The 54727-nt window shown below is 65.9% G+C and carries 59 protein-coding genes (2 of these 59 only partly in view); 27 read left to right on the forward strand and 32 right to left on the reverse strand.

The genetic code is table 11. The features are described 5' to 3' along the window. The 10 genes in view from ACIGJG_RS24970 to ACIGJG_RS25015 are tightly spaced (at most 46 nt apart) and all read left to right on the forward strand, a layout consistent with a single transcriptional unit that may run on beyond the window. Positions 1-499, forward strand: the 3' portion of a protein-coding gene (locus tag ACIGJG_RS24970; protein ID WP_483673151.1) for a Bug family tripartite tricarboxylate transporter substrate binding protein. It extends 488 nt beyond the left edge of the window; 499 of the gene's 987 nt are visible here — the last part of the coding sequence; the start codon falls outside the window, past its left edge; the stop codon is at positions 497-499. A gap of 46 nt (positions 500-545) precedes the next feature. Further along, a complete protein-coding gene (locus ACIGJG_RS24975) occupies positions 546-1709 on the forward strand; it encodes a thiolase domain-containing protein (protein WP_140948750.1) in 1164 nt (387 codons plus the stop codon). 5 nt (positions 1710-1714) lie between these two features. Continuing rightward, positions 1715-2149: a Zn-ribbon domain-containing OB-fold protein gene (locus ACIGJG_RS24980; protein ID WP_373460796.1), complete on the forward strand. Its 435-nt coding sequence runs from the start codon at positions 1715-1717 to the stop codon at positions 2147-2149. Positions 2150-2167: 18 nt separating this feature from the next. Next, on the forward strand, positions 2168-3379 hold the full coding sequence (locus tag ACIGJG_RS24985) for a CaiB/BaiF CoA transferase family protein (protein WP_483673152.1): 1212 nt from the start codon (positions 2168-2170) through the stop codon (positions 3377-3379). Positions 3380-3394: 15 nt separating this feature from the next. Further along, positions 3395-4393, forward strand: a complete 999-nt coding sequence (locus ACIGJG_RS24990) for a DODA-type extradiol aromatic ring-opening family dioxygenase (protein WP_483673153.1) — start codon at positions 3395-3397, stop codon at positions 4391-4393. A 26-nt stretch (positions 4394-4419) separates the two neighbouring features. Then, positions 4420-5082, forward strand: coding sequence for an RraA family protein (locus ACIGJG_RS24995; RefSeq protein ID WP_483673154.1), 663 nt, complete (start codon positions 4420-4422; stop codon positions 5080-5082). A gap of 5 nt (positions 5083-5087) precedes the next feature. Continuing rightward, positions 5088-5750, forward strand: a complete 663-nt coding sequence (locus tag ACIGJG_RS25000; RefSeq protein WP_011300896.1) for an RraA family protein — start codon at positions 5088-5090, stop codon at positions 5748-5750. 2 nt (positions 5751-5752) lie between these two features. After that, on the forward strand, positions 5753-6415 hold the full coding sequence (locus ACIGJG_RS25005; protein WP_011300895.1) for a 4-carboxy-4-hydroxy-2-oxoadipate aldolase/oxaloacetate decarboxylase: 663 nt from the start codon (positions 5753-5755) through the stop codon (positions 6413-6415). Positions 6416-6431: 16 nt separating this feature from the next. Continuing rightward, positions 6432-7202, forward strand: coding sequence for an enoyl-CoA hydratase/isomerase family protein (locus ACIGJG_RS25010; RefSeq protein WP_483673156.1), 771 nt, complete (start codon positions 6432-6434; stop codon positions 7200-7202). A gap of 14 nt (positions 7203-7216) precedes the next feature. Beyond that, positions 7217-7639 carry a PaaI family thioesterase gene (locus tag ACIGJG_RS25015; RefSeq protein WP_140948747.1) on the forward strand — a complete coding sequence of 141 codons (423 nt, stop codon included), beginning with the start codon at positions 7217-7219 and terminating at the stop codon, positions 7637-7639. 25 nt (positions 7640-7664) lie between these two features. On the opposite strand, the gene ACIGJG_RS25020 is transcribed toward ACIGJG_RS25015, so the two are convergent. The 21 genes from ACIGJG_RS25020 to ACIGJG_RS25120 all read right to left on the reverse strand — a co-directional run bounded on the left by ACIGJG_RS25020 (position 7665) and on the right by ACIGJG_RS25120 (position 27791). After that, entirely contained in the window at positions 7665-8663 is a 999-nt protein-coding gene (locus ACIGJG_RS25020) for a transketolase family protein (RefSeq protein ID WP_011300892.1), read from the reverse strand. After that, complete coding sequence (locus ACIGJG_RS25025; protein ID WP_011300891.1) at positions 8660-9505, reverse strand: transketolase; 846 nt, start codon at positions 9503-9505, stop codon at positions 8660-8662. The genes ACIGJG_RS25020 and ACIGJG_RS25025 overlap by 4 nt, the downstream gene beginning before the upstream one ends. A gap of 58 nt (positions 9506-9563) precedes the next feature. Beyond that, entirely contained in the window at positions 9564-10892 is a 1329-nt protein-coding gene (locus ACIGJG_RS25030; RefSeq protein ID WP_483673157.1) for an MFS transporter, read from the reverse strand. An 84-nt stretch (positions 10893-10976) separates the two neighbouring features. Continuing rightward, complete coding sequence (locus ACIGJG_RS25035; RefSeq protein WP_483673159.1) at positions 10977-11726, reverse strand: SDR family NAD(P)-dependent oxidoreductase; 750 nt, start codon at positions 11724-11726, stop codon at positions 10977-10979. Between the two features lie 170 nt (positions 11727-11896). Continuing rightward, entirely contained in the window at positions 11897-12787 is an 891-nt protein-coding gene (locus ACIGJG_RS25040) for a LysR substrate-binding domain-containing protein (protein ID WP_011300888.1), read from the reverse strand. Positions 12788-12879: 92 nt separating this feature from the next. Then, positions 12880-14097 (reverse strand): c-type cytochrome biogenesis protein CcmI, encoded by a 1218-nt coding sequence (gene ccmI, locus ACIGJG_RS25045; protein ID WP_140948745.1) that lies wholly within the window; start codon positions 14095-14097, stop codon positions 12880-12882. Further along, a complete protein-coding gene (locus ACIGJG_RS25050; RefSeq protein WP_011300886.1) occupies positions 14094-14585 on the reverse strand; it encodes a cytochrome c-type biogenesis protein in 492 nt (163 codons plus the stop codon). Before ACIGJG_RS25050 ends, ccmI begins: the two co-directional genes overlap by 4 nt. Further along, the gene (locus ACIGJG_RS25055; protein ID WP_011300885.1) at positions 14578-15117 is read right to left on the reverse strand and encodes a DsbE family thiol:disulfide interchange protein; all 540 of its coding nucleotides are present in this window, start codon (positions 15115-15117) and stop codon (positions 14578-14580) included. The genes ACIGJG_RS25050 and ACIGJG_RS25055 overlap by 8 nt, the downstream gene beginning before the upstream one ends. Then, entirely contained in the window at positions 15114-17135 is a 2022-nt protein-coding gene (locus ACIGJG_RS25060) for a heme lyase CcmF/NrfE family subunit (protein ID WP_220630146.1), read from the reverse strand. Before ACIGJG_RS25060 ends, ACIGJG_RS25055 begins: the two co-directional genes overlap by 4 nt. Then, positions 17132-17611: a cytochrome c maturation protein CcmE gene (gene ccmE / locus ACIGJG_RS25065; protein WP_011300883.1), complete on the reverse strand. Its 480-nt coding sequence runs from the start codon at positions 17609-17611 to the stop codon at positions 17132-17134. Before ccmE ends, ACIGJG_RS25060 begins: the two co-directional genes overlap by 4 nt. Next, on the reverse strand, positions 17608-17754 hold the full coding sequence (locus tag ACIGJG_RS25070; RefSeq protein ID WP_086004457.1) for a heme exporter protein CcmD: 147 nt from the start codon (positions 17752-17754) through the stop codon (positions 17608-17610). The genes ccmE and ACIGJG_RS25070 overlap by 4 nt, the downstream gene beginning before the upstream one ends. Further along, a complete protein-coding gene (gene ccmC, locus ACIGJG_RS25075; RefSeq protein ID WP_011300882.1) occupies positions 17751-18542 on the reverse strand; it encodes a heme ABC transporter permease CcmC in 792 nt (263 codons plus the stop codon). The genes ACIGJG_RS25070 and ccmC overlap by 4 nt, the downstream gene beginning before the upstream one ends. A gap of 2 nt (positions 18543-18544) precedes the next feature. Next, positions 18545-19213: a heme exporter protein CcmB gene (gene ccmB, locus ACIGJG_RS25080; RefSeq protein ID WP_011300881.1), complete on the reverse strand. Its 669-nt coding sequence runs from the start codon at positions 19211-19213 to the stop codon at positions 18545-18547. A gap of 7 nt (positions 19214-19220) precedes the next feature. Then, entirely contained in the window at positions 19221-19901 is a 681-nt protein-coding gene (gene ccmA / locus ACIGJG_RS25085; RefSeq protein WP_373460795.1) for a cytochrome c biogenesis heme-transporting ATPase CcmA, read from the reverse strand. Positions 19902-19904: 3 nt separating this feature from the next. Then, the gene (locus ACIGJG_RS25090; protein WP_011300879.1) at positions 19905-20492 is read right to left on the reverse strand and encodes a NapC/NirT family cytochrome c; all 588 of its coding nucleotides are present in this window, start codon (positions 20490-20492) and stop codon (positions 19905-19907) included. A gap of 21 nt (positions 20493-20513) precedes the next feature. Continuing rightward, positions 20514-21020 (reverse strand): nitrate reductase cytochrome c-type subunit, encoded by a 507-nt coding sequence (locus tag ACIGJG_RS25095; protein WP_011300878.1) that lies wholly within the window; start codon positions 21018-21020, stop codon positions 20514-20516. Positions 21021-21051: 31 nt separating this feature from the next. Continuing rightward, positions 21052-23547 carry a periplasmic nitrate reductase subunit alpha gene (gene napA, locus ACIGJG_RS25100; RefSeq protein ID WP_011300877.1) on the reverse strand — a complete coding sequence of 832 codons (2496 nt, stop codon included), beginning with the start codon at positions 23545-23547 and terminating at the stop codon, positions 21052-21054. After that, positions 23519-23857 carry a chaperone NapD gene (locus tag ACIGJG_RS25105; protein WP_011300876.1) on the reverse strand — a complete coding sequence of 113 codons (339 nt, stop codon included), beginning with the start codon at positions 23855-23857 and terminating at the stop codon, positions 23519-23521. The genes napA and ACIGJG_RS25105 overlap by 29 nt, the downstream gene beginning before the upstream one ends. 92 nt (positions 23858-23949) lie before the next feature. After that, entirely contained in the window at positions 23950-24114 is a 165-nt protein-coding gene (napE, locus tag ACIGJG_RS25110; protein WP_041680544.1) for a periplasmic nitrate reductase, NapE protein, read from the reverse strand. A 228-nt stretch (positions 24115-24342) separates the two neighbouring features. Continuing rightward, positions 24343-24894, reverse strand: a complete 552-nt coding sequence (locus ACIGJG_RS25115; protein ID WP_181184341.1) for a hypothetical protein — start codon at positions 24892-24894, stop codon at positions 24343-24345. Positions 24895-25049: 155 nt separating this feature from the next. Continuing rightward, a complete protein-coding gene (locus tag ACIGJG_RS25120; RefSeq protein WP_483673162.1) occupies positions 25050-27791 on the reverse strand; it encodes a winged helix-turn-helix domain-containing protein in 2742 nt (913 codons plus the stop codon). Between the two features lie 255 nt (positions 27792-28046). Between ACIGJG_RS25120 and ACIGJG_RS25125 the strand changes: the two genes are divergently transcribed. From ACIGJG_RS25125 to ACIGJG_RS25170, 10 genes are all read left to right on the forward strand, one after another. Next, positions 28047-29603, forward strand: a complete 1557-nt coding sequence (locus ACIGJG_RS25125) for a long-chain-fatty-acid--CoA ligase (RefSeq protein ID WP_483673164.1) — start codon at positions 28047-28049, stop codon at positions 29601-29603. Positions 29604-29639: 36 nt separating this feature from the next. Then, positions 29640-30827: a lipid-transfer protein gene (locus ACIGJG_RS25130; protein WP_011300871.1), complete on the forward strand. Its 1188-nt coding sequence runs from the start codon at positions 29640-29642 to the stop codon at positions 30825-30827. 20 nt (positions 30828-30847) lie between these two features. After that, entirely contained in the window at positions 30848-31291 is a 444-nt protein-coding gene (locus ACIGJG_RS25135) for a MaoC family dehydratase N-terminal domain-containing protein (protein WP_220630152.1), read from the forward strand. Between the two features lie 10 nt (positions 31292-31301). Continuing rightward, positions 31302-31718: a MaoC family dehydratase gene (locus ACIGJG_RS25140; protein ID WP_011300869.1), complete on the forward strand. Its 417-nt coding sequence runs from the start codon at positions 31302-31304 to the stop codon at positions 31716-31718. Between the two features lie 50 nt (positions 31719-31768). Continuing rightward, the gene (locus ACIGJG_RS25145; RefSeq protein WP_011300868.1) at positions 31769-32599 is read left to right on the forward strand and encodes an SDR family NAD(P)-dependent oxidoreductase; all 831 of its coding nucleotides are present in this window, start codon (positions 31769-31771) and stop codon (positions 32597-32599) included. A gap of 18 nt (positions 32600-32617) precedes the next feature. Further along, positions 32618-33766 (forward strand): acyl-CoA dehydrogenase family protein, encoded by a 1149-nt coding sequence (locus ACIGJG_RS25150; protein WP_483673165.1) that lies wholly within the window; start codon positions 32618-32620, stop codon positions 33764-33766. A gap of 99 nt (positions 33767-33865) precedes the next feature. Further along, the gene (locus ACIGJG_RS25155; RefSeq protein ID WP_011300866.1) at positions 33866-34867 is read left to right on the forward strand and encodes a Bug family tripartite tricarboxylate transporter substrate binding protein; all 1002 of its coding nucleotides are present in this window, start codon (positions 33866-33868) and stop codon (positions 34865-34867) included. 81 nt (positions 34868-34948) lie between these two features. Further along, positions 34949-35863, forward strand: a complete 915-nt coding sequence (locus ACIGJG_RS25160; protein WP_011300865.1) for a TauD/TfdA dioxygenase family protein — start codon at positions 34949-34951, stop codon at positions 35861-35863. A gap of 30 nt (positions 35864-35893) precedes the next feature. Next, positions 35894-37342 carry an aldehyde dehydrogenase family protein gene (locus ACIGJG_RS25165; protein WP_011300864.1) on the forward strand — a complete coding sequence of 483 codons (1449 nt, stop codon included), beginning with the start codon at positions 35894-35896 and terminating at the stop codon, positions 37340-37342. Between the two features lie 16 nt (positions 37343-37358). Then, positions 37359-38999 carry a GMC family oxidoreductase gene (locus tag ACIGJG_RS25170; RefSeq protein ID WP_483673166.1) on the forward strand — a complete coding sequence of 547 codons (1641 nt, stop codon included), beginning with the start codon at positions 37359-37361 and terminating at the stop codon, positions 38997-38999. A gap of 73 nt (positions 39000-39072) precedes the next feature. Here the strand turns inward: ACIGJG_RS25170 and ACIGJG_RS25175 are convergent, their stop codons facing one another. From ACIGJG_RS25175 to ACIGJG_RS25190, 4 genes are all read right to left on the reverse strand, one after another. Next, positions 39073-39408, reverse strand: a complete 336-nt coding sequence (locus ACIGJG_RS25175) for a hypothetical protein (protein WP_049796504.1) — start codon at positions 39406-39408, stop codon at positions 39073-39075. A gap of 415 nt (positions 39409-39823) precedes the next feature. Continuing rightward, complete coding sequence (serA, locus tag ACIGJG_RS25180; RefSeq protein WP_483673167.1) at positions 39824-41044, reverse strand: phosphoglycerate dehydrogenase; 1221 nt, start codon at positions 41042-41044, stop codon at positions 39824-39826. A 135-nt stretch (positions 41045-41179) separates the two neighbouring features. Continuing rightward, on the reverse strand, positions 41180-41695 hold the full coding sequence (locus ACIGJG_RS25185; protein ID WP_011300860.1) for a hypothetical protein: 516 nt from the start codon (positions 41693-41695) through the stop codon (positions 41180-41182). Positions 41696-41788: 93 nt separating this feature from the next. After that, positions 41789-42244: a universal stress protein gene (locus tag ACIGJG_RS25190; protein ID WP_011300859.1), complete on the reverse strand. Its 456-nt coding sequence runs from the start codon at positions 42242-42244 to the stop codon at positions 41789-41791. Between the two features lie 263 nt (positions 42245-42507). On the opposite strand from ACIGJG_RS25190, the gene ACIGJG_RS25195 reads away from it, so the two are divergent. Continuing rightward, entirely contained in the window at positions 42508-43338 is an 831-nt protein-coding gene (locus tag ACIGJG_RS25195; RefSeq protein WP_483673169.1) for a universal stress protein, read from the forward strand. Positions 43339-43370: 32 nt separating this feature from the next. Here ACIGJG_RS25195 and cysK read toward each other — a convergent pair whose 3' ends face one another. Both cysK and ACIGJG_RS25205 read right to left on the reverse strand, forming a co-directional pair. Then, complete coding sequence (gene cysK / locus ACIGJG_RS25200) at positions 43371-44288, reverse strand: cysteine synthase A (protein ID WP_011300857.1); 918 nt, start codon at positions 44286-44288, stop codon at positions 43371-43373. A 97-nt stretch (positions 44289-44385) separates the two neighbouring features. Then, the gene (locus ACIGJG_RS25205) at positions 44386-46125 is read right to left on the reverse strand and encodes a cation:proton antiporter domain-containing protein (protein ID WP_011300856.1); all 1740 of its coding nucleotides are present in this window, start codon (positions 46123-46125) and stop codon (positions 44386-44388) included. Between the two features lie 133 nt (positions 46126-46258). On the opposite strand from ACIGJG_RS25205, the gene ACIGJG_RS25210 reads away from it, so the two are divergent. From ACIGJG_RS25210 to ACIGJG_RS25235, 6 genes are all read left to right on the forward strand, one after another. Further along, the gene (locus ACIGJG_RS25210; RefSeq protein ID WP_166487092.1) at positions 46259-46402 is read left to right on the forward strand and encodes a hypothetical protein; all 144 of its coding nucleotides are present in this window, start codon (positions 46259-46261) and stop codon (positions 46400-46402) included. A gap of 58 nt (positions 46403-46460) precedes the next feature. Beyond that, on the forward strand, positions 46461-47057 hold the full coding sequence (locus ACIGJG_RS25215) for a hypothetical protein (RefSeq protein ID WP_041680257.1): 597 nt from the start codon (positions 46461-46463) through the stop codon (positions 47055-47057). 78 nt (positions 47058-47135) lie between these two features. Then, a complete protein-coding gene (locus tag ACIGJG_RS25220; protein ID WP_011300854.1) occupies positions 47136-47609 on the forward strand; it encodes an OsmC family protein in 474 nt (157 codons plus the stop codon). A gap of 193 nt (positions 47610-47802) precedes the next feature. Beyond that, positions 47803-48066, forward strand: coding sequence for a hypothetical protein (locus tag ACIGJG_RS25225; RefSeq protein WP_011300853.1), 264 nt, complete (start codon positions 47803-47805; stop codon positions 48064-48066). 345 nt (positions 48067-48411) lie between these two features. Then, a complete protein-coding gene (locus ACIGJG_RS25230) occupies positions 48412-49596 on the forward strand; it encodes a thiolase family protein (protein WP_011300852.1) in 1185 nt (394 codons plus the stop codon). A gap of 14 nt (positions 49597-49610) precedes the next feature. Further along, the gene (locus ACIGJG_RS25235) at positions 49611-50543 is read left to right on the forward strand and encodes a 2-dehydropantoate 2-reductase (protein ID WP_011300851.1); all 933 of its coding nucleotides are present in this window, start codon (positions 49611-49613) and stop codon (positions 50541-50543) included. Positions 50544-50751: 208 nt separating this feature from the next. Here ACIGJG_RS25235 and ACIGJG_RS25240 read toward each other — a convergent pair whose 3' ends face one another. The 5 genes from ACIGJG_RS25240 to ACIGJG_RS25260 all read right to left on the reverse strand — a co-directional run. Further along, positions 50752-51804 (reverse strand): alpha/beta fold hydrolase, encoded by a 1053-nt coding sequence (locus tag ACIGJG_RS25240; protein WP_011300850.1) that lies wholly within the window; start codon positions 51802-51804, stop codon positions 50752-50754. Positions 51805-51949: 145 nt separating this feature from the next. Then, entirely contained in the window at positions 51950-52651 is a 702-nt protein-coding gene (locus ACIGJG_RS25245) for a 2OG-Fe(II) oxygenase (RefSeq protein ID WP_373460983.1), read from the reverse strand. 28 nt (positions 52652-52679) lie between these two features. Continuing rightward, positions 52680-53756: a bifunctional DNA-binding transcriptional regulator/O6-methylguanine-DNA methyltransferase Ada gene (ada, locus tag ACIGJG_RS25250; RefSeq protein ID WP_181184553.1), complete on the reverse strand. Its 1077-nt coding sequence runs from the start codon at positions 53754-53756 to the stop codon at positions 52680-52682. Between the two features lie 130 nt (positions 53757-53886). After that, positions 53887-54354, reverse strand: coding sequence for an ABC transporter substrate-binding protein (locus ACIGJG_RS25255; RefSeq protein WP_011300847.1), 468 nt, complete (start codon positions 54352-54354; stop codon positions 53887-53889). A 168-nt stretch (positions 54355-54522) separates the two neighbouring features. Next, a protein-coding gene (locus ACIGJG_RS25260) for a zinc-dependent alcohol dehydrogenase family protein (RefSeq protein WP_011300846.1) crosses the window boundary here: on the reverse strand, positions 54523-54727 show its final stretch. 782 nt of this gene lie beyond the right edge of the window; 205 of the gene's 987 nt are visible here — the last part of the coding sequence; the start codon falls outside the window, past its right edge; its stop codon occupies positions 54523-54525.

A 54727-nucleotide genomic window follows, 5' to 3' on the forward strand; every position in this document is an offset into this window, starting at 1 on the left:
GGGCGGGCAGACGCACTTCACCGGCCTGCAGTTCGGCAAGGCGATCGGCGTGCCGATGAATGTCGTGCCCTACAAGGGCAACGGCCCGCTCATCACCGATCTGCTGGGCGGGCAGCTTGCTGCCGCCGTGATGACCGCCGGCGATATCCTGCCTCACGCCAAGAGCGGCAAGGTTCGAATTCTCGCCGTATTCGGCGCGGCGCGCTCGCCGCTGCTGCCGGGCGTGCCGACCGCGACCGAGCAGGGCGTGGCCGTCGACAGCGGCGAAGCCTGGGCCGGCATCTGGGCACCTGCACGGACGCCGAAGGCAGAGCTTGATCGCATGCAGGCGGCGCTGGGCAAGGTACTGGCCATGCCTGATGTGCGCACCACGCTGCAGCAGCGCGCCACGCTTCATCCCGACTTCCGCCCCGCCGCTGAACTGGATCGCCTGCAGCGCAAGGAACTTGCCTACTGGGGCCCCGTCATCAAGGCCAGCGGCTTTACCCCTGACCAGTAATCCGGGCGCAACGCCAGCCATCTCCACCTAGTTCCTGCCTTTCATCATGACCCTGAACGGATCCGCCTATATCGTGGGGGCCTACGAGCATCCCACGCGCAAAGCCGATGACCTGTCGGTCGCGCGCCTGCATGCCGATGTGGCGCGCGGTGCGCTGGCCGACGCCGGCCTCACCGCCGCCGATGTCGACGGCTACTTCTGTGCCGGCGACGCGCCGGGCCTGGGGACGACCACGATCGTCGAATACCTGGGCCTGAAGCCGCGCCATGTGGATTCCACCGAATGCGGCGGCTCCGCGCCGATCCTGCACGTTGCGCATGCGGCCGAGGCCATTGCCGCGGGGCGCTGCAATGTCGCGCTGATCACGCTGGCCGGACGGCCGCGTGCGGCGGGCGCCGCGTTGGCGCTGCGGGCGCCGGACCCGGATGCGCCCGATGTGGCCTTCGAACTGCCATTCGGCCCGGCCACGCAGAACCTTTACGGCATGGTCGCGAAACGCCATATGTACGAGTTCGGCACCACCAGCGAACAGCTCGCATGGATCAAGGTGGCGGCGTCCCATCACGCCCAGCACAACCCGCACGCGATGCTGCGCAATGTGGTGACCGTCGAAGACGTCGTCAACTCGCCGATGGTGGCCGACCCGCTGCACCGGCTCGACTGCTGCGTGATGAGCGACGGTGGCGGCGCGCTGATCGTCGCGCGACCCGAGATCGCGCGGCAGCTCAAGCGCCCGCTCGTGAAAGTGCGCGGCACCGGCGAAGCGCCCAAGCATGCAATGGGCGGCAATATCGACCTGACCTGGTCGGCCGCTGCATGGTCGGGCCCGGCTGCGTTCGCGGAAGCGGGCGTCACCCCAGCCGACATCAAATACGCGTCGTTGTACGACAGCTTCACGATCACCGTGCTGATGCAGCTGGAAGACCTGGGCTTCTGCAAGAAGGGCGAGGGCGGCAAGTTCGTCGCCGACGGCGGACTGATCTCCGGCGTGGGTCGCCTGCCGTTCAACACCGATGGCGGCGGCCTGTGCAACAACCATCCGGCCAACCGCGGCGGCGTCACCAAGGTGATCGAGGCCGTGCGCCAGCTGCGCGGCGAGGCGCATCCCGCGGTGCAGGTCAGCAATTGCGACCTGGCCCTTGCCAGCGGGATCGGCGGCGCGCTCGCGTCCCGCCATACCGCGGCCACGCTGATTCTTGAAAGGGAATGACCAACATGAGCACACCTGCCACGCCTGCCACCGCCGCCGCCAAGGCGCCGCCCGCCGTCCCGCGCAAGATCGCCGCGCCGCGCACGCTGCCGGAAAGCCAGCCGTTCTGGGATGCCGCTGATGCCGGGCGCCTGCTGCTGAAGGTCTGCCTGGACTGCCACGCGCCGCACTACTACCCGCGCGACATCTGCCCGCACTGCCAGTCCGACCGCACCGAATGGCGCGACGCCAGCGGCTTCGGCACGATCTATTCGTTCAGCACCATGGGCAAAGGCGAGGCGGCCTGGACGCTCGCCTACATCCGGCTCGACGAAGGCGTGACCATGATGAGCAATCTCGTGGACTGCGATCCGCGCGAAGTCGAGATCGGCCAGCGCGTCAGGGTGGTGTTCAAGCCAAGCGACGGCGGCCATGCGGTTCCGATGTTCACCCCGGCATGATGCACTGAGGCAACGACCATGGCAGACATCAGACAAGTCGCGCGCAAGGGGCCCCTGTCCCGCTTCACCATTCTTGATGCTTCGCGTGTGCGCGCAGGCCCCACCGCGGTGAGGCTGTTCGCAGACATGGGCGCACGCGTGATCAAGCTCGAGATTCCGGCGGGCGCACCGGGTGGCGACGACATGATCGGCGGACGCGACCATAACCGGGCGGACTACGAGAACCTGCACCGCAACAAGGAAAGTCTCACGCTCAATATGAAGACGCCGGAGGGCGTGAAGATCCTCCACGAGCTGGTGAGCCGCGCCGATGTCTTTATCGAGAACTACCGCCCTGACGTGAAGCACCGGCTCGGCATCGGCCCGGATGCGCTGCGCGCGATCAATCCGCGCTTGGTCTACGCGAGCATATCCGGCTTCGGGCAGGACGGTCCCTACGCGGGCTGGCCCGGGTTTGACTCCATCGCGCAGGGCATGGGCGGCCTGATGAGCGTGACCGGCAAGCCGGGCGAGGGCCCGATGCGCGTCGGCATTCCGCTTGCGGACCTGTGTGCCGGGCACTTCTGCGCGATGGGCATCCTCACTGCATTGCTCGAGCGCGAAGCATCGGGCGAAGGGCAGTGGGTGCAAACGTCACTGCTCGAAGCCCAGATCGCGATGCTCGACTTCCAGGCCGCGCAGTGGCTCGTGGACAAAAAGATCCCGGAGCAGACCGGCAACGAGCATCCGCTGACCGTGCCTACGGGCGTGTTTGCAACGAGCGACGGCTACCTGAACATCGCCGCGATCGGCCAGACCATGTGGAAGCGCCTGTGCGAGGCACTGGACGTGCCGCACCTTATTGACGAGCCTGGCATGGGTTCCGACCCTGAGCGCGTGCGCAGTCGCGACAAGGTCAATGCCGCCATCGAAGCCGCGCTACGCACGCGCACCACCGCCGAGTGGACCGAACGGCTGCTCAAGGCCGGCGTGCCGTGCGGGCCTATCCATCGTGTCGACCAGGTATTCGCCGACGCGCAGGTGAAGCACCTTGGTGTGGCCTGGCCGATGCAGCACGCCGAGCTTGGCGATGTCGCGCTGGTCGGCCAGCCGATGCGCCTGTCGCGCTATCCGCGCGATCTGCCGCCGCAGCCGGCGCCGGAGCAGGGCGCCAACACCGACGACATCCTGCGCGAGCTTGGCTATAGCGCCGGGCAGGTCGAAGCACTGCGCGCCGCCTACATCGTTTGAACGAAGGACATTCCCATGGCAAGACTCGTCGCCGCTTTTGGCTCTTCCCACAGCATCATGCTGGTTTGCCAGCGTGAAGACTGGCAACACGGCTTCCGCCAGGTCGACCCGAAGAACCCGCACTACTTCGACCGGGCGGGCAACCCGACCACCTACGAAGCGCTGCTCGCGATTGCGCCGGACGATGCCGAATCCATGGTGACGCCCGAGCGCATGGGCGAGCGCTACGACCAGGCCGAGGCGGCCATGGACGAACTGCGCGACCGCATCCGCGCCGCGCGGCTCGACGTGCTGCTGGTGGTCGGCGATGACCAGACCGAGCTGTTCCGCACGACCAACAACCCGGCCTTTGCGATCTATTACGGCGACACCATCCGCAACGCGAAGCGCGAGGAAAGCCCGTCCGACGGCTGGTACAAGAAGGCCCGCATGGCGCGCCAGGAGCCTGACGCAGATCGGGACTATCCGGTCAACGCCGACATGGGCCGCTGGATGATCCGCGAACTGTGTGATCGCGACTTCGACATCGCCGCGATGGACGGACTCGAGCGCGGGCAGTTCGAAGGCCATGCGTTCTCGTTCATCCATCGCCGCTACCTGCAGGAGTTGGACCTGCCGGTGGTGCCGGTCATCGTCAACACTTTCGACCCGCCGAACCAGCCCACGCCGCGTCGGTGCATCCAGCTTGGCGCCGCGCTGCGCGAACTGATTGCCGCGTATCCCGAAGACCTGCGCGTGGGCGTACTGGCCTCGGGCGGCCTGAGCCACTTCGTGGTGGATGCCGAACTGGACAACGCGATCATCGACGCGATCCGCAGGAAGGACACCGCCTTCCTGGCCTCGCTCGATCCGCGCCAGCTGCAGGCCGGCAGCTCGGAGATCCGCAACTGGCTGATCGCCGTCGAAGCGGTGCGCGACCTCGATCTGGAATGGACTTCCTACGTGCCGGGCTATCGCACACCCGCCATGACCGGCACCGGGCTGTGCTTTGCTGCCTGGCGCACCCTCGACTGAACTGCTGAAACGAACCCGCAACGACCATGAGTGAAACCGAATCTAACGTACAAAGGCTGCGCCGGCTCGACTGCTGCGCAGTGTCAGACGCGCTCGACAAGCTGCAATTGCCGGGCACCGTCACGGGCTTGCCGCAGCGCTCCGGCGCCGGGCGCATTGCCGGCCGCGCCATCACCGTGAGGCTCGGCACCGGCGCGCCGCCGCCGGGACCGACTCGGCATCTCGGCTGCACGGCCATCGAACAGGCGGGCCCGGACAACATCATCGTCGTCGAGCAGCGCACCGGCGTGGAGGCCGGCAGCTGGGGCGGACTGCTGTCGCTTGGCGCCAAGGTGCGCGGCGTCGCCGGTGTCGTGGCCGATGGCCCGGTGCGCGATATCGATGAAGCGCTCGATTTTGACTTCCCGGTGTTCAGCCGTGCACTGACCGCGTTCACCGCGCGCAGCCGCGTGGTGGAGCAAGGCACAAACGTGCCGGTGCAGATTGGCAACGTGACGGTGGAAGAGGGCGATTACGTCGTCGCGGACCGCAGTGCGGTGATCTTCATCGCCGCGCGCGACATTGCGCGTGTGCTGGAGACCGCTGAAGCGATCGTGCGCAAGGAGGCCGTGATGGCGAAGGCCATCCTGGGCGGCACGCCCATCGGAGATGTCATGGGCGGCAACTACGAACATATGCTGAAGGGTTGAGAGAGATGAGCGAGCAGCAAGATATCAACGTCGCGCGCGCCGCGAAGCTGGACACGGCCACGCTGAGCGACGCGCTGGACAAGCACGGCATTGCAGGGCAGTGCTACCGCATCAAGGCGCGCGGAGAGGGCTTTGCCACGGCAGGCCGCGCCTTTACCCTGTTGTACGGCCCGGCGTCGAATCCGCCGGGCACTGTCGGCGACTACATCGACGACGTGCCGCCGGGCAGCATCCTCGTACTCGACAACGGCGGGCGCGAGAATGCCACGGTGTGGGGCGACATCCTCACCGAGATCGCCCACCGCCGCGGCATTGCCGGTACGGTCATCGACGGCGTATGCCGTGATGTCGCGCTGTGCCGCAAGCTCGGCTATCCGGTGTTCAGCAAGGACCACTGGATGCGCACGGGCAAGGACCGCGTGCAGGTCGAAGCGACCAATGTGGTCGTCAATATCGGCGATGCGCGCGTGCAGCCCGGCGACATCCTGCGTGGCGATGCCGACGGCGTGGTGGTGATTCCACGTGAGCATGAGGCTGCAGTACTCGATACCGCCGAACAGATCGAACACGCCGAGAACGCGATCCGCGAAGCCGTGCGCGGCGGCATGCGCCTGGACGAGGCGCGACGCCAGTTCCGCTATCACCAGCTGCAGACGAAGGGAGCCTGATCATGGCGGAACACGACGCAACCAGCACCACGATCCGCGACTTTGAACGCGTAAGCGCCGGGATCATCAATGACGCACGTGCGCTGCCCACCGCCACGCTGCATGAAGCGGGCGGCAAGATCGGCGTGGTGTCGCCGGCCATCAAGCCCGTCGCACCGGAGTTCCGCATCTGCGGCCCGGCGCTGACGGTCCATTCGCCGGGCGGCGATAACCTGTGGCTGCACCGCGCCATCGACATCGCGCAGCCCGGCGACGTACTCGTGGTGCATGTGAGCGGCGCGTATGACCATGGCTACTGGGGCGAGATCATGACCACCGCGGCCAAGGTGAAGCAACTCGGCGGCCTCATCATAGACGGCTGCGTGCGCGACGGCGTGCTACTTGACGAGATTGGTTTCCCGGTATTCGCACGCGGCCTGTGCATCCGTGGCACGGGCAAGGACTATGGCGCGATCGGCTGGCTCAATGCGCCGGTGCTGATTGGTGGCGCGCGTGTCGAAGCGGGCGACCTGGTCGTGGGCGACCGCGACGGCGTGGTGGTCGTGCCGCGCAAGCGCGCAGCCGAGGTCGTCGGCAAGGCGCAGGACCGCGAGGCGACCGAAGCCGCCATTCTCAAGCGCGTGGAGGCAGGCGAGACCACCATGCGGATCTACGGCTTTCACTGAACCGGAGCCGGATGCCATGAGCGAGACTTCGCAAGGACAGGCGCCTGAACTGACCGTCGATGGTCACGTCGCCGTCATCACGCTGCGACGCCCAGAGGTGGCGAACCGGCTGGAGCCGGAAGACCTGGACCTGTTGCTCAGTTATCTGGAGACCGTGAACGCGGACAGCCAGATTCGCGTACTGCGCCTCGAAGGACAGGGCCGTCATTTCTGTAGTGGCTTCAACATCGGCCGGCTCGGCGGTGCCGATGTGGGCGAGCGTTTCGAGGCACTCGCCAACGCATGGGAGCACGCGCGGCCGGTGACCATCGCGGTGCTGCATGGCGGTGCGTACGGCGGGGCCACGGATCTCGCGCTCGCTTGTGATTTTCGCTTCGGCGCGGCCGCCACCGAGATGTCGGTACCAGCCGCGCGCCTGGGGCTGCTGTTCTATCGCGGCGGCATGGAGCGTTATGTCACTCGCCTTGGCCTGGCCACGGCCAAGCGCGTGCTGCTGATGGCTGACAAGTTCAACGCGGCCGAGATGCTGGCCTGTGGTTACCTAGACCGTCTGGAAGACAACCCCGAGGCGCTGCGCGCGCTAGTGCAGCGGTGGAGTGCAGAGTTGGCTGGCATGGCGCCGCTGGCACTGCTCGGCATGAAGAAGCACATGAACCGCATTGCGCGCGGTGAACTCGATACCGTCGAACTCGCCCGCGATATCGCCGCGGCCGATGCCTCCGACGATCTGCGCGAGGGTGCGCTGGCCTGGCGGGAAAAGCGCGCGCCGCGTTTCAACGGCCGCTGATGGGAATGTACTGAATGAGCCAAGACAATTATTTTTCCCGCATGCTGCGTGGCGAGGCGCCCGTGCCGGCCGTTGCCGGCACGCTAGGCGGCGTGATCCGCGCGGTCGATCTGGAAGCGGGGTCGCTTGAATCCGACTACGTTGCGACCGACGCGTTCCTCAATCCGGTGGGCCAGGTGCAGGGCGGTATGCTCGGAGCGATGCTCGACGACGTGACGGCAATGCTCGTCACCGCGACGCTCGAAGACGGCGCGTCCTGCTCGACGCTGAACCTGAATCTGTCGTTCCTGCGGCCGGCACAGGCCGGTCCGCTGCGGGGCCGCGCACGGCTCGAGCGGCGGGGACGCAATGTCTGCAACGTGGTGGGCGAACTGAGCCAGGACGGCAAGCTGGTGGCGACGGCCACGGCGACATGCATGGTGGCGCGCCGCGCGTGAGTGCGGCGCGCCACCATGCGGCCGGTTACACCAGCCAGCCTTTGATGTTTGCCGCCATGACTTGTGTCGAGATGCCATAGCGGTCATGCAGCGTGGGCAGGGCGCCGGCATCGAGGAACAGGTCAGGCAGCGCCACCTGACGGAACGGCGGATGCACGCCCGCTTGCATCAGCGCGGTCGCGACGGCTTCGCCGAGGCCGCCGATCACGGTATGGTTCTCCGCGACCACGACCAGCCGGCCTGAACGCCTGGCTTCGCGCACGATGGTCTCGGTGTCGAGCGGCTTGATCGTCGGCACATGCAGCACCGCCACGCCGACGCGATCCTTCTCGAGTGCCTTGGCCACTTCAAGCGCCCGCATGGTCATGATGCCCGACGAGATCACGAGCACATCGGCGCCGTCGCGCAGCAGTTTTGCCTTGCCGAGCTCGAACTTGTAGTCGTACTCGTCGAGTACCACCGGCACATTGCCGCGCAGTAACCGCGCGTACACCGGGCCCGCATGGGCCGCGATGGCGGGAACCATCTGCTCGATGTCGGTGGCGTCGCACGGGTCGATCACCGTCATGTTGGGCATGGCGCGCATGAGCGCCAGGTCCTCGGCGGCCTGATGGCTCGGTCCGTAGCCCGTGGTGAGGCCCGGCAGCGCGCAGACGATCTTCACGTCGAGGTTGTCCTCGGCGATGGTCTGGTGCATGAAGTCATAGGCACGGCGCGTGGCGAACACCGCGTACGTGGTCACGAACGGTTGCGCGCCTTCATGCGCGAAGCCCGCGGCCGCGCCCATCAGCAGCTGCTCGGCCATGCCCATCTGGTAGTAGCGCTCGGGGAATGCCTGCGCCAGGATATGCAGGTCGGTGTATTTGCCGAGGTCGGCAGTCATGCCGATCACGTTGGACTTCTGCTTTGCGAGTTCCACCAGCGCGTGGCCGAACGGGGCCGAACGTGTCGCCTGTCCTTCACCGGCGATCGAGGCGATCATTGCCGAGGTCTTCAGCTTCGGCTTGCCATTGTTGCTGCTCATGCTTGTCTCCCGGCTTCCAGAGCCTGCAGGGCGAGTTGCCATTCGTGGGCATCGACCCGGATGAAGTGATTCTTTTCGCGTTGTTCGAGGAACGGCACGCCGCAACCCATGCGCGTGTCGCAGACGATCATGCGCGGTTGTTCGCCCGGATGCTTGCGTGCGGTATCGAAGGCCGCCGCGACCGCGTCGATGTCGTTGCCGTCGACGCGCTGCGTGAACCAGCCGAAGGCCTGCAGCTTTTCGACCAGCGGCTCGAACGCCATGATCTGGCTGGACGGGCCATCGGCCTGCTGGTTGTTGACGTCGACGATGCCGATCAGGTTGTCGAGCTTCCAGTGGCTGGCCGACTGGATGCCTTCCCAGATCGCGCCTTCATCGAGTTCGCCGTCGGAGAACAGCGTGTAGACGAACGCATCCGATCCCTTGCGCTTGAGGCCGAGGCAGCGGCCCACGGCAATGGTCAGGCCCTGGCCCAGCGAGCCGCCGGACATCTCCATGCCCGGCGTGTAGCTGGCCATGCCGGACATGGGCAGGCGGCTGTCGTCGCTGCCATACGTTTCGAGTTCCTCCATCGGCAGGATGCCGGCTTCGAGCAGCGCGGCGTACAAAGCGATCGCATAGTGCCCGTTGGACAGCAGGAAGCGATCGCGCCCTTCCCAGTCCGGCTCTTCCGCGCGGTAGCGCATGGCGCCGAAGTAGGCGACGGCCAGGACATCGGCGATATCGAGCGCCTGCCCAATGTAGCCTTGTCCCTGCACTTCGCCCATCAGCAGGGCGTTGCGCCGGATGCGGTAGGCGCGTTCGGCGAGGGGCACGGCCACCTCGTTGGTTGCGTAATGCATGTTGTCTCCTGTGGATTGGGTAGTCGGAGCGAAGGGAAAGCCTGTGTACATGGCTGGCTCAGCGGTTGACCGATCTGGCCGGCACGAGGAAGACGAGCAGTGCACCCACGACCACCGTGGCCGAGATGAAAAGCAGGCCCGCGGTCGACTTGCCCGTCAGGTCGTTGAGCCAACCCACGATGGCGGGCGAGAAGAATCCCGCCAGGTTGGCGACGCAGTTGACCGCCGCGATGCCTGCCGCCGCCGACATGCCGCCCAGCAGCGCAGTCGGCAGCGCCCAGAACTGCGAGGACGAGGCCAGGATGCCGGCTGCTGCCACGCACAGGCACAGCAGCGAAGCTTCCACGCCGCCCAGCATCGGCAGCGTTGCGAAGCCCGCTGCCGACACCAGCATCGGCAGAGCCAGATGCAAGCGACGCTCGCGGCGGCGGTCCGCGCTCGCGCCGATCAGCGGCAGCGCGACGATGGCGCAGAGATAGGGCAGCGCGGTGAAGATGCCCACCCACAGCGGATCGGCCACGCCGGACTTGCGGATGATCGTCGGCAGCCAGAAGGTCAGCCCATACTGCCCGAGCACGACGCAGAAGTAGATTGCAGCCATCAGCCACAGGCGCCGGTCGGCCAGGAACGCGCGGATCGACAGGTGCACGTGCTTCTGTGCGTTGTCCCCTTCGATGTTGCGCTCCAGCAGCGCCTTCTCGGCGTCAGTCAGCCACTTCGCGCTGCGGATGCCGTTGTCGAGGTAGAGCAGGATGGCGACGCCGAGTACCAGCGAGGGCAGCGCCTCGATCAGGAACAGCCACTTCCAGCCAGCCATGCCTGCAGTACCGTGGAACGCGTGCAGGATGTAGCCCGAGAGCGGGCCGCCCACGATGCCGGCCAGCGGAATCGCCATGAAGAACATCGACAGTGCCTTGGCGCGCCGCTCGGACGGGAACCAGTACGTCATGTACAGGATCACGCCCGGGGCGAAGCCCGCCTCGGCGACGCCGAGGAGGAAGCGCAGGACGTAGAACTGCGTGGGCGTGCTGACAAAGGCAAAGCTCGCGGAGATCACTGCCCAGGTCAGCATGATGCGGGCCAGCCATTTTTTGGCGCCGACCTTGTGCAGGATGACGTTGCTCGGAACCTCGAAGATGAAGTAGCCGAGGAAGAAGATGCCGGCCCCGAGGCCATAGATGGTCTCGCTGAAGTGCAGGTCGTTGAGCATCTGCAGCTTGGCGAAGCCGACGTTGACCCGGTCCAGATACGCACCGAGGTAGCACAGCATCAGGAACGGTATGAGCCGGCGAACGACCTTGGCGTAGGTGCTGGACTCGAACGTGGCCGCATCGACGTGCGGCGTCGCTTCGCCCGCGATGGGCGAAGTGGCGTACTTGGTCTTCATTGTTGTCTCCTGCCATGTGCGCCGGAAGTCTCCGGCTGCACGGGCGTCTGATGGTCCGCCTCTGTGGGCGGCTTCAATGGAAATTTAGTGGATCAGCATGCCGCCGTTGACATCGAGCGTGATGCCAGTCAGGTAGCTCGACAAGTCGCTCGCGAGGAACAGGCAAGCGTTGGCGACATCGCCGGCATCGCCGAGGCGGCCCAGCGGAATGCCCTTGATGATGTCGGCGCGCATGTCCGCCGTCAGCTTGTCGCCGGTGATGTCGGTCTGGATCAGCCCCGGCGTGATCGAGTTCACGCGGATGCCGTCGCCGCCGAACTCGCGCGCCATGGCCCGCGCCAGGCCCAGCACTCCCGCCTTGGCCGCGCTGTAGTGCGGGCCACCGAAGATCCCGCCGCCGCGCTGCGCCGACACCGAGGACATGCAGACGATGCTGCCGCGCTTCTGCTCCTTCATCTGTGGCAGCACCGCCTGCGACATGTACAGCGTGCCGCGCAGGTTGACGTCGACCACGGCGTCGAAGTTGGCCGCCTGGATGTCGAGCGTGCGTAGCGGCTGCGTGATGCCGGCGTTATTCACGAGGCCGTCGATGCGGCCAAAGCGTTCGACCACCGCCAGCGCGGCGCGCTCGCAGGCGGCCTTGTCCGTGACGTCGCAGGCCAGCCCGAGATGGCGCGGGCCGAGTTCGGCGGCGGCAGACTGGGCCTCTTCGAGCTTGAGGTCGAGGATCACGACATTGGCGCCCTGCGCGGACAGCGCGCGCGCAGTGGCTTTGCCGATGCCGCGCGGGGAAGCGGCCCCAGTGACGATGATGACTTTGTTTTCGACCAGCATTCCTTGTCTCCTGACTGTTGAAATGATGGGTCGAGTTTGGGCGACGGCGAGCGCCCGATCAACGCGGTCCGCCTCAACTATGACTGAGAAATTTTCAGTTATCGGCTGATCCGGCGGGCATGGGAGGTGGCTCATCAGGCGCACTGGAGCACCTGCCCGAGCCGGTACCGTCACAAGTCGTCGGCGAGCAGTTCGCGGTCGATCCAGGCAAGGAACCGCGCGACGCGGGGCAGGTCGCCGTTCTGCGCGGGATAGACGACGTGATGCGCGCCGACCTCCACTGCGTGGGTCGGGTCCAGCACGGGCACCAGCCGGCCGCTGCGCAGCAGCACCGAAGCCAGCAGCGTGCTTTCGAGGGCCACGCCAAGGCCAAGCGCCGCAGTTTCGAGCGACATGTAGGACCGGTCGAACGAGAAGTCGAAGGTCTTGCGCACATGGTTGATGCCAAACCGCGCGAACCATTGCTGCCATTGAACCAGCGGGGTTTCGGAGCAGATCAGGCGCTGCCCGAGCAGGTCTTGCGGCGTCTGGATGCCGTGCTGGCGCAGGTAATCCGCGGAGGCCAGCGGCGCGATGAATTCCTTGCGCAGCGTCTTGACCTGGAGGTCGCGCCAGTGCGCGTAGCCGTGCCGGATGTCGACATCATAGAAGCCGCTCGTGAACGATATGTCCTCATACGAGCACGACAGGTTCAGCCGGATGTCGCCGTGCTCGGCCTGGAACGACGCCAGCCGCGGCAGCAGCCACATAAGCCCGAAGCTCGGACTCGAATGCACGCGGAGGATTTCCACGTCGGGCTGGCTCGAAGCGCGTTCGGTCGCACGATTCAGGTCGGCCAGCGCGCCAGTCACCTCGCGCAGGTACTGTTCGCCCACCGGCGTCAGCACCAGTCCGCGTCCCTGTCGGAAGAACAGCGGTCGCCCGATCACCGATTCCAGGTTGCTGATCTGATGGCTTACGGCGGAGGCCGTCAGGCCCAGCTCTTCCGCCGCGCGGCTGACGCTCTTGGTTCGTGCAACGCTTTCGAAGGCGATGACGGCCTTCATCGGTGGAATGCGCATGTCTGCAGTACAGGCCCGGAAGGCGGCGATGGTTTCCTGAGGATTGCGGCATTCTACTTCCGCGGCTCGTCAGGCGGCGCGCGACGGCTGCATCAACGTGCATCGGTGCCCATGGCACCGATGACGATGCGCACATCTCCGGTACCGATCCGCACAGGACCCACCTGGCCCACGAGATCCCCCGCCTGCGGCATCGCATTGCCGCTTGCCGAAATGCGCGCCTCCACCATGACTTGTTCCTGTCCCGACAGCTTGCGCTCGGGCGTGAGCGCAAGCGAATCGTCCAGTGTGAAATGCAGCGGCAGGTTGCGAACGGTCCGGCGCAGCACGGCCAGCGGCATGCGCGAACCATCGACGGTGCGCGCATAGACAAAGACTGTTTCATCGGGACCGGGCTTGCGGCTGGCATCGGGCGCGAGTGTGACGGTTCCGCTGATGCTGCCGTGGGTGGCTACGGACGCCCTGGTGTCGCCACGCGCCGCAGCCAGGTTGGCCGCGACCCGTGCGGCGGTCTGCGAATCCGGCGGCAGCAGGCGATAGAGGTGTTCCCAATAGCTGATGGCCTGAGCGGTCTCGCCGCGTTCGGCGGCTGCGCTCGCGGCCAGCGCCAGGCCCTTCGGGTCATCAGCATCGAGCGCGAGCGCGCGCTGGATCTGCTCAGTCGCCGGTCCTTCGAGCGAGCCGCCATTGAGGCTGGCGAGCACATCGGCATAGTCGGAGCGCAGTGCCGCCACGTCGGGCGCAAGGACAACCGCCTTTGCGTAAGCCGCGGCGGCATCGTCGTAGCGCTGCAGCGCAGTGTAGGAACGCGCGAGCATGGACCACCCCTCGGGATCCTCAGGCTTGTCGTGCAGGCGTGTCGCGAGCTGGTTCACCATGCCTTCGATCTGCGCGACGCTGAGTTCGTGCTGGCCGTCTTCGATGCCGTGCATGTCGCTGGCATTCCAGAGCGCGACGGGGTTGCCGAGATGCAGGTAGAGCAAGATGGCTGCGCTTGGCAGCACGGCGAGCAAGGCCGCGGCGAGCAACGTGGATGAACGCTGGCTGCGCACCGTGATGGATTGGTCACCCGTGTCGTCGAGCAGGCGGCGAGCAAGCTCGTTGCGCGCGTCCGCATGGCCTGCAGGGCTCAGCGTGCCGGCGCGCAGATCGGTGTCGAGTTCGCTGAGCTGGTCACGGTATATCTCGCGCAACGCCGGGACAGGGCGGTCCGAGACGGTTGTGCCGGAGGAATGGCGCAATAGCGGCCATAACAGACCCGCCATGGTCACGGCCATCAACGCTGCGGCAAGGAACCAGAAGGTCGTCATGGCGGCGATAACGGTGGCAACGTGTCGATCGAACGCGGGGACCGCTGCGGTGGCGGTTCATCAAGCAACTCCGCCAGCCTGCGGCGTTCGGCGTCGTCCAGGGGACCCGCGGGTGCAACGCGGCGCGCGCGGGGGCGCCACAGGGCCGCCAGCACGACGAGCAACAACAGCAGCGGGCCAAACCACAGCAGCCAGGTCAGCGGCTTCAGCGGCGGCTTGTAGAGCACGAAATCGCCGTAGCGCTGCACGAGATACTGCTTCACGGCTTCGTCGCTGGCGCCCTGCCTTAGTTGCTCGCGGATCTGCCGGCGCAGGTCGACGGCTAGCTCTGCGTTGGAGTCGGCCAGCGTCTGGTTCTGGCAGACGAGGCAGCGCAGTTGCTCGGAGAGCGCGTGGACGCGTGCGTCGAGTTCTGCGTCGGTGAGCGGTGCGGCAATGGCACGCAGCGAGAGCGCCAGCACGCAGCACGCGAGCGTCGGCCTACGCATGGCCGTCCCCCTTCTGCAGAGACTCCAGCAACGGGATCAGCTTGCGCTCCAGCACCTCCTGCGTCACCGGACCGACCTGCTTGTAGCGAATCACGCCGGCCTTGTCGATAACAAAGGTCTCCGGCACGCCATACACGCCGAAGTCGATGCCCACGCGCCCGTCGGCATCGACCAGCGACGCCGCATACGGATTGCCCATGCGCCGCAGCCAGTCGCGCGCGGCGCTGTCCTGATCCTTGTAGTTGAGCCCGTACAGCGGCACGCGCGAGCGCGCCGCGAAGTCGACGAGCACCGGATGCTCAGCGCGGCACGCTGTGCACCACGATGCCCAGACATTGAGCAACCACACCTTGCCGCGCAGATCAGCCGCGCCGAGCTTCTGGCCGTCCTCGTCAAGCACCGGCAGCACGAATGCTGGCGCGGGCTTGCCGACCAGTGGCGACGGGAGCTCGCGCGGATCGTGGCGCAAGCCCGCGGCCAGCGCCACAGCGAGCGCCAGGAACACCGCAAGCGGCAGCAGGAAGCGCGTCATGCCTGCGTCTCCTCGCTGCCAGCGAGCGCCAGTGCGGGCGCCTGAGGCTGGGGGACATTCGCTTCCGGTGCCACAGCGCTGGCAGCCTGCCGGTGCAGCCGGTAGCGCCGGTCACAGGCCGCGAGCAGCCCGCCGATCGCCATCAGCACGCACCCGCCCCAGATCCAGTCGACGAACGGCTTGACGTGGATGCGCACGGCCCAGCGGCCTTCGCCGAGCGATTCGCCGAGCGCCACGTAGAGATCGCGTGTGAAGCCGCTGTCGATGGCGGCCTCGGTGGTCGGCATGTCCTGGCTGCGGTAGATGCGGCGTTCGGGCATCAGCGTGGTGATCGTCTTGCCGTGGCGCGACACGCTGATGATGCCGCGCAGCGCTTCGTAGTTCGGGCCCGTGGCGGAACTGACGCCGCCGAAGCGGAAGTCATGATCGCCGACGGCGACGGTCTCGCCGGGCTGCATCGGCAGCTCACGCAGGCTTTCCTGGCTGCTCACGAGCGTCACGCCCGCGATGAACACGCCCACGCCAAGGTGAGCCAGCAGCATGCCGAAATAGCCGGCCGGCAGTTGCCGCAGCGCGGCCAGCCGGCGTCCGCGCTGGTTGCGCAGCCTTGCGGCCACGCTGGCGGCCGCGCTCGCAGCGCACCAGGCCGCGAGCAGCAAGCCAAGTCCGGTCAGTGCCGATGCATTGCGCAGGATCAGCAGCAGGCCGACACCAATGGCGATGCTGGCCGCGGCTGCCCAGCGCAGCCGGCGCGCCATGTCCGGCAAGTCGCCCTGCCGCCAGCGCGCGAGCGGCGCGGCGCCCATCAGCAGCACGGCGGGCGCCATCAGCGGCACGAAGACCTGCTCGAAGTAGGCCGGGCCCACCGAGATCTTGCCGAGGCCGAGCACATCGACCAGCAGTGGGTAGAGCGTGCCCAGCAGCACCGTCGCCGCCGCGATGGCCAGCAGCACATTGTTGGCGAGCAGGAAAGTTTCCCGCGACAGCAGGCTGAACGCCGTGCGCCGAGCGAGTCGCGGCGCGCGCCATGCAAACAGCGCGAGCGCCAGGCCGGTCACAAGACCCAGCAGCGCGAGGATGAAGATGCCGCGCTTCGGGTCGACGGCGAACGCGTGGACCGAGGTCAGCACACCCGAGCGGACCAGGAAGGTGCCGAGCAAGCTCAGCGAGAACGTGAAGATCGCGAGCAGCGCGGTCCAGGCGCGGAACGCGCCGCGTTTCTCCGTCACCGCGAGCGAATGCATCAGCGCCGTGCCGGCGAGCCACGGCATGAACGATGCATTCTCGACCGGATCCCAGAACCACCAGCCGCCCCAGCCCAGCTCGTAGTAGGCCCATGCGCTGCCAAGCATGATGCCGAGCGTCAGGAACATCCAGGCCACCGTGGTCCACGGCCGCGCCCAGCGTGCCCACGCGGCGTCGAGGCGCCCTTCGAGCAGCGCCGCGACGGCAAAGGAAAAGGTCACGGCAAAGCCGACGTATCCCATGTAAAGCATGGGCGGATGGAACACCATGCCGGGGTCCTGCAGCAGCGGGTTAAGGTCCCGACCGGCCATTGCCGGCGGCAGCAGGCGGATGAACGGATTGGACGCGAACAGCAGGAACAGCAGCAAGCCACTGCTGATGGCGCCCATCACGCCGAGCACGCGTGCGACCACGGGCAGCGGGAGGCGGCGGCTGAACACCGAGACCGCGAGGGACCACAGCGCCAGCATCAGCGTCCACAGCAGCATCGAGCCCTCATGTCCCCCCCAGACGGCGGCCAGCCGGTAGGCGAGCGGCAGGTCGCTGTTCGAATTTGCGGCGACGTAGCGCACGCTGAAGTCATTGCCCGCGAAGGCCAGCGTCAGTGTCACGTAGGCCAGCACTATCAACGCGCACTGCACGCGCGCTGCAGGCCTGGCGACAGACATCCACGCCGCATTGGCACGCGCCGCGCCGGCCAGCGGCAGCAGAGCCTGCATCATGGCGGCCAACAGCGCCACGATCAATGCAAAGTGTCCGAGTTCCGGGATCATCGCTGCGTCTCCCGTTCGCCTTCCGCTAACTGGCTCGCCATGCGGCGGTTGACCTGTTCCGCCTGCTTCAGCGCATCGGCGGCTTCGGGCGGCATGTAGTTTTCATCGTGCTTGGCCAGTACCTCGCTGGCGACGAAGGTGCCGCTGCGGTCTAGCGTGCCACGCGCGACCACGCCCTTGCCTTCGCGGAACAGGTCCGGCAACAGGCCGCGATAGACCACCGGAACTTCGCGCGCCTTGTCGGTGACGATGAAGCGGACGGTCATGCCGTCGCCTTCACGGCGAATGGAGCCGGGCGCGACGAGACCGCCGAGCCGGAAGCTTCGCGAAGCCGGCGCCTCGTGCGCGGCAACCTGGCTCGGGCTGAAGAAGAACACGAGGTTCGAGCGAAATGCATTGAGCACGAGCGCGAGCGCGATGCCCGCGCAGGCCAGCGCGGCCAGCAGCATGCCCAGGCGGCGCTGGCGCGGCGTCATCGCGGCGTGTGCCGTGTGGCGCTGGCACGGCTACGCCGCGCCAGCAGGACAAGTTCCACGCCGATCAGCGCGAATGCCACGCCGAATGCGCCGGCAATATAGCCTGCGTGGCCGGTCAGCGAAGACAACGTGAATTCGCTCATGGTGCAGTCTTCCGAAGTTCGGCCGGCAGCGTGCCGGCTTCGCCGCGCTCGCGCAGGATGCAACGCACGCGCACCAGCGCCACGGCGATCGTGTACATCCAGCACGCGAGCGTCATCACCAGCATGCCGGCCAGCATGGTCGCGGCCATCGAAGGCGCTGCGGTCAGGCTGATCGACGCGCCCTGGTGCAGCGTGTTCCACCATTGCACGGAAAAATAGATCACCGGAACGTTCGCCATGCCGACCAGCGCGAGCACGCCGCAAGCGCGCTCGGCCCGCCGGGTCTCGTCGATGGCGGCCTCCAGCGCGATGAAGCCCAGGTACAGAAACAGCAGGATCAGCTCCGACGTCAGCCGCGCATCCCAGACCCACCACGTGCCCCAGGTCGGCTTTCCCCACAGCGCGCCGGTCCACAGCGCAATCGCGGTGAACAGCGCGCCGGTCGGCGCCAGCGCCGAGGCCATCATGGACGACAGGCGCGTGCGCAGCACCAGCGCCAGCGCGCAATAGCCGGCCATGACCAAGTAGATGAACATCGACATCCATGCGGCCGGCACGTGGATGAAGATGATGCGGTAGACCTCGCCCTGCTGCGCATCGGTGGGCGCCACGACGAAGCCGATCCACAGTCCGCCCACGAGCAACAGCGCGGCGGCGGCAAAGAACCATGGTGCGAGCCTGCCCGCGAGCGGATAGAAGCGCACCGGCGCGGCGAACGCAAGCCAGCGCGATCGCCGCATGCCAGGCCGGTCGGCGACCGCGTGGGTGGGGTGCAGCGGTTGGCCCATGTCTACTCCATGGCGATGCGCAGACCCGCCGCGGTCGCGAGCGGGCACAGGAACAGCGACAGCGCCAGGCATGCGCCCAGCAGCGAGAATTGCGGCATCACATCGAGCCCGGCGTCGGCCGCGACGCCCGCGCTGGCGCCGAACACCAGCACCGGCACGCACAGCGGCAGCACCAGGACGCACAGCAGCACCGCACCGCCGCGCACGCCCAGCGTTAGCGCGGCGCCGACCGCGCCAATCAGGCTCAGCGCCGGCGTGCCGACCAGCAGCGATGCCGACAGCAGCAGCGCGGACCCGGCGGGCAGGCTGTACTGCTGCGCCAGCAACGGCGTGAGCAGCAGCAACGGCAGCCCGCTGGTCAGCCAGTGCGCGCAGATCTTCCCCAGCACCAGCAAGGCCAGCGGTTGCGGCGAAAGCAGCAGTTGGTCGAGGCTGCCATCGGCGTACTCCTGAGCGAACAGCCGCGACAGCGACAACATCGATGCGAGCAGCGCCGCCACCCACAGGATGCCCGGCGCGAGCGCGCGCAGTTGCTGCGGCTCGGGGCCGATCGCAAGCGGGAACAGGCTCGCGGCGATGACGAAGAACACCACGCTGCCGAGCAGGCTGCCGCGCCGCCGCCAGGCGAGCGACAGGTCGTGCATGACGATGGCGCCAAGGGTTGCGAGCATGGCGCGATCAGGCGGGGGGCAGCGCATGCGCGCCGCCAAGTTGCAGTACTTCCCCGCCGCCGGGCAACAGCCGGTGCGTGGCGATCACCGCCATGCCGCCGTCGCGGAGGTGCTCGTCAAGCAGGTCGTGAAAGCAGGCGGCCGATTCGTCATCGAGCGAGGTGAGCGGTTCGTCGAGCAGCCACAACGCACGCCAGACCAACGCCAGCCGCGCCAGCGCGACGCGGCGGCGCTGGCCTTGCGAAAGCGTCCGTACTGGGACATGCATGGTCTTTGCGATGCCAAGCCGCGCGAGCGCCACGCGCACGGTCTCGTTCGTCGCGTGCAGGCCAGTGAGCCGCGCAGCGTAGCGCAGGTGTTCGTCCGCAGTCAGGTCGGTATCGATGCCGTCAGCATGGCCGACGTAGGCGAGCGACTGCAGGTAGGCCGGATCGCCTGCGCGAACGCATTTGCCGAGCCAGCTCACGCTGCCGCTAGCCGGTTGCAGCAGTCCGCTCAGCACGCGCAGCAGCGACGACTTGCCGCTGCCGTTCGGGCCCACGACCTGTATCACGCCGCCTGCGCTGACGCTGAAGTCGATGCCGGTAAAGACAGGGCGCCCCCCACGAGAAAACGCAAGATCGTTGGCCCGCAGCACCGGGCCAACGGCAACGCCATTACAGGAGAGCCCGGAAGAGGGAGTCGGCACGCGCTACTGTTCCCCGGCTTTCGACACGTCGGGCAGGTGGTGGGCAATGCCCTTGTGGCAATCGATGCAGGTCTTTTCCTTGTTTTCCAGATAGGTCGAATGCATGGCCTGTGCGCGCGGGCTCTGGCGCGTGAAGTCCATCGACTGGTAGTCGTGGCAGTTGCGGCATTCAAGCGAGTCGTTGGCCTTGAAGCGTGCCCACTCGTGCTGGGCCAGCTCCAGCCGGTGCGCGAGGAACTTCTCGCGCGTATTGATCGTGCCAAAGATCTTGCCCCAGACCTCTTTCGACGCCTGCATCTTGCGCGCCATCTTGGTGGTCCAGTTGTGTGGCACATGGCAGTCCGAACACTTGGCGCGCACGCCGCTGCGGTTGGTGAAGTGGATGGTGCCCTGCAGTTCCTGGTAGACGTTGTCGCGCATCTCATGGCAACCGGTGCAGAATTGCTCGGTATTGGTCAGCTCCAGCGCGGTGTTGAACGCGCCCCAGAACATCACCCCGGCAATGAAACCCCCCAGCGTCAGGAAGCCCAGGCTGAAATAGGCGCTGGGCCGGTTGATGGTCCGCCAATAGCGCTTGATGAGATCCAGCATGGCGCGCACCTGTCTTGTTGGTTACTTGCCCGCGCTCTTGGCGCCGGGCTTGCGCTTGAGCATCGTTTCCACATCGACGAAGTTATTGCCGACCAGCGGCTTCGCGTCGGCCTGCGGTACATGGCATTGGGTGCAGAAATAGCGCCGTGGCGAGACATCGGCCAGCACATTGTTGTCGCGATCCATGTAATGCGTGATGCTGACCGGAATGGCCTGCGTCTCCTCGGTCCGCGTGCGTGCATGGCAGAACATGCAGCGGTTGAAGTCCTTGTCAAGCTGGTAGCCGTCGATCTTGTGGGGGATCGTCGGCGGCTGCATGGTGTAATTGCGCGTGCGCCGGATGTCCTTGTTCTCGGTCGGGTACAGGATCGGGGCCTTGGTCTCGTTGGCCACGGGCGTAGGACCACGCATGGCGTCGACCACGCCCTGCGCGCCGGCGGGCGCGGCCGCGAACATGGCAAATGCAAATGCCGCCAGCAGCCAGGTACACAAGGCCAGCAGCGGTGCCCAGGATCGGCTCGGCTTCATGGCGTCTCCTTTTGTGGATTGGCGTGGGCGGCTACACCTTGACGATCTTCACCGCGCACTTCTTGTAGTCGGTCTGCAGCGAAATCGGACAGGTCGCGTCGAGCGTGACCTTGTTGATGAGCTGGCTTGCATCGAACCACGGCACGAAGACCAGGCCACGCGGCGGCGCGTCGCGGCCGCGTGTCTCCACGCGCGAACGCATGCGCCCGCGCCGCGACACCACTTCCACCTCGACGCCGCGCCGCAGCCCCATGGCCTTGGCGTCTTCGGGATGCATGAACACCACCGCGTTGGGGAAGGCCCGGTAGAGTTCGGGCACACGCCGCGTCATCGAGCCGGAATGCCAGTGTTCCAGCACGCGCCCGGTGGCGAGCCAGAACGGATATTCCTTGTCCGGCGATTCCGGTGGCGGCTCATACGGCAGCGCGAAGATCACGGCCTTGCCGTCGGGATTGCCGTAGAACTGGAAGCCGGTACCGGCCTTGACATAAGGATCGCTGCCTTCGCGGTAGCGCCAGCGCGTTTCCTTGCCGTTGACCACGGGCCAGCGCAGGCCGCGTTCCTCGTGGTAGCGGTCGAACGGTGCCAGGTCGTGGCCATGCCCGCGGCCGAAGCTCGCGTATTCCTCGAACAGGCCCTTCTGCACGTAGAAGCCGAAGGCCTGGGCCTCGGCATTGTGGTATTCGGTGCTGACTTCCTTGATCGGGAACTTGTCGACCTGGCCGTTGCGGTACAGCACGTCGAACAGCGTCTTGCCCTTGTATTCAGGTTTCTTTGCCACGAGTTCGGCCGGCCAGACTTCCTCGACCTTGAAGCGCTTGGAAAACTCCATGAGCTGCCACAGGTCGGAGCGCGCATCGCCCGGCGCATCGACAAGCTGGTGCCAGAACTGCGTGCGGCGTTCCGCGTTACCGTAGGCGCCTTCCTTTTCCACCCACATCGCGCTGGGCAGGATCAGGTCCGCCGACAGCGCTGTCACGGTCGGGTATGCGTCCGAAACAACGATGAAGTTGGCGGGGTTGCGGTAGCCCGGCAGGGCTTCCTCCATGATGTTGGCCGCCGCCTGCATATTGTTGTTGACCTGCACCCAGTACGCATTGAGCTTGCCGTCCCGGAGCATGCGGTTCTGCAGCACGGCGTGGTAGCCGGGCTTCTCGACGATGGTGCCTGGTGGCAGTTTCCAGATGCGCTCGGCTTCCTCGCGGTGCTTCGGATTCGTGACCACCATGTCGGCTGGGAGCCGGTGCGAGAACGTGCCGACTTCGCGCGCGGTGCCGCACGCGGACGGCTGCCCGGTCAGCGAGAACGGGCTGTTGCCCGGCGTGGCGATCTTGCCGGTCAGCAGGTGGACGTTGTAGACCATGTTGTTGACCCAGCTGCCACGCGTATGCTGGTTGAACCCCATGGTCCACAACGACATCACCTTGACGTTGGGGTCCGCGTACAGCTCGGCAAGCTGCCTGAGCTTGTCCTTCGGTACGCCGGAGAGCTTGCTGACGTAGTCGGCGTCGTACTTGGAGACGAACTTGGCGAAATCATCAAACGTGATGGGCTTCGAATCGCCCGGATTGGCCGCGTTCTTTGCGGCCTTCTGCAGCGGATGGTCAGGCCGCAAGCCGTAGCCGATTTCCGTCACGCCTTCCTTGAACACCGTGTGTTTGTTGACGAAGTCCTTGTTGACCTTGTTGTTCTGGATGATGTAGTTGGCGATGTAGTTCAGCATCGCCAGGTCGGTCTGCGGCGTGAAGATGATCGGGATATCCGCCAGGTCGAACGAGCGGTGCGTGAAAGTGGACAGCACCGCCACGCGCGTCTTCGGGTGGCTCAGGCGCCGGTCCGTGATGCGCGTCCACAGGATCGGGTGCATCTCCGCCATGTTCGAGCCCCACAGCACGAACGCGTCGGCGGCCTCGAAATCGTCATAGCAGCCCATCGGCTCGTCCATGCCGAAGGTGCGCATGAAGCCCTGCACTGCAGACGCCATGCAATGGCGTGCGTTCGGGTCGATATTGTTGGAACGGAAGCCCGCCTTGTAGAGCTTGGACGCCGCGTAGCCTTCCCAAACGGTCCACTGGCCGGAGCCGAACATGCCCACCGCGGTCGGGCCTTTCTCCTTGAGCACGCGCTTGAACTGGCGCTCCATCTCGTCGAACGCCTGGTCCCACGTGACCGGCGCGAACTCGCCGTTCTTGTCGTACTTGCCGTTCTTCATGCGCAGCAGCGGCTTGGTGAGCCGGTCCTGGCCGTACATGATCTTCGACAGGAAGTAGCCCTTGACGCAGTTCAGGCCCTTGTTGACCTCGCACTGCGGATCGCCCTGCGTGGCCACCACCTTGTTGTCTCGCACGGCCACGGTGACGCCGCAGCCCGTGCCGCAGAAGCGGCAGGGCGCCTTCGACCACTTCAGCTTCGTGACTTCGCTGTCGGTGACGAAGTTGGCGGCCTCGGTGCCAAGCGGAATGCCAGCAACCGATGCTGTCGCTGCGATGGCAGTCTGTTTAATGAAATCCCGACGAGAGACTTTCATCGTCGATCTCCTCGTTCATGGCTTCGGCGTCTTCGTTGTGCTGATAGACCAGGGTGGCCGACAGCACGCCTTCGAGCTGGTGAAGGCAGGTCAGCTGCGCGGCAATGGCGCGGGAGGAGGGGGCTTCGACGGTGACGACCAGCTTGCCGGCTTCGCTGGCAGCATGGATCTCCACGCCCGTCATGGCTTCGACGGCGGCGCGCACGCGGCTCACGCTGTCGGGATGCGCGTACACGACAATCCCGGCGATATGCCATTCCTCGCCGGCGGAGACCGGCCCGATGGGTATAAAAGATCTTGCAGCTGGCATTCGGTAACTCCAGCTAAAGGCCGTTTAATTCTGTGTTGCAGCCTTTTTATGGTCGCCTTTGTTGCACTCTCTCTGGCGAGAGGGTTGCGGACTCAATGCGTAGGAGGGCCGCTGATGAGTTGGCTCATCCAGACAATGAAGCCGTAACCGGCTACGGTGATGACCGACAGCACCGGTACCATCACCGCGGTAAGAAACAGGAAGCTGCGCAATTCTTCCTTCTTGCGCTGCGGATCTTCGATGCCGCCTTTTTCCATCATGGCTTGATGTAATGGGTGGGGCCTTTCATGCGGCAGGCTTGATATGTGTTACCCATTAAACAAAGCAGGCGCCAAGGTGTCAAGACTGCACCTGCATGCAGCCCCGCAGAATGTTGGGACACGCGCGTCAGTTCATCCGGATCGGGCCATATTCTTGCTGCGGCAGGCGCAGCCCGATGGGCTCCGCTGGCGGTGTGGCGCAAGCGTCTCGCAGACGGCTCCGCGTCAGTATACGTCGTGCATTGCGCCGCTCCGGGCCACAGCCACGGATAGTGGCTTGCCGTGTTCGGGGGGCACGGCGGGGCGCATTGCAGCAAGCGCAGCGAGGTCAAGTTCGTCGAGCCGTGCATCGCGCCAGGCGGCGCCGTCCCAGTGCTGGAAGCGCAGTTCAGCCAGCGGCACCTGCGCCAGCACGCCGACCCAGTCGGTCGGGGTGGCGCCGCGGCGCAGCCCGGCCGAAACCATGGCCATGGCTTCCGGGATGTCGATATCGGCCAGGCGCGTGACCGCGGGCCATGGCACAAGACGGTTGTCCGACGCCGGCAGGCCAAAGCGGAACACGCCGTCCTTCTCGGGGAAAGCGGTCTTGGCGGCGGGGTGGCGTTTCCAGCCGGTCCTGGCGGTCGACGGCTCCCACGTCTGCTGGCGTGAAAACCACAGCACGCCGAGCGACGCCGTGGCGTGCAGCGACCTTGCGGGGATCAGCAAGCCGGATTCCGCGATGGCTGGCAACCTCGTGCCGACCGTGTAGTGCCAGACGAAGTTGGTGGGTTTCATGATGTCCTCCTGTTCGACACCTCCAGCTTGGGCGCGAATCCTTGCCTGGACAAGCAAGTTCATGAGGCATTGTGCAATGCGGAATAGTGAGGCGGCGTCGGCGTCGCGCTGCAGGAGGGTCCGTGCGCCGATGTGCGCCGACCGGCCTTTTCGCTTCACGGGATCAGGCCGCGGGAGCGCCCGATAGCGACAGCCTCCGTGCGGTTCTGCGCGCCGAGTTTGGCGTTGATCTTGCGCAGGTGTGACTTTACCGTCAGTTCGGAGAGAAAGAGCTTCTCCGCAATCGCGCGGTTGCGCAGGCCCGCCGACAGCATCTGCAGCACTTCCAGTTCGCGCGCCGTAAGGCTGTCCGACAGGCCGGCTACCAAAGCGGGTTCCGCTTCGGTGGCGACAGGCGCGCTCGGCAGCTTCGCCAGCAGCCGCGTGACGAACTGCGGGGCAATGCCCAGGCCCGCCGCCTGCGTCTGGTATGCCGAAGCCCAACTGCGTACCAGCATGGCGATCCGCTCACCTTCGTCGAGGAACGTGCGTACAAAGCCTTCGTGGCTGGCGAGCCGCAGCGCTTCAGTGATTTCCTGCAACGCCTCGTCGCGCCGCGCGAGGCCGTCGAGCGCCGTGGCGCGCAGGATGCGTAGTTTGAGCAGGCGCCAGAAGCGCTGGTGCGCAATGGCAGCGCCGATGGCTTCGTCCAGTGCGGCGAGTGCCACCGCATGCTGTCCCTGCGCAATTTCCAGGCGGCGCCGCGTGATCGACGGACGTTCGATGTCGTTGGCGTGTCCGGCCGTATCACGGGCTTCCCAGCCGCCATACAGATCGACGGCGCGCAGCGCCTGTTCGGCGGCGTCGAGCCGGCCTTCGAGCGTGGCTACGCGGGCGCGCTCTATCCACGCCGAGCACACCGACCGTTCTGCATTGACCTGCTGACCGAGCTGTTCCAGTTCTGCCAGCACGCGCAGCCACTGCTCCTTGTCGCCGCGCAGCAGCGCCAGTCGCGCGCTCAGCACATGGCAGCCGATCACCGAGTCCGGCGGGCCGTTGGCCTTGGTGTAGGGCAGCGCGTCGGCGAGCAGCCGCGCCATTTCGTCGAGTGCATCGTTCTCGTACAGCGCCAGCGACCACGAGGTGTCGATCGCCGGCTTGTCGCCGGTGATGTCCCCGCTCGCGTCGTTCCACGTGCGCGTGGAGGCGGTGTGAAAGCGCGCCAGCGCGTTGCCAAGGCGGCCATGCACCAGATCGATGAGGCCTTCCAGGCAATCGGCGATGCTGCGCATGAATACCGAACGCTCATCGGCACCGCGCTGGATCGCGCGCGACAACACGCTGCGCGCGTCGTCGTAGCGGTGGGTGCAGATCAGGCTGTAGGCCAGCGAGTTGGCGAGGATGCAGTACTGGAACAGGTCGTCGGGCCCAAGCCGGTTGATCTGGACCATGCTGGCCTGGCGGCAGGCCTCGACCTGGTCGGTCATGACCAGCAGCACGCAGCGGATCGTTTCCGCTTCCACGGCGAGCCGCTCGCTGCCACCGCTGTCGCCAAGCGCCTGGATCGATTCGACGGCCTGCAGGGCATCGGCGTAGCGTCGGTTGAGCAGCAGCGCCCACGCACGTGCGAGCCTCAGGCGCGGATGGCGCGCCAGCGCTTCGGGGCGGATCGGGTCGAGCCAGCGCACGAGCAACCGGACGCGGCCCGCGCTCAGCAGCGCATCGGCCTGCCGCGCGATCTGGGGCAGCGCTTCGTCGTGCAAGCCGGCCTGTAGCAGGTGGTCCACCGCCGGCACCGGCCGGCTCTGCTCGAGGTACCAGCGGGCCGCGTCCCGGTGCAATTCCGTCGCGCGGCCCGGTTGCTGCAAGTCCAGCCGGTGCTGCAGGAAGCTGGCAAAGAGCTGGTGGTAGCGATACCAGGTGCGGTCGCCGTCCAGCGGGAACAGCAGCAGGTTGGCGCGCTCGAGGTAGTCGATCATCGCGCGGCTGTCTTGCCGGCCCGTGACAGCGTCGCACAGCGACGCGCTGAGTTGGCCCAGTACGCTGGTTTCGAGCAGGAACGACCGGCAGGCATCGCTCTGCTGCGCGAGGATGTCCTCGGCCAAGTATTCGGCCAGTTCAAGGTTGGTGCCCGAAAACGAGGCGACGAATGCCGCGTGGTCCGTGCGTGTCTGGAGGGACAGCGTGGCCAGGTAGATCGCGGTGGCCCAGCCTTCGGTGCAGCGGTGCAGCGTGGCAATCTCGCTGTCGCGCAGCGGCAGGTGGCAGCGCTCGCGGATCAGCGCAGTGGCTTCTTCGAGCGTGAAGCGCAACTGCGCGGGGTGGATCTCGAGCAGGTGCCCGCGCGCACGGATGCGTCCCAGCCCGATTTCGGGCGTGACGCGCGAGGCGATCACCAGCGTGCCGCACGGCGGCATGGCTTCGACGAGTTGCTGCACGAAGTTCAGCACCGATGAGCTTTGGACGGTCTCGAAGTCGTCGAGCAGGATGCTGAACGGCAACACGGCGCTGGCCACCTGTTCGATGATGCGGTGCGCGAGCCGCGGCCCGGTCGTGTCATCGGCGGGCGCGGTGCCCCGCGCGGCCTTGCGCTTGCCATGCAGAGCCTGCAGGCCGGCGTCGAGGTGGACCAGGAACCGTTCGAGGTCGTTGTCGCCGCCGTCCACGCGTAACCATGCCGTGCTGCGCTGGCGCGCCGCGCATTGGACGGCGTATTGCTGCATCAGCGTGGTCTTGCCAAAGCCGGCGGCCGCGCGAATCAGGATCAGCCGCGCCGCGCTGGCATCAAGCATGCCCTGTACGAGCTGCGGCCGCGGCAGTGTCGCCGGTCCGCTGGCTGGCGGCACCAGCTTCGACGCCACCAGCCCGCGCGAGGGCGGGCGGGCAGGCAAGGGGATGTCCTCTACTCCTTTGTGCATGGCTTATCCGACGCGTCTGACTACAGTTTTGCCTGATTTGTGATCAATTCTACGCATACTGGCCATCGGATTCAGGAAAAACGCGATTGTTCCACGCCTGCGTACGCCTGTCGTAGTTCTTTCGAACGATTCGGCGTCCGCCGGGATTTTCCTCCCTTCGACGGACGACAGCCGACAGGGCGGCTCCTAAAGTGGCCGACTACAGCGGGGCGCCACGTCCTCCCCGCCGCCCACGCACTCCGGAGACTTCGCAGTATGTACCTGACCCAAGGGCTGCATCGCTGTCTGCAGCAAACGCCTGATCGCACGGCCACTATCTTTCGTACCCGCCGCCAGACCTTTCGCCAGCTTGGCGACCGCGTCGCGCGCCTGGCCGGCGCACTGCGCCAGCTGGGCATGGCCGAAGGGCACCGCGTCAGCATGCTGGCGCTGAACTCGGACCGCTATCTCGAATACATGCTGTCGGTCTGGTGGGGCGGCGGCGTGCTCAATCCCGTCAATACCCGCTGGAGCGTGCCCGAGATCGTCTACTCGCTTGACGATTGCGACACCGGCATCCTGATCGTCGACGACCACTTCCTGCCGATGGTGCCCGGCATCGTTGCGAGCGCCAGCCGAAAGCCGGTGCTGATCCACGTCGGTGACAACTCCACGCCCGACGGCATGCTGTCGTACGAGCGGCTTGTTGCCGAAGCTACGCCGGTCGAAGACGCGCAGCGCGGCGGCGACGACCTGGCCGCCATCATGTACACAGGCGGCACCACGGGCAAGCCCAAGGGCGTGATGCAGTCGCACATGAACCTGTGGTCGTCGGCGATCTCGCGCATGGCGCAGTATCCGTGCCCCGAAGACACCATCACGCTGCATGCGTGCCCGCTGTTCCACACCGCGGCCATGGCCAAGGCGGTGACGCTGTTCGTCGCCGGTGCCACGCATGCGCTGATTCCCGCCTTCGATGCGAAGGAAGTGCTCGACACCATGGTGAGGGAACAGGTCAATGAAATCCTGCTAGTCCCGACCATGCTGCACGCGGTGCTCTCGCATCCCGATTTCGCGAGCCATGACCTGCGCGGCCTGCAGCGCATCAACTATGGTGCCTCGCCGATCAGTGCTGGCCTGCTCGATGCTGCGCTGGCCGCGCTGCCGCAGGTGCAGTTCTTCCACGCGTACGGACTGACCGAGGCCGCTCCGGTGGTCTCCGTCAATCCGCCCGTCAATCACGGCCCGGAGGGCCGTGCCAGCGGCCTGTACCGCTCGGCTGGCCGCGCCGGGTACGGCGTCACGGTCAAGATCGTGGACGATCAGGGCGTCGAAGTGCCGCGCAATACCGTCGGCGAAATCATCGTGCGCGGCCCGAACGTCATGCAGGGCTACTGGAACAAGGCCGCCGAGACCGCGGCCACGCTGCGCGATGGCTGGCTGCATACCGGCGACGGCGCATACATGGATGAAAACGGCTACCTGTTCATCGTCGACCGACTCAAGGACATGATCGTGAGCGGCGGCGAAAACGTCTACTCGGCGGAAGTCGAGAACGTGCTCTCGCGCCATCCGGCGGTGGCGTCGTGCGCCGTGATCGGCGTGCCTGATGCGCGCTGGGGTGAGGCCGTGCATGCGGTGATCGTGCTCAAGCCCGGCGCGCAGGCCGACGAGGCCGGCCTGCGCGAGCACTGCCGCCAGTTTATCGCGGGCTACAAATGCCCGAAGAGCATCGAATTCCGTGCCGAGATGCCGCTGTCCGCGGCCGGCAAGATCCTCAAGCGCGATCTGCGCTCCCCGTACTGGAAAGACAGCACCCGGCAGGTCAACTGAGGCGGCCGCCTTCTTTAATTCTCAGAGGAAATCGACATGAGCAACAAAGTGGTAGTGGCCGGCGTCGGCATGATCCCGTTCACCAAGCCTGGCGCCAGCGATGACTATGGCGTGATGGGCGCCAATGCGGCCAAGGCCGCGCTGGCAGATGCTGGCATCGACTACGCGCTGGTAGAGCAGGCCTACGTTGGCTATGTGTTCGGCGATTCGACGTCGGGCCAGGCCGCCATCTACGGCGTCGGCCTGACCGGCATTCCGGTCATCAACGTCAACAACAACTGCGCCACCGGCTCGACCGCGCTGTTCCTGGCGCGCCAGGCCGTGGAAAGCGGCGCGATTGAATGCGCCATCGCGGTCGGCTTCGAGCAGATGGTGCCGGGCGCGCTCAAGGGCGCTTATACCGACCGTCCTGGCCCGATGGAACGCTTTGCGAAGACCATGGCGCAAGTCCAGGGCTTCGACGAGCAGGCGCCGCGTGCGGCGCAGTTCTTCGGCGGCGCGGGCCGTGCGTACATGAAGGAATACGGCATCCGCCCGGACACCTTCGCGCGCATCTCGGTCAAGGCGCGCCAGCATGCCGCGCGCAACCCGTTTGCAGTGTTCCGCAATACCGTTACGCTGGAAGAGGTCATGGCGGCGCCGACCGTGTTCGACCCGCTCACACGCCTGCAGTGCTGCCCGCCGACCTGCGGCGCTGCCGCCGCGATCCTGTGCACGGAAGCGTTCGCGCGCAAGCATGGCCTCGACACGCGCGTGAACATCGCCGCGCAAGCCATGACCACGGACCGCAACAGCACCTTCGACGAAGGCGACATGCGCAAGGTGGTGGGCTACGACATGACCGCTGCCGCAGCGAAAGCCGTCTACGAGAAGGCCGGTGTTGCGCCGACCGATATCGACGTGGTGGAACTGCACGACTGCTTCACCGCCAACGAGCTGATTACCTACGAAGGCCTGGGTCTGACTCCGGTCGGTACTGCCGAGAAATTCATCGTCGATGGCGACAACACCTACGGCGGCCGCGTGGTTACCAATCCGTCGGGCGGCCTGCTGTCCAAGGGTCACCCGCTGGGTGCCACCGGCCTCGCGCAATGCGCCGAACTGGTCTGGCAACTGCGCGGCAAGGCCGGTGACCGCCAGGTCGAAGGCGCGCGCCTGGCGCTGCAGCACAACCTCGGCCTCGGTGGCGCCTGCGTGGTGACGCTGTACGAACGCCAGCAATAAGCGGTAAAGGAAGCACAGAGATGATCGACAAGATCCATATCGGCGCGCTGATCTCGCGCCATTCCGTCGACGTGGAGGCCGGACGCCTGCGCTTCTTCGCCAAGGCGACGGGCCAGAATGATGCGCGCTACACCGACCTGGCTGCGGCCGAGGCCGCGGGCTATCCGGACCTGCCGGTACCGCCCACTTTCCTGTTCTGCCTCGAAATGGAATCGCCCAATCCGCGCGCCATGATCGAGCGGCTGAACATCGATATCGGCAAGGTCCTGCATGGCCAGCAGCATTTCGAATACCACCGAATGGCCTATGCGGGCGAGTGCCTGACCTTCGAAACCCGCGTGGCCGACATCTACGAAAAGAAGGGCGGCGCACTGGAGTTCGTGGTGCGCGAAACCCGTGTGACTGACGCCAAGGGCGACCCGGTCGCCGACCTGCGCAGCACCATCGTCGTGCGCAACAGCTAAGGAGACAGCCATGCAGACCCTCCGGTTTGATGAGATCGCGGTCGGCACGGAGCTGCCGTCCTTTACCGCGCCGCCGCTGAACCGCCTCACGCTGGCGCTGTACGCCGGTGCCTCGGGCGACCACAACCCGATCCACGTCGATATCGACTTTGCGCGCAGGGCAGGCATGCCTGACGTATTCGCCCACGGCATGCTGTCGATGGCTTACCTCGGCCGTCTGCTGACCAACTGGGTGTCGCAACAAGACATTCGCAGCTTCTCGGTGCGCTTTGCCGCGATCACGCATGTCGGCGACGAGATCGCGTGCACCGGCACGGTTGTGGAAAAGGATGACGTTGCGCGCACCGTGCGCGTGGCACTGGAGACCCGCAACCAGGCGGGCGAAATCAAGCTGTCAGGCGATGCACTGATCGCCCTTGCCGCCTGAGGCGGCCGGACAGCCGGGACATTCAACAGATCAGCAAAGGAGTACAGGAAATGAGAAAACTCGTCGACAAGGTCGCTATCGTTTCGGGTTCGGGCCGCGGCATCGGCCGTGAAATCGCGCTGAAGCTCGCCAGCGAAGGCGCAGCCGTCGTGATCAACGACCTCGACGCGGAACCGGCACAGGCCGTGGTGCAGGAGATCGTCGCCGCCGGCGGCAAGGCCGTCGCGTGCGTGGGCAGCGTGACCGAAGCCGATTTCGGCACCCGCTTCGTCGGTACCGCGCTGCAGACCTTCGGTCGCCTGGACATCATCGTCAACAACGCCGGCTACACCTGGGACAACGTGATCCAGAAGATGACCGACGAACAGTGGTCGGCCATCATGGACGTGCACGTGACCGCGCCGTTCCGCATTCTGCGCGCCGCCGCTGACTACTTCCGCGAAGCCGCCAAGAAGGAAGCCGAGGCCGGCCAGGAAGTGTTCCGCAAGGTGGTCAACATCTCGTCGGTATCGGGCGTGATGGGCAACGCCGGCCAGGCCAACTACTCGGCCGGCAAAGCCGCCATCAACGGCCTGACCAAGGCGCTCGCCAAGGAGTGGGGCCGTTACAAGGTCAACGTCAACAGCGTGGCGTTCGGCCTGATCAAGACGCGCCTGACCGAGGCCACGGCCGGCTCGGACAACACCTCGACGCTGAACATCGGCGGCAACGAGATCAAGGTTGGCGTGAATCCGCAGCTCATGAAAAATATCGAAGCGATGATCCCGCTGGGCCGTGGCGGCACGCCGGTCGAAGCTGCGGGTTCTGTGTACCTGCTGTGCATCCCCGAGTCGAACTACATCACCGGCCAGGTGCTGATCTGCGGCGGCGGCCGTCCCTGATCGAAGCGGAGCAAGAGCATGGCATTCAATCAACGTCCCTGGATTACTGACGACCTGGCGATGTTCCAGGACGGCATCCGCAAGTTCATCGAACGCGAGCTGGTTCCGCACGAGGATCGCTGGTGGAAGCAGCAGCACGTCGACCGCGAGATCTGGCGCAAGGCTGGCGAGATGGGCATGTTGTGTGCGAGCATTCCCGAGGAATACGGCGGTGGCGGCGGCAACTTCGCGCATGAAGCAGTCATCACGCTCGAGCAGTCCCGGGCGGGCGTCAGCAGCCTTGGCACTAACGTCCACAGCGGCATCGTCGCGCATTACATCCTGCGTTATGGCACCGAGGCGCAGAAGCAGAACTGGCTGCCGAAGATGGCCAGCGGCGAAATAGTCGCGGCCATTGCCATGTCGGAGCCCGGTGCGGGATCGGACCTCAAGAGCATCAAGGCGCGCGCCGTCCGCGACGGCGACCAGTATGTGCTGAACGGCTCGAAGACCTTCATCACCAATGGCTTTCTGGCCGACCTGATCCTGGTGGTCTGCAAGACCGATCCGGACAAGGGTGCAAAAGGCGTGTCGATCGTCGTGGTCGAGACCGAGAACCTGCCGGGCTTCCGCCGCGGCCGCATCCTTGAAAAGATCGGCCAGAAGGGTCAGGACACAGCCGAGCTGTTCTTCGACGACGTGCGCGTGCCCTGCACGAACCTGCTGGGCACGGAAGAAGGCAAAGGCTTCTACCAGCTCATGCAGCAGCTTCCGCAGGAGCGCATGATCATCGCGCTGGGCGCGTTGTCTGCGATGGAACGCGCGGTGGAACTGACCACCGACTACGTGCGCGAACGCAAAGTGTTTGGCGCGACGCTGCTCGACATGCAGAACACCCGCTTCAAGCTGGCGGAGTGCAAGACCAAGGCTGTCATCGCGGGCGCATTTGTCGACGACTGCATGGCCAAGGTCCTGCGCGACGAGCTCGATCCCGAGACCGCCGCCATGGCGAAGTGGTGGGGCACGCAGACGACCTGCGAAATCATCGATGAATGCCTGCAGCTCCATGGCGGCTACGGCTACATGATGGAGTACCCGATCGCGCGCATGTACGTGAACGCACGCGTGGGCAAGATCTACGGCGGCTCGAACGAGATCATGAAGGAGATCATCGCGCGCACGCTCTGACCTTAGCGGCACCGCAGGACCATGGCTGCATGACCAGGCCCGCCAGAGGCCGGCTGCAGCCGCGAATCGGTAGAACCAATGAAAAATGGAGACAGCAAGATGCAGCAGCAAAGGCGAAAGGTTTTGCAGCAGTTGGCGCTCGGTTTGGCAGGCGCGGCATTCGGAGGCGTCGGCCTCAATGCGCGGGCCCAGGCCAACGCGGCCGGGTTCCCATCGCGCGCGGTGCGCGTGGTGTACCCGTACCAGGCGGGCGGTACCGGCGACGTGGTCGCGCGGCAGATTGCCGAGGGCCTTGCCAAAGCCTGGGGCAAGCCGGTCATCGTTGACAACCGGCCCGGCGCCGGCGGCATGATCGGTGCTGACATGGTCGCCAAGGCCGACCCGGACGGCCATACGCTACTGCTGACGCTGACCGGTATGGTGCAGGCGCCAAGCCTGTACAGCAAGGCGCCGTACAACCCGGTGCGGGACTTTGCGCCGGTTTCGGAGCTTGCCACGTCGAACCTTGCGCTGGTGGTGCAGCCTTCGCTCGGGGTGAGCAGCGTGAAGCAGCTGATCGAATACATCGGCAAGCAGGGGAAGCCGCTGGCGTACGGTTCCTATGGCCTGGGCTCGAGTGGCCATTTGCAGATGGAGATCTTCGGACGCAACGCGAAAGTGGCGCTCACACATGTGCCCTACAAAGGTGAGGCGCCAATGGTCAACGACCTGCTGGGCGGACAGCTTCCGGCCGGCATGATCGCCGCAGTCAGTGCGCGCCAGCATGCCGCCGCGGGCAAGCTGCGGGTGCTCGCTGTTGCAGGCGCAGCGCGCTCACCCATGCTGCCTGACGTGCCGACGTTTGCCGAGGCTGGCGTGCGTGGACTCGAGCGGCAGGGATGGGTGGGCATGTTCGCGCCCGCTGCAACGCCGCGCGCCATCGTGGAAAAGGTGTCGGCCGACGTCAACCGCACGTTGACCAACCCCGATTTCCGCGCGCGCATGGTCGATCTTGGGATCGTGCTCAAGGGAAGCACGCCGTCGGCTTTCTCCGATGTCGTCAAGGCCGAGCAGGCCTATTGGGCCGAAGCGATCCGTGCTTCGGACATCCGCCTGGACTGATTGCGCCAGCATGCAGTGAATCGCTGGTGCGGCAGATCGAGCCCGCGCCGGCCAGCAGCCCACCGAACAAAAGGAGATGATATGACCCGTAGCAATGCCGCCGTTCAACTTAGCGATGCGTCCGCCGAACCTAACACCCTGAACTACCACGGCTTCACCATTACACGGTCGACGCCGACCATTGGTGCCGAGGTCGGCGGGATCGATCTGGCCGAGACGCTCGACGACGCCACCGTGGCCGCGCTGCGGCAAGCGCTGGTGCGCCACAAGGTGCTGTTCTTCCGCGACCAGGACATCACGCCGGCACAGCACGTGCAGCTCGCACGCCGCTTCGGCGAACTCGAAGTTCACCCCGTCTTTCCGCATCACGAGGACCATCCCGAATTGGTGCTGCTGGGCGGAAGCAAGGACATGCGTGGCCGCGAGAACATCTACCACTCCGACGTCTCGTGGCGCGAGGTGCCGTCGATGGCGTCGATGCTGCGCTGCGTGGAGTGCCCCGACACCGGCGGCGACACGATCTGGGTCGATATGGCACGTGCCTACGCGGCCCTGCCCGACGCCGTCAAGGAGCGGATCGACGGCCTCTATGCGGTTCACGACATCATGCCCGGCTTCGGCGCACGCATGACTCCGGAGGAACGTGAAGTCAACCGCAAGAAGTTCCCTGCGGTCACGCACCCGGTCGTGCGCACGCATCCCGAGAGCGGTGAAAAGATCCTCTACGTCAACGAAGGATTCGTCACGCATCTCGCGAACTTCGGCGAGAAGGCGCAGTTCCGCGTGGGCTTCGATTTCCGCTATGGCGAACTCGATCTGCTGCAGTACCTGTTCCGCCAGGCCGCCGTGCCCGAGTACCAGGTCCGCCTGAAATGGCGGCCCAACACCATTGCGTTCTGGGATAACCGTTCCACGCAGCACTACGCCGTGCAGGACTATTTCCCCGCAGTACGCCGGATGATGCGCGCGACCATCATCGGCGATAAACCTTTCTGAAGCGCCCCCACTTTCAGGAGTTAACGCTCGATGCACAATCTCAATACGTTCTATATCGGGGGCGAGTGGGTTAAACCCGCTGATGGCGCCACGTTGGCGGATCTCGTCAACCCGGCGACGGAGGCCGTGATCGGCACGGTCGCCATGGGTGGCGCGGCCGATGTCGACCGTGCCGTGGCGGCCGCGCGCGACGCGTTCGCATCGTGGTCCAGGTCCAGTCGCGAGGAACGCCTGGCCCTGCTGCGCCGCATTTCCGACGGCTACAAGGCGCGCATCGGGGAGATTGCCGAGGCCATCAGCACGGAGATTGGCGCGCCAATCTGGCTGTGCCGTGAATACCAGGCCCCGATGGGCTTGGTACAGATTCAGGCAGCCATTGCAGCGCTCGAAGCGTTCGAGTTCGTCACCGTCAAGGGCACGACCCAGGTCGTGCGGGAGGCGGTCGGCGTGGCCGCGCTGATCACGCCGTGGAACTGGCCGGTCAATCAGATTGCCGCCAAGGTGGCGCCGGCGCTGGCGGCCGGATGCACGGTGGTGCTCAAGCCATCGGAAATCGCGCCGCTCGACGCGCGCATCTTTGCCGAGATCGTGCAGGAGGCCTGCCAGGCCACATCGACGCCCGCAGGCGTGTTCAACATGTTGTTTGGCACGGGTCCGACGGTCGGCGCGGCGTTGTCGCGCCACCCCGATGTCGACATGGTGTCCATCACCGGCTCCACGCGCGCTGGCGTAGACGTGGCCATGCAGGCCGCGCCAACGGTGAAGCGCGTCGCGCAGGAACTTGGCGGCAAGTCGCCCAACGTCATCCTCGATGATGCCGATCTCAAGGCTGCGGTCTCTCAGGGCGTGGTGAGCTGCATGCTGAATTCCGGCCAGACCTGCACGGCGCCGACGCGCATGCTGGTACCACGCGCGCAATACCAGATGGCCATCGCGATTGCGCAAGCGACGGTGCAGGCGCTGACTGTCGGTGATCCGTCTTCGCCTGACAGCAAGCTGGGGCCCAGTTCCAACCGTGCACAGTACGAACGTGTCCAGCGCATGATCGAAGCCGGTATCCAGGAGGGCGCACGCGTCGTGGCCGGTGGTCCGGGCCGCCCGGAAGGACTTGCGCAGGGCTTTTACAACCGCCCGACGGTATTTGCCGACGTCAGCAACGACATGACCATTGCCCGGGAGGAGATTTTCGGGCCGGTGCTGTCGATGATTCCTTACGACAACGAGGCTGAGGCAATCCGTATCGCCAACGACACGCCTTACGGGCTCGCTGCCTATGTCTGGTCGGGCAACCCGGCACGTGCGCGCCGCGTCGCTGGAGAACTGCGCGCGGGCTCCGTGCAGATCAACGGTGCGAAGATGGACTTTGCCGCGCCGTTCGGCGGCTACAAGACGTCGGGCAACGGCCGCGAGTTCGGCGCGTACGGCCTGGCCGAGTTCCTCGAATACAAGTCGGTCGCAGGCTGCACCGTGGATGAATGAAGGAGTGACCGATTACATGGAAACGTTTGACTATCTGGTGGTGGGTGCCGGCTCGGCAGGCTGCGCCATTGCATCAAGGCTGGCCGAAGACCCCGCCGTGACGGTGGCCCTGATCGAGGCCGGGCCGACTGATCACCATATGAGCATCTGGATGCCGATCGGCATGGCATCTACCGTGCGCAATGCCGGCCCACGCAACTACGGCTACTACACCGTGCCGCAGCCGGGCTTCAACGGGCGGCAGGGTTACCAGCCGCGCGGCAAGGGTCTGGGCGGCAGCTCGTCGATCAACGGCATGGTCTATATCCGCGGTCACCGCAACGACTACGACGACTGGGCGCGCCTGGGCTGCACCGGCTGGGGATATGAAGACGTGCTGCCGTACTTCCGGCGCAGCGAACATCACGAGGACTACAGCGGCCGGGACGATAACCGATGGCACGGTGGCACGGGCCCGCTGCGCGTAAGCAACCTGCGCTCGCCCAGCCCGTTTTCCCGGCGCTTTATCGACGCGGCAATCCAGGCTGGCTATCGGCCCAATAGCGATTTCAACGGTGCGGATCAGGAGGGAGCGGGCTTCTACCACGTCACCCAGCATCGTGGCGAGCGCTGGAATTCGGCGCGCGCCTACCTGCATCAGGGCAACGCGGTCGACAAGACTCTGAGCGGAGGCCGCAGCAACCTTTCGGTGCTGGTCGAGACGCAGGTGCTGCGTATCAACTTCGACGGCAGGCGGGCCACGGGACTGACCGTTGTGCGCGGCGGGGTGGAGCAGAAGCTGGCGGCACGGCGCGAAGTCATTGTCAGCGCCGGGGCCTTCAACTCGCCGCAGTTGCTGCTGGCGTCCGGCGTAGGCCCGGCGCGCGAGCTTTTTGACATGGGGATTCATGTTGTAGCCGACCTGCCTGGCGTAGGTAGGAACCTGCAGGACCATCCGGATGTCATCCTGAACAAGCAGGTGCATTCGCTGGACCTGTTTGGCCATTCCTTTGGCGGCTTTGTGAAGCTGTCGATGGAGTTGCTGCGCTATCGCCGCAAACGCACCGGCATGCCTAGCAGCAATTTCGCGGAGGCCGGCGCTTTCATCAAGAGTCGGCAGGGACTTGCGGCCCCTGATATTCAGCTGCATTTCATCACGGCACTGCTCAATCACGGCAGCGACAGGAAGAAGCTGGGTCATGGCTATTCCTGCCATGCCTGCGTGCTGCGGCCGAAGAGTGTTGGAGAAGTACGATTGCGTTCCCCGGACATGCGCGAAGCACCGGTCATCGATCCGCGCTTCCTCAGCCATGAGGAAGATATGACCGTCATGGTGGCAGGCGTGCGCGCAATCCGCCGCATCTTCGCGCAGCAGGCGCTGGCCAGCGCCGGCGGCCGCGAGCTGTTCACCGACGAATTCGGGCCGGGCGACGGCGACCAGCAAGCGATCGAGGCTTTCGTGCGCGAGCGGACCGACAGCGTCTACCACCCGGTCGGCACCTGCAAGATGGGTGTGGATGACATGGCCGTGGTCGATCCCGCCTTGCGTGTGCGTGGTGTGCAGGGCTTGCGCGTGGTCGATGCATCGATCATGCCGACGCTGGTGGCAGGCAACACCAATGCGCCGGCGATCATGATCGCCGAGAAGGCGGCAGACCTGATCCGGGCCGGCGACTAACGGGACGGCACTGCAATCGTCTTGCCGGCCCGCAGTGCCGTGAGGTGCTGCGGGCCGGGGCGTCGGGCCGGCTTCAGAGATAGGTAGCCACAACCACGTACGTGTTCGTGGCGCCACGGCGGCCAATCGGCTCCAGCCGCAACTGGGCCGCGCCCACTCGGGCGCTTGCGGCCTTGCCAAGGGCCGCCGCGCGCAACGCCTTGCTGACCGGGCGCCCCGCCGGCGTCAGGCAAGTGGCGTTGACCCCTTGCGCGTCCGCCTCGAACCCGCACGAGGGCTCGGTGATCGCACCCTGGAACGTGATGGTGCCGGACTGCGCGGCCGCACCGCCCGCGATACCTGCCGCAACACACAACGACAATCCGACCCGTCGCGCCCATGCCGGCACGCGCCTTTCCTTTGCGTCCATATCGATTCCCTCCATGGTGGATGCCACCTGACTGTTGCCGTGTGGCGCGGAGCGCGACCGCTGTCAGTGCTCCTGTCGCCAATAGCGGCGTGCCAGGACTGGGCTTTAGTAATTCCCTTAAAAATATTGCAGCCTGTTGACTTCTGATGCGGTCCGGCGGTGTCAGTTGCCGGCGACGGCCTGAAGAGTAGCGTTGCCGCTGAAGCCATTTGGCGCCACCGGGATATCGCCGGGCAAGGCGGGCGGCTACGCCTCAGCCCATTCTTATCGGCCCCGGTTGATTTTCGTGCGCAGCGGAGGACGATGCGGGCAGGCTCTCGGAAAAGAGGCGTCATCCGCCGTCTGGCCTCATGCGTTGCATGCGGCCCGACGGCGGATGTGGTGCGACAGGAAAAATCGGTGCGAAGGGGTGGGGTTAGCGCACCAGCAGCCGCGAACGTACGAAGCCGGCATGCGTGCGCAGCGATTCCATCAGCACGTCGGACGGCACGCGGTCGAGATCCGTGACGACGTAGCCGGTATGGCCGCGCGTCTGCAGGTGCTGGCCGTTGATGTTGACGCCATCCTGGGCCAGCAGCGTGTTCAGTGCGGCTAGCGCGCCCGGAGCATTGCTGTGGATGTTGAGCAGGCGTGCCGGCGCGTGCAGCGGACCGGGATCGACTTCGGGAAAGTTGACGGCGCCAATGGTGCCGCCGGTGTTCAGGTAGTTCAGCAGCTTGGCGGCTACCTCTGTGCCGATGTTCTCCTGCGCCTCTTCAGTGCTGCCGCCGATGTGGGGCGTCAGCAGGACATTCGGAAGCTGCTGCAGCGGACTGACGAATGGATCGTTGTTCGTCTTCGGCTCTTCCGGGAACACGTCGATTGCCGCGCCGCCCAGGCGCTTGTCGCGCAGTGCCGCCGCAAGCGCATCGATATCCACCACGGTGCCGCGCGATGCGTTGATCAGGATCGCGCCCGGCTTGAAGCAGGCGAGCACGTGGGCATCGATCATGTTGCGCGTGCGGGCCGTAGCGGGCACGTGCAGAGTGACCACGTCCGCCTGCGACACGGCTTCTTCGAGCGTACCGGCGGCACGCGCCGAGCCGAGCGACAGCCGGGCCAGCACGTCGTAGTACACCACCCGCATACCCATCGACTCCGCCAATACGCCGACCTGAGAGCCGATATTGCCGTAGCCGACGATGGCGATGGTCTTGCCGCGCGCCTCGAACGCGCCGCTGGCGCCCTTGGCCCACTTGCCGGCATGAGCTAGCGCATTCTTCTCCGGGATCTTGCGCAGCAGCATCACGGCCTCGGACACGACCAGCTCGGCCACCGACCGCGTGTTCGAAAACGGCGCATTGAAGACCGGGATGCCAGCCGCGGTCGCGGCGTCCAGATCGACCTGCGAGGTGCCGATGCAGAAGCAGCCGATGCTGAGCAGGGCGGGCGCGCTGCGGATATCGTCGCCGCGCAGGTGCGTGGCAGAGCGGATGCCGACGAGGTCATGGCTTGCCAGCACCTGGCGCAGTTCGTCGCCGGCCAGCGCGTCGGTGCGGCGCTCGACCGTCAGGCCGGCCTCGCCAAGGCGCGCCGTGGCGCTTGCATGGATGTTTTCGAGCAGGATCGCAGTCGTCACGTTCAGTTTTCCGCGCAAGAATAGGACTCGGAGAGAACAAGGTGCGCGCCGGCAGCCTCTGCTGCGGCGCGGCAATGTCTATTCTGCGCGAAAAAGCTGCCGCGGTCCCGGTGCCCCTTCCGCCAACGTTGGCACCATCGGGAGCCGCTCAGCCTACCGGGAGCGTCCGCGTCGGTCGCCGCCGAGCGGGTCGACGATGATCATGCTTTGCTGCAGCACGCCGTTGTCGTCGAAGTAGCAGCTGAAATGGGCGGTCTGGTAGCCGTCCTTGTACATCCGGTAGGTCCAGGCCTCGCGCTTCATCAGCGGGTAGTACTGCGTGGGCTCGCGTGGCTTGCCGAAGCGCTCGAGCACTTCCTGCTTGGTCCAGACTCCGACCTGCGCCTGATAGATTTCGGCTTCCGTCAGCATTTGCCGATAGCTGACGAGCTTGCCGGTCGCGTCAAAGTCCGCGGCATAGACCGTGTGGCCGAGCGGCTGCCCCGAGTAGAGCCAGCGGGACGTGCCGTTCGGAAACCTGAAGGTATCGGTGGGCTCCCCCAATGTACCGCGAACGGCACCTTGGTCGCTGCCGATCAGTCGCTGGCCGGTCTGTTCCGGTTGCAGCGACGCGCAGGCGCTCAAGGCAAGGGCTGCCATGCAAGCCAGTGTGGCCAGGCGGATTCGCATCGTGCGCTCCCGCGGGGAAATCCCGCATGCCCGGATTGTCCGGCCTGTGGCACGGCGTGCGCAATAGCGCCGGCTGCAGTCGGCGGCGCGGGACTAGCCCTCGACCTCGCTGCGGATCAGCAGCACCGGGCGGTTGGATTTGCTCACCACGCCCTCGGAGACGCTGCCCATCAACAGACGCCGTACGCCGCGCCGGCCGTGGGTGCCCAAGACGATCAGGTCTGCGTTCCAGGTATCGGCCTGCGCGACGATGGTTGACGAAATCTGCCCGGGTGCCACCGGCTTTTCGATCAGTTGGGTCACATGCCTGACGCCGGCTGCATCGAGCCTGCTCGCGGCCTCGGCAAGGACTTTGTTGCCGAATGTCAGGATACCTTGCATCAGGGCCTTGGCGTCGAAGTAGGCGACGTCGAAAAACGCGTCGCTGTCGTCGGCGACGAACAGGGCCTTGACCTCCGCCCCCGTGGCCTTGGCGATTGTGATGGCCTGGCTCAACGCCAGGTCGGAAGACTGGCTGCCATCTACGGCGAGCAGGATGCGTTGATACATGGCGGATCTCCGGAGTGTGACGGCGGATGGTCAGGAGTGGCAAATGGTTGCCGGTACGCGTGAACGCGTTGGATTCAGCGTAGGTGCATCTGAAGGTGTCGGCTTGATGTGCATCAAGGCTTGCTGCGGCAGACGCGGCATCACGGTTCGGTCGTGCCGCATTGATGCCCGTCAAGCACCTTGGCCGGCAAATGCTTACACTGGTTCACGTCCCAGGCGGTCCGCAGCGTCGCACTCACGCCTTTGCAAGGAGCAATGAACCGATGGACTACAAGACAATCCTTGTCGCGCTGGGCGACGATCCCGCGCGCGCGGCGCGCTTGCACGCCGCGCTGGTCCTGTGCCGGCACTTCGGGGCGGGGCTGGTCGGGCTGACCGCAACGGGCACGCAGCTCGAGCCGTTCCGCGGCGCCGGCGACGAGGCCGGCAAGTACGCCGAGCAGGCGGCGGCAAGCTTGCAGCGCATCGTGGATGAGAACCTGGCGGCGCTGCAGGCTGCGGTCACGTCATCGGGCAGCGGCATGAGGTGCCGGCACGCGGTGGTCGAGGCGGAGACGGGCTGGGCGCTCGCGATGGAAGGCCGATTTGCGGACCTGGTTCTGCCGCCGGCTTTGCAGGCTGGCGACAACGCCCCCGCACTGATGGCCGAGGAAGCCGAGTACGCGCTGCTCAATGCGGGGCGTCCGATGCTGCTGGTACCGGCCGGTGCCACGCTGGCACCGCAGGGGCATGCATTGGTGGGCTGGGATGGCAGCCAGCCAGCCGCGCGCGCGGTGAGCGATGCGCTGCCGCTGCTGGCGCAGGCGTCCTATGTAACCGTGGTGGTGGTGGCCGGCGCCAGTGGCGAAGACGAGAAGGAAGCAGGCGGGGAACGGCTGCTGCAGTGGCTGGCCGCGCACGGGATCGAGGCCTGGCTGCGTGTCGAACGTGGCGGACAGCCCGGCGATGAACTGCTGCGGCTAACCTATGAACTCGGTGCCGGCCTGTTGGTGGCAGGCGGCTACGGCCGCAGCCGCCTGCGCCAACGCGTGCTGGGCGGCACCACGCGCACGCTGGTGCGGCGCGCCGGCGTGCCGCTGTTCATGTCGCACTGACGATTGCCAGCGCGTTGGCGCGCGGTAAAGCCTCAGGCCGGCAGGAAGCCCTCGACCGTCAGGTAACGCTCGCCGGTGTCATAGTTGAACCCGAGCACGCGGGCGCCGGCCGGAAGTTCAGGCAGCTTGCTCGCGATCGCGGCCAGCGTCGCGCCCGACGAAATGCCAACCAGGATGCCTTCTTCGCGCGCGCAGCGGCGCGCCATCTCGCGCGCTGGTTCGGCATCGACCTGGATCACGCCATCGAGCAGGTCGGTTTTCAGGTTCTCCGGGATAAAACCGGCGCCGATGCCCTGGATCGGATGCGGCGCGGGCGCGCCACCCGAAATCACCGGCGATGCCGTCGGCTCCACGGCGAACACCTTCAGTTGCGGCCATTTCTGCTTGAGCACCTGCGCGCAGCCCGAGATATGGCCGCCCGTGCCCACGCCGGTAATCAGTGCATCGAGGCCTTCCGGGAAGTCCGCCAGGATTTCCTGCGCCGTGGTGCGCGCATGGACGTCGATGTTGGCCGGATTCTCGAATTGCTGCGGCATCCACGCGCCGGGGATCGAGGCGATCAATTCCTCGGCGCGGGCGATTGCGCCCTTCATGCCTTTCTCGCGCGGGGTCAGGTCAAAGGTCGCGCCGTAGGCGAGCATCAGCCGGCGGCGTTCGATCGACATGCTGTCCGGCATCACCAGGATCAGCTTGTAGCCCTTGACTGCCGCCACCATCGCCAGGCCGATGCCGGTATTGCCGGAGGTCGGCTCGACAATGGTGCCACCGGGTTTGAGCACGCCACGGCGTTCGGCGTCTTCCACCATCGATAGCGCGATACGGTCCTTGATCGAGCCGCCCGGGTTGGACCGCTCCGACTTGATCCAGACTTCGTGGCCGTTTCCGAACAGCCGTCGGATGCGGATATGCGGCGTATTGCCGATGGTCTGCAGGATGTTGTCTGCCTTCATGTTGTCTCCGGAGGGTTGTGCGGGCGCGGCGAACCGCGGCGCGAATGCGTGTCAGACCGGGATTCTATTAAAGTTCACAGAGCCTTGGTCGCATGCGTCATGCAGCGTGGCCCGCGGCATGGCCATCGGTGTATGCCTGCGGCCCCGGCGCGAAGCGCTCCAGCACATGGGCCGTCATGCCCCTGGCCAGTTCTTCCTCGCCGTAGAAGACCGTGCCGATTGCCTCCTTGCGCAGCATGACGGACTCGTCTTCATTGTGCGTACGCAGGACGATCTCAATCGAGGGATTGAGCGTGCGGGCGGTATCGGCCATCTGCCTGACATCGATTGGATCGGCAATGGCGACCACAAGCATGGCGGCACGCGCGATATGGGCCTGGATCAGGACGGCGGGATCGGCCGCGTTGCCCGAAACCGCCGCAATACCGCGATTGCGCAGGCTCTCCACCAGTTCGCGGTTCTGCTCCGCGACCACGAACGGAATGCCGCGCGACTGCAGCGCGCTGCCGATGCGACGCCCCACGCGGCCATAGCCGACCAGCACGACCTGGCCCTCGAGATACTTGCGCTCGGTCGTCATCGGCAATTCAGCGTACGGGTCGCCACGCTGCTCCAGGCGCCGGGCCAGTGCCGAGCGTTTGAGGACCCAGCGGCGGAACGGCTCGTTGAGGGCGAACAGCACCGGGTTCAGCGCGATCGAGATCAGCGCACCCGCCAGCACCAGGCTCATGCCCTCGGCCGGCAGCAGGCCGAGCGAGAGCCCGAGCCCGGCCAAGATGAACGAAAACTCGCCGATCTGCGCGAGGCTGGCCGAGACAGTCAGCGCGGTATTGAGCGGATAGCGGAACGCCAGCACCAGCGCGAACGCTGCAATCGACTTGCCGACGATGATGATCGCCACCGTGCCAAGCACGTGCAGCGGCTGCTCGATCAGGATTGCGGGCTTGAACAGCATGCCCACCGAGACGAAAAAGAGCACCGAGAACGCATCGCGCAGCGGTAGCGATTCCTGCGCCGCGCGGTGGCTGAACTCTGACTCGCGCATGACCATGCCGGCGAAGAAAGCGCCCAGCGCGAACGAGACACTGAACAACTGGGCCGCGCCGTACGCAATGCCGATGGCCGCGGCGATGACTGACAGCGTGAACAACTCGCGCGAGCCCGTGCGCGCGACCAGCCACAGGAACCACGGCAGCAAGCGGCGGCCCGCCACCAGCATCAGCGCGATAAAGGCACCGACCTGCAGCAGCGTCAGCGCGATGGTGGTCCACAGCGGCCGGGTCTCCGCCGCGGCCGATGCGTCCGAGCCGCCCAGAATGCCCGCCAGCGGCGGCAGCAGGACCAGCACCAGCACGGTGGCCAAATCTTCGACCACCAGCCAGCCCACCGCGATGCGGCCGTTCATGCTTTCCAGCACGCCGCGCGTCTCCAGCGCCTTGAGCAGCACGACCGTACTCGCACAAGAGAGCGAGAGCCCGAAGATCAGCCCGCTGCCCCAATGCCAGTCCCACATCCATGCAACCCCAGCGCCGAGCGCCGTGGCCAGCGCCATCTGCACCACCGCGCCAGGCACGGCGATGCGCTTGACCGCCAGCAGGTCTTTGAGCGAGAAGTGCAGCCCCACGCCGAACATGAGCAGCATCACGCCGATCTCGGAAAGCTGGGAGGCCAGATGTACGTCCGCGACAAAGCCGGGCGTGCCCGGTCCGATGATGATGCCGGCTACCAGGTAGCCGACCAGCGCCGGCACTTTGACCCGCTCGGCCAGGAAGCCGAGAACCAGGGCAATGCCGAACCCGGCGGCAAGCGTGGTGATAAGAGGGATGTTGTGTTCCATGCAGGACGAAGGGAGTGGCGGATTGAAAACGGGGCGGTCCTGCGGCGGAGCCCGGCAGTCCGGTTGCCGGTCGGGCAAGGGTGGGTCTGCCGTGCGCCGGCAGACATACCAGGCCCCTTCATGATAACGGCAGATGGACGAAGCGCTGTCGAAAGGGCAGATTCAGGCGCATGGCGAGTCTATGGCGAAGCATGGCGCGCCGGCCGTGCTGTGGGCCAGCGTGTGGCGCAGGCAAACGTTGCGTTCGGAAATTGCAGATGGTGCGCGGCCCGGTTAGCGGCGATGATCGGTGCCGATATCCTGCTACCGGCTGTTTTCCGAGTCTTCCGTCCACCATGCGCGTCCACCTGCAGTCCTACTCGCACGTCAGCCTGCATCGACTGTTCCTGGCGTTCCCGCTGACCATCGTGGCCACGCATGGCAGGTCGGTCGTCAGGCGGCGCGGCCACGAGCGGCTGCTTGTGCCGGGACACGATGTCACGATCGAGCCGTTCGAGACCATCGACATGCATCTGGACGGCAGCAGCGGCCAGCCGTCGTCGTGCACGTTCGAGATCAGGCGCGGCATGCCCGGCACGCCGCAGGATGCGTTGCACCAAAGGATTTCCAGGCGCGTTTTCCTGCAGCCCCAGTATGCATGGAGCGCGGGCTTCATCGCCGAACGTATCGACATGCCCGCGACGCAGCTGCGCCGCCTGCTGTTTTCGCAAGGCACGGCGCTGACGGACCTCTGCCGTACGCAGCGGCTCATGCGCCTGCTGTTCGAAGCCATGGCGGGCGACGTAGCCATGGCGGACCTGAAGCGGTTCGTCGGATGGCCACCCAACGGTGATGTGGAGTCGGCTTTCTATGATCGCTTCGGCGTGTCCGTACAGACCGCGAGGCGGCTGGCCAGTCATCGGGTACCCGAACTGAGGCGCTCCATTGCCTGAGTGGATTGCGTCTCTCCGGCAGCAACCGCCCTATGCAGTCATACTGGCGCATTCACGGAATCGGCGGAGGACGCTGACATGGCAGATCGAGAGCATCACTATCGGGTTTCGGTCGAGTGGACCGGCAACAAGGGCAGCGGCACGTCGGGCTACCGCGCGTATGCGCGCGACTACGTGATTCGCTCCGGCGCCAAGCCGGTCATTCCGGGCTCATCGGATCCGTCCTTTCTCGGCGATGCGGCGCGCTGGAATCCGGAGGACCTGCTCGTGGCCTCCGCCGCGGCGTGCCACAAGCTCTGGTACCTGCATCTATGCGCCAACGCGGGCATCGTCGTGCTTGCGTATGTCGATGATGCGGAAGGCACGATGATCGAAGCGCAGTCCGGCCGCTTCACAAGGATCGTCCTGCGGCCGCGCGTCACCGTGCGCGCGGGCGACGACCTGGAACTGGCTGCGCGGCTGCATCACACCGCCCACGAACAATGCTTTATCGCCAACTCGCTCAATTTCCCGGTGCTGTGCGAGCCGACCTTCGAGCAGGCGCCCGCTTAGAGCAAGCGTCGCGGTCCCGCTGTTCGGACCGCCCCGACGCTTTGTGCGCCTGTTGGCCGTTGCCCACCAAAATCAGCCTCTGACAGCTCGTTGCGTACACCTGAGCGCGCGCGCAGTCGGTGGCATGGCATCTGCATAGTCAAGGGCGAACGTCGTATCCGCCGTTCGCTTTCCATGACTACAGGAGATTCCCATGTCCACGCTACTGATCGAAAACCTGCCGCGCGTCCGCGAACTGGACCGGGCTGCCCGTGCCGCCATCCGCGGCGGCGTTGCCTACATGCCTGCTTCCATCGCGGTGGGCGAGCCCGACCCGAACGGGCACCTGCCGGGGCCGTCGATGCCCTCGATGCCTCCGCTGCCATCGTTCCCGCCGATGCCTCCGATGCTGAAGCTGCCCGAGTTTCCGGCGGGATTCCCGTTCCAGCCCAAGCCTCGTCACATTGTGCCGCTGTAAGCACCTGTCCCTCCTCGGCCGCCTCGATACGCGTCAAGCGTGCCAGGGCACGTGAGCGACCGCACCATGGACATCGTCTGGAGTGACTGACCATACCGGCAGGGCACCCGGGCGGGTGACTGACCATACCGGCAGGGCACCCGGGCGATGTCCATTCCTTCTTGAGGCGCAAGGAACTCACTTTCCGAAACTCCTATTGCTTTCATCATGAAAGTTCGGCTAGAGTTGTTAATAGCATGATGATAGTAATTGGTGGCTGAACCGACGCTGCTGCTATGTCAGTGCCATCCGGTGCCGCTTGTGGCGCCCGCAACCGTCGTCGATGTCCGTAGGAGGGGTAGTTTCATGAATACGCGCGAAGTGGTGTTGTGTCACCCGGTTCGCACCGCGATTGGTGCATTCAACGGCACCCTGAAGGGCACGCCTGCGGTTGAACTCGGGGCCGCGGCAATCGGAGAGTCGCTCAAGCGTGCAGGCATCGATGCCGGCCGCATCGGCAGTGTGGTGTTCGGCAACGTGATTCAGGCCGGCAACCGCATGAACCCTGCACGGCAGGCCGCCATCGGCGCGGGCTTGCCGGTATCCGTCCCCGCCATGACCGTGAACCGCGTGTGCGGGTCCGGTGCGCAGGCCATTGCAACGGCCGCGGACGAGGTCAGGCTTGGCTATGCCGACGTCGCCGTCGCCGGCGGCATGGAGAACATGGACCGTGCGCCTTACCTCGTGCCATCCGGCCGCTGGGGGCAGCGCATGGGCGATACGGTCATGCATGACAGCATGCTGTTCGACGGGCTGCAGGATGCGTTCTCCGGCCTGCACTCGGGCTGGCATACCGAGGATCTCGCCACCCGCTACGAGCTCAGCCGCGATGCACAGGACCGCTGGGCCGAGCGGTCGCAGCAGCGCTTTGCGCGAGCGCAGGCGCAGGGCCGATTCGCGTCGCAGATCGTTGAAGTCGCCGTGAAGGCCAAGGGCGGTACGGCCGCGTTCAAGGTCGACGAGGCCAATCGTCCCGATACCACCCTCGAGACGCTGGCGCGACTGAAGGCGGCATTTCGTGAGGGTGGAACCATTACTGCCGGCAATGCGCCCGGCATCAACAGTGGTGCCGCTGCCATGCTGGTGGCCGAACGCGCCTTTGCGGAAAGCCAGGGCATGAAGCCGATGGCAAGGCTGGTTGCCTACGGTGTCGGCGCGGTGGAACCGGGCTTGTTCGGGCTTGGCCCCGTTCCTGCCGTGCGCCAGGCGCTCGAGCGCGCACGCTGGACGCTCGGCGATATCGAGCGTATCGAGATCAACGAGGCCTTCGCTGCCGTGCCGCTCGCAGTCGCGGCCGAGTTGGGCCTGCCCCACGACATCATCAACGTGGACGGCGGTGCCATTGCGCACGGGCATCCGATCGGTGCGACCGGTGCGGTGCTGACGACGCGGCTGCTCCATGCGATGCAGTCGGACGGCATCCGGCGCGGCATTGTCACGCTCTGCATTGGCGGCGGGCAGGGCATTGCGCTTGCCATCGAATCTCTCTGAACAGACGAGACCTTATGAAGATACTTGTGCTGGGCGCGGGCGCCATGGGCGGTTACTATGGCGCGCGCCTGATCGAGGCCGGCGCGGACGTCACGTTCCTTGTGCGCGCGGGACGTGCCCGGGCGCTGGCGGAACACGGGCTGGTCGTGCGCAGCGCGCTTGGTGATTTCAGGCGCGCCGTGAAGACCGTGCAGGCGGGCGCAGTCAGGCCCGAGTACAACCTCGTGCTCATGGCGTGCAAGGCCTATGACCTCGAAGACGCCATGCTCGCAATCGCGCCGGCCGTCGGCAGCGACACGGCCATCCTGCCGCTGCTCAATGGAATGTCCGCCTATGACCAGCTCGACGCGCGCTTCGGCGGGAAGCGCGTGCTTGGTGGTGTGTCATACATTGCGACGACGCTTGCGGATGACGGAACCATCGCTCACGCCGGCAGCAACGACCGGCTGATGGTGGGCGCGCGCGCACCCGAAACGCATGATATTGCCAGGGCGCTCCACGAGCAGTTTTCCCGCTCGGCGGGCACGCGCGAACTGTCATCCGATATCGTCCAGGAGCTCTGGAACAAATGGGCGATGATCGCCGCCGGCGCGTTGATGACCTGCCTGATGCGCGGCAACGTCGGACAGATCATGCGGACGCGCGACGGCCGGAGCCTGACGTTGCAGGCGATTGCGGAGTGCGGGGCTGTCGCGGCACTGAGCGGCTTTCCGCTTCCAGAGGCGGTCGCCAATGCCGTGAAGAGCCGCCTGCTCGATGAATCGTCGACCTGGGCCGCCTCGATGATGCGCGATATCGCACAAGGCAGGCGCCAGATTGAGGCCGATGCGATTGTTGGGGATCTCGTCGCGCGTGCGGCCGTGCTCGGGCATGAGGTGCCGTTGAGCCGCATGGCTTATTGCCACCTTCAGGTCTATCAAGGCCAGCGCGCTGCGGAACGGGTCTGAGCCACGTGTGACGACGGCGGGTACGACCTGGCACTTGCCAGCGGCTCGTCCCCCCGTATCGCACTAATCTTCCTTCTTTTCCTCGCGCATTGCCCGCGGCATGCCGGTCCATACGCACCGGTGCCCGGCACTGCCGAGCTCCGATGCGAGCGCCGACAGCGTCATGGCTATCAGAACAAAGAGCCTTCGCATCGCCAGCCACCGCTTGTCAGTGCGTGTCGACGTCCAGCACCGCCTGTGCAAACGCTACAGGCGCTTCCTGCGGCAGGTTGTGGCCAATGCCGCCGGTCAGGTGCCGGTGCTCGTACCGGCTTGTGAACTTGCTGGCATAGGCGCTGGGCTCAGGGTGAGGCGCGCCATTGGCATCGCCTTCCATGGTGATCGTCGGCACGCGGATGGCAGGTGCGGTCGCGAGCTTCCGTTCGATGTCGTCGAATCGTGCATCGCCGGCGGCCAGCCCCTGTCGCCAGCGGTAGTTGTGGATGGTGATTTCCACGTGGTCGGGGTTGTCGAACGCGGCGGCGCTGCGCTCGAACGTGGCATCGTCGAAGTTCCATTGCGGCGAGGCGAGCTTCCAGATCAGCTTGGCAAACTGCCGCGTGTACTTCTGGTACCCCGCGCGGCCGCGTTCGGTCGCGAAGTAGAACTGGTACCACCACTGCAGTTCGGCTTCGGGCGGCAATGGCTGCTTGCCGGCTGCCTGGCTGCCGATCAGGTAGCCGCTGACGGACACGAGTCCGCGGCAACGGTCTGGCCACAGCGCGGCCATGATGTCGGCGGTGCGTGCGCCCCAGTCGAAGCCAGCCACGACGGCGTTCTGGATGCGCAGCGCGTCCATCAGCGCGATCATGTCGACCGCGACGGCGGACGGCTGGCCGTTGCGGAAGGTATCGGGCGACTGGAACGTGGTCGCGCCATGGCCGCGCAGGTAAGGCATGATGACGCGATATCCGCGTGCCGCCAGCAATGGGGCGACATCGACAAAGCTGTGGATGTCGTAAGGCCAGCCATGCAGCAACAGCGCGACGGGCCCGTTGGCGGGGCCCGCTTCGGCGTAGCCGACGTTAAGCACGCCGGCATTGACGTGCTTGATCGGTGCGAAGGTGGTATGCGTTCCGGGCAGGGCAGAGGGCAGGGGCGAGGCTTTCGCCACGCTGGTCTGTGCCTGTGCTGCCTGCGAAAGGCCAAACTGTGCTGCGGCCAGCGTGGCGGCCGCAGCACCCAGAAACCCCCGGCGGGGCAGATCGACTTTCTCCGACATCGCGTTCTCCTGTGTGCTGAACAATCTGTGCACGAGTCTAGGAGGCCGCCGCATGCGGCATGTGTCGAAGTTCCTGGGCTTTGTATCGCCATGTATATGGCGCTGACCAGCGCATACATCGATACAAAAAGATGCCTTTGCCGGGTCACCGCCCTTGTGGGGCGTTATGAAACGATAGCTCCACGCCGATGCGGTCGCCTGCACGGACGCGGCTGATCGCATGCCGAAGGTTGACGCGATAGTGCCCGCCTGCTCCCTTGTGAGGGCGCCGGGCTGTGCTGATGATAGCCATGTCGCCAATCCCCAGCGGCACCACCGCTGGCCGCGACTGCATGCGCGGGCGCTGCTCGGTCATCACGAATTCACCGCCCTGGAAATCCACGCCCGGTTCGCTGAGCAACGCGATGACCTGCAGCGGGAACACATGTTCGCCATCGGCACGTTGATGCAAGGCGAGATAGTCCCCAGAACGAAGGCGATGCAGGCAGGACAGCGGCTGCGATTGACCGGCTTCCCGGTTGTGCTTGATGAACTCGCGCAGTTCCCGAGGGTAGCGGTAGTCGATATTCATCAGTGCGTTCCACCGGTTCGCGATGGGCGCGAGCTTGCAATACAGCGCCGTGCGCCAGTCCGCCCACGGATCGGGAAGCACACCGCCGAGACAGACCATCTCGCCGCGCCCGAGGCCGGCCGATTCCAGTGAGTGGTGGTGGAAGGCGCCCGATTGTCCTGCGTCACGGCCGAGCTCCCTTGCCTGCTCCGGCGAGAGCAGGCCGGGCAGCCCGGCATACCCGTCCTGATCGAGTTGTGCAGCGATCTCCTGCCAGTCCAGCCGGTCGAATGTCATAGCGGAGGAGGGCATCGCATCGTCCCGGTCAGGCTTCGGCTTCGCGCCGCAGCAGTTCGCGCTTGCGATCCACGCCCCAGCGATAGCCAGCGATGTCGCCATCGCGGCGGACGACGCGGTGGCACGGAATCGCGATGGCAATGTGGTTGGCGCCGCAAGCCTGAGCGACGGCGCGCGTGGCCGTGGGCCTGCCGATACGTTCGGCGATCTCCGCATAGCTCACGGTCGTGCCGGGCGGGATCTCGCGCAAGGCCTGCCAGACGCGTTCCTGGAACGCGGTGCCACGGACGTCGAGCGGCAGGTTGAGACCGATGGATGGCGCCTCAACGAAGCCGACCACCTGGGCCACGAGATTTTCGAAGCCGGCATCGCCACCGATCAGCTGGGCATTGGGAAACTGGTCTTGCAGCTCGCGCACGAGCGCATCCGGGTCATCGTTGAGCAGGATCGCGCAGATGCCGCGCTGGCTTTGCGCGACCAGGATGGCGCCTAGCGAACACTGGCCGACCGCGAAGTGAATCACCGCGCCGGTGCCGCCGGCGCGGTAGTCGCGCGCGCGCATGCCGAGCAACTGGTCGGAGGTTTCGTAGAACCGGCTGTTGGAGTTGAAGCCGGCATCGTAGATGGCCTCCGTCACCGATGCGTTCGGCGTGCCAAGGCCCGCGCGCAGCCGGCGCGCGCGGTAGGCCGATGCATAGGCCCTGGGCGTCAGGCCGGTCTCGGCCTTGAAGACGCGATGCAGGTGGAACGGGCTCATGCCGGCGCGCGCGGCCAGTTCGTCAAGGCTGGGGACGGTGTCCGAAGCTTCGATCAGTCGGCAGACCTCCGCCACGAGCGCAGCGCGCCCGGCGGCCGCGCTGGTCCGGTCGGCGCGAGCACGGCGGCTGGCTCGGTATCCGGCGGCTTCGGCCGCTGCGGGCGTATCGAAGAACTCGACGTTCTCGCGCTTCGGCAGGCGCGCGGAAGCACTGGGACGGCAATAGACGCCTGTCGTGCGCACGGCGTAGACAAAGTATCCGTCAGCGGCGGCGTCGCGCGCCTGTACTGCCTGCCAGCGCGATGCTTCGCTCGCGTACATGGCGGTGCCGGTGCCTTTCGCGTTCATGGTGCATGTCCTGGAAGGGTCGATCACAGTGCCAGAATAGGCCCGGATTCGATCGCAAGAACTCCGATTCTTGCGGACTAATTTCCCACAAATCCTGGACAACGGGCAGACGCCTGATGTATCCGCCAGGCTACCTCTGGCCGGTGGCTGTGCGCCAACGCATGACGAATGCACGGTATTCGGCGATGTCCAGATGCCGCGTCAGGTCCGCGTCGTTCGGGATCGGCCGCATGCCGGCGCCCAGTTGCGCGGCCAAATGTACGGCGGTAATGTCGCCGCCGACGTCACCGCGCACGGCATACAGCCCGGCGCGCTGTGCCATGAGCGCTTGTCCGCGCCGCGACAGCGTGTAGTCGACCCATAGCCGCGCCGCATTCGGGTGGCTCGCGCGCTGGCTGATGAGCTGGATGCGCAACAGCGCGAGCGTGTAGTCACTCAGGAAGGCCCAGCCGATGCCGGCGTCCTTGCGCGCCTGGCTAACCGTGTAGGCGCCGAGCACGTTGTAGGCAATCGTCATGCTGCCGCTGGCCACATGTCGCAGCATGGCGGCGGTGGTCGTCGCGTACCTGGCATCGACCCTGCCCAGGCCAGCGGCCATGTCCCAGAAGGCTGGCCATGCCCGGGCGTCCTGTGCGGCCAGCAGGAAGCCCAGGCCGGATCTTCAGCAGCGGCGCCGCGATCACTACGTCGATACTGACGGAGTATATGTTGCGGGGGAGGCCCGTGGCGAGGAGATTTGGGTCTCCAGTCCCCCGTCGCACCACCCCTACCGGACGTCCACCACCACCTTGACCCGCCCGGTGCCTGCCGCAACAACTTCATAGCCGGCTTCCGCCGTGCCGAGGCCGAAATGGCGCGGATCGACCACGGGTTTCAGCGCACCGGCTTCGGCCAGACGCGTGGCTTCACGCAGCATTTCACCGTGATGCGCGCGGTGTTTGCCGGTCAGCAAGGGATAAAGCGTAAACACC

Source organism: Cupriavidus sp. C1SS-2L, from assembly GCF_057073735.1.

What these genes read in the sequence shown, in the direction of transcription:
- ACIGJG_RS24975 (WP_140948750.1), top strand. Translation starts at nt 546, where the DNA reads ATGACCCTGAACGGATCCGCCTATATCGTGGGGGCCTACGAGCATCCC.
- ACIGJG_RS24980 (WP_373460796.1), top strand. Translation starts at nt 1,715, where the DNA reads ATGAGCACACCTGCCACGCCTGCCACCGCCGCCGCCAAGGCGCCGCCC.
- ACIGJG_RS24985 (WP_483673152.1), top strand. Translation starts at nt 2,168, where the DNA reads ATGGCAGACATCAGACAAGTCGCGCGCAAGGGGCCCCTGTCCCGCTTC.
- ACIGJG_RS24990 (WP_483673153.1), top strand. Translation starts at nt 3,395, where the DNA reads ATGGCAAGACTCGTCGCCGCTTTTGGCTCTTCCCACAGCATCATGCTG.
- ACIGJG_RS24995 (WP_483673154.1), top strand. Translation starts at nt 4,420, where the DNA reads ATGAGTGAAACCGAATCTAACGTACAAAGGCTGCGCCGGCTCGACTGC.
- ACIGJG_RS25000 (WP_011300896.1), top strand. Translation starts at nt 5,088, where the DNA reads ATGAGCGAGCAGCAAGATATCAACGTCGCGCGCGCCGCGAAGCTGGAC.
- ACIGJG_RS25005 (WP_011300895.1), top strand. Translation starts at nt 5,753, where the DNA reads ATGGCGGAACACGACGCAACCAGCACCACGATCCGCGACTTTGAACGC.
- ACIGJG_RS25010 (WP_483673156.1), top strand. Translation starts at nt 6,432, where the DNA reads ATGAGCGAGACTTCGCAAGGACAGGCGCCTGAACTGACCGTCGATGGT.
- ACIGJG_RS25015 (WP_140948747.1), top strand. Translation starts at nt 7,217, where the DNA reads ATGAGCCAAGACAATTATTTTTCCCGCATGCTGCGTGGCGAGGCGCCC.
- ACIGJG_RS25020 (WP_011300892.1), bottom strand. Translation starts at nt 8,663, where the DNA reads ATGAGCAGCAACAATGGCAAGCCGAAGCTGAAGACCTCGGCAATGATC.
- ACIGJG_RS25025 (WP_011300891.1), bottom strand. Translation starts at nt 9,505, where the DNA reads ATGCATTACGCAACCAACGAGGTGGCCGTGCCCCTCGCCGAACGCGCC.
- ACIGJG_RS25030 (WP_483673157.1), bottom strand. Translation starts at nt 10,892, where the DNA reads ATGAAGACCAAGTACGCCACTTCGCCCATCGCGGGCGAAGCGACGCCG.
- ACIGJG_RS25035 (WP_483673159.1), bottom strand. Translation starts at nt 11,726, where the DNA reads ATGCTGGTCGAAAACAAAGTCATCATCGTCACTGGGGCCGCTTCCCCG.
- ACIGJG_RS25040 (WP_011300888.1), bottom strand. Translation starts at nt 12,787, where the DNA reads ATGCGCATTCCACCGATGAAGGCCGTCATCGCCTTCGAAAGCGTTGCA.
- ccmI (WP_140948745.1), bottom strand. Translation starts at nt 14,097, where the DNA reads ATGACGACCTTCTGGTTCCTTGCCGCAGCGTTGATGGCCGTGACCATG.
- ACIGJG_RS25050 (WP_011300886.1), bottom strand. Translation starts at nt 14,585, where the DNA reads ATGCGTAGGCCGACGCTCGCGTGCTGCGTGCTGGCGCTCTCGCTGCGT.
- ACIGJG_RS25055 (WP_011300885.1), bottom strand. Translation starts at nt 15,117, where the DNA reads ATGACGCGCTTCCTGCTGCCGCTTGCGGTGTTCCTGGCGCTCGCTGTG.
- ACIGJG_RS25060 (WP_220630146.1), bottom strand. Translation starts at nt 17,135, where the DNA reads ATGATCCCGGAACTCGGACACTTTGCATTGATCGTGGCGCTGTTGGCC.
- ccmE (WP_011300883.1), bottom strand. Translation starts at nt 17,611, where the DNA reads ATGACGCCGCGCCAGCGCCGCCTGGGCATGCTGCTGGCCGCGCTGGCC.
- ACIGJG_RS25070 (WP_086004457.1), bottom strand. Translation starts at nt 17,754, where the DNA reads ATGAGCGAATTCACGTTGTCTTCGCTGACCGGCCACGCAGGCTATATT.
- ccmC (WP_011300882.1), bottom strand. Translation starts at nt 18,542, where the DNA reads ATGGGCCAACCGCTGCACCCCACCCACGCGGTCGCCGACCGGCCTGGC.
- ccmB (WP_011300881.1), bottom strand. Translation starts at nt 19,213, where the DNA reads ATGCTCGCAACCCTTGGCGCCATCGTCATGCACGACCTGTCGCTCGCC.
- ACIGJG_RS25090 (WP_011300879.1), bottom strand. Translation starts at nt 20,492, where the DNA reads ATGCTGGATCTCATCAAGCGCTATTGGCGGACCATCAACCGGCCCAGC.
- ACIGJG_RS25095 (WP_011300878.1), bottom strand. Translation starts at nt 21,020, where the DNA reads ATGAAGCCGAGCCGATCCTGGGCACCGCTGCTGGCCTTGTGTACCTGG.
- napA (WP_011300877.1), bottom strand. Translation starts at nt 23,547, where the DNA reads ATGAAAGTCTCTCGTCGGGATTTCATTAAACAGACTGCCATCGCAGCG.
- ACIGJG_RS25105 (WP_011300876.1), bottom strand. Translation starts at nt 23,857, where the DNA reads ATGCCAGCTGCAAGATCTTTTATACCCATCGGGCCGGTCTCCGCCGGC.
- napE (WP_041680544.1), bottom strand. Translation starts at nt 24,114, where the DNA reads ATGGAAAAAGGCGGCATCGAAGATCCGCAGCGCAAGAAGGAAGAATTG.
- ACIGJG_RS25115 (WP_181184341.1), bottom strand. Translation starts at nt 24,894, where the DNA reads ATGAAACCCACCAACTTCGTCTGGCACTACACGGTCGGCACGAGGTTG.
- ACIGJG_RS25120 (WP_483673162.1), bottom strand. Translation starts at nt 27,791, where the DNA reads ATGCACAAAGGAGTAGAGGACATCCCCTTGCCTGCCCGCCCGCCCTCG.
- ACIGJG_RS25125 (WP_483673164.1), top strand. Translation starts at nt 28,047, where the DNA reads ATGTACCTGACCCAAGGGCTGCATCGCTGTCTGCAGCAAACGCCTGAT.
- ACIGJG_RS25130 (WP_011300871.1), top strand. Translation starts at nt 29,640, where the DNA reads ATGAGCAACAAAGTGGTAGTGGCCGGCGTCGGCATGATCCCGTTCACC.
- ACIGJG_RS25135 (WP_220630152.1), top strand. Translation starts at nt 30,848, where the DNA reads ATGATCGACAAGATCCATATCGGCGCGCTGATCTCGCGCCATTCCGTC.
- ACIGJG_RS25140 (WP_011300869.1), top strand. Translation starts at nt 31,302, where the DNA reads ATGCAGACCCTCCGGTTTGATGAGATCGCGGTCGGCACGGAGCTGCCG.
- ACIGJG_RS25145 (WP_011300868.1), top strand. Translation starts at nt 31,769, where the DNA reads ATGAGAAAACTCGTCGACAAGGTCGCTATCGTTTCGGGTTCGGGCCGC.
- ACIGJG_RS25150 (WP_483673165.1), top strand. Translation starts at nt 32,618, where the DNA reads ATGGCATTCAATCAACGTCCCTGGATTACTGACGACCTGGCGATGTTC.
- ACIGJG_RS25155 (WP_011300866.1), top strand. Translation starts at nt 33,866, where the DNA reads ATGCAGCAGCAAAGGCGAAAGGTTTTGCAGCAGTTGGCGCTCGGTTTG.
- ACIGJG_RS25160 (WP_011300865.1), top strand. Translation starts at nt 34,949, where the DNA reads ATGACCCGTAGCAATGCCGCCGTTCAACTTAGCGATGCGTCCGCCGAA.
- ACIGJG_RS25165 (WP_011300864.1), top strand. Translation starts at nt 35,894, where the DNA reads ATGCACAATCTCAATACGTTCTATATCGGGGGCGAGTGGGTTAAACCC.
- ACIGJG_RS25170 (WP_483673166.1), top strand. Translation starts at nt 37,359, where the DNA reads ATGGAAACGTTTGACTATCTGGTGGTGGGTGCCGGCTCGGCAGGCTGC.
- ACIGJG_RS25175 (WP_049796504.1), bottom strand. Translation starts at nt 39,408, where the DNA reads ATGGACGCAAAGGAAAGGCGCGTGCCGGCATGGGCGCGACGGGTCGGA.
- ACIGJG_RS25185 (WP_011300860.1), bottom strand. Translation starts at nt 41,695, where the DNA reads ATGCGAATCCGCCTGGCCACACTGGCTTGCATGGCAGCCCTTGCCTTG.
- ACIGJG_RS25190 (WP_011300859.1), bottom strand. Translation starts at nt 42,244, where the DNA reads ATGTATCAACGCATCCTGCTCGCCGTAGATGGCAGCCAGTCTTCCGAC.
- ACIGJG_RS25195 (WP_483673169.1), top strand. Translation starts at nt 42,508, where the DNA reads ATGGACTACAAGACAATCCTTGTCGCGCTGGGCGACGATCCCGCGCGC.
- cysK (WP_011300857.1), bottom strand. Translation starts at nt 44,288, where the DNA reads ATGAAGGCAGACAACATCCTGCAGACCATCGGCAATACGCCGCATATC.
- ACIGJG_RS25205 (WP_011300856.1), bottom strand. Translation starts at nt 46,125, where the DNA reads ATGGAACACAACATCCCTCTTATCACCACGCTTGCCGCCGGGTTCGGC.
- ACIGJG_RS25210 (WP_166487092.1), top strand. Translation starts at nt 46,259, where the DNA reads ATGGACGAAGCGCTGTCGAAAGGGCAGATTCAGGCGCATGGCGAGTCT.
- ACIGJG_RS25215 (WP_041680257.1), top strand. Translation starts at nt 46,461, where the DNA reads ATGCGCGTCCACCTGCAGTCCTACTCGCACGTCAGCCTGCATCGACTG.
- ACIGJG_RS25220 (WP_011300854.1), top strand. Translation starts at nt 47,136, where the DNA reads ATGGCAGATCGAGAGCATCACTATCGGGTTTCGGTCGAGTGGACCGGC.
- ACIGJG_RS25225 (WP_011300853.1), top strand. Translation starts at nt 47,803, where the DNA reads ATGTCCACGCTACTGATCGAAAACCTGCCGCGCGTCCGCGAACTGGAC.
- ACIGJG_RS25230 (WP_011300852.1), top strand. Translation starts at nt 48,412, where the DNA reads ATGAATACGCGCGAAGTGGTGTTGTGTCACCCGGTTCGCACCGCGATT.
- ACIGJG_RS25235 (WP_011300851.1), top strand. Translation starts at nt 49,611, where the DNA reads ATGAAGATACTTGTGCTGGGCGCGGGCGCCATGGGCGGTTACTATGGC.
- ACIGJG_RS25240 (WP_011300850.1), bottom strand. Translation starts at nt 51,804, where the DNA reads ATGTCGGAGAAAGTCGATCTGCCCCGCCGGGGGTTTCTGGGTGCTGCG.
- ACIGJG_RS25245 (WP_373460983.1), bottom strand. Translation starts at nt 52,651, where the DNA reads ATGACATTCGACCGGCTGGACTGGCAGGAGATCGCTGCACAACTCGAT.
- ada (WP_181184553.1), bottom strand. Translation starts at nt 53,756, where the DNA reads ATGAACGCGAAAGGCACCGGCACCGCCATGTACGCGAGCGAAGCATCG.
- ACIGJG_RS25255 (WP_011300847.1), bottom strand. Translation starts at nt 54,354, where the DNA reads ATGGCCGCTGGCCTGGGCAGGGTCGATGCCAGGTACGCGACGACCACC.